The organism is Aeromicrobium jepli, assembly GCF_047246605.1.
Classification (GTDB): domain Bacteria; phylum Actinomycetota; class Actinomycetes; order Propionibacteriales; family Nocardioidaceae; genus Aeromicrobium.
On the sequence record NZ_JBFOKO010000010.1, the window covers coordinates 1 to 55,904 of the forward strand.

The 55,904-nt window shown below is 72.0% G+C and carries 54 protein-coding genes (1 of these 54 running past the window's edge); 12 read left to right on the forward strand and 42 right to left on the reverse strand.

Annotation, left to right across the window (positions count from 1 at the left end):
* Positions 1–256: 256 nt before the first annotated feature.
* The 10 genes from AB3M81_RS15905 to AB3M81_RS15950 are packed head-to-tail and all read right to left on the reverse strand — an operon-like array spanning position 257 to position 8,981.
* Positions 257–2,908 (reverse strand): AfsR/SARP family transcriptional regulator, encoded by a 2,652-nt coding sequence (locus AB3M81_RS15905; protein WP_412904903.1) that lies wholly within the window; start codon positions 2,906–2,908, stop codon positions 257–259.
* Positions 2,909–2,923: 15 nt separating this feature from the next.
* A complete protein-coding gene (locus AB3M81_RS15910; RefSeq protein ID WP_412904904.1) occupies positions 2,924–3,343 on the reverse strand; it encodes a TadE/TadG family type IV pilus assembly protein in 420 nt (139 codons plus the stop codon).
* Positions 3,340–3,753 carry a TadE/TadG family type IV pilus assembly protein gene (locus AB3M81_RS15915; protein ID WP_412904905.1) on the reverse strand — a complete coding sequence of 138 codons (414 nt, stop codon included), beginning with the start codon at positions 3,751–3,753 and terminating at the stop codon, positions 3,340–3,342. The genes AB3M81_RS15910 and AB3M81_RS15915 overlap by 4 nt, the downstream gene beginning before the upstream one ends.
* Positions 3,750–4,142 carry a TadE/TadG family type IV pilus assembly protein gene (locus AB3M81_RS15920; protein WP_412904906.1) on the reverse strand — a complete coding sequence of 131 codons (393 nt, stop codon included), beginning with the start codon at positions 4,140–4,142 and terminating at the stop codon, positions 3,750–3,752. Before AB3M81_RS15920 ends, AB3M81_RS15915 begins: the two co-directional genes overlap by 4 nt.
* A gap of 3 nt (positions 4,143–4,145) precedes the next feature.
* A complete protein-coding gene (locus AB3M81_RS15925; RefSeq protein WP_412904907.1) occupies positions 4,146–4,349 on the reverse strand; it encodes a Flp family type IVb pilin in 204 nt (67 codons plus the stop codon).
* 28 nt (positions 4,350–4,377) lie between these two features.
* Positions 4,378–5,277, reverse strand: a complete 900-nt coding sequence (locus AB3M81_RS15930) for a type II secretion system F family protein (protein ID WP_412904908.1) — start codon at positions 5,275–5,277, stop codon at positions 4,378–4,380.
* Positions 5,274–6,131, reverse strand: coding sequence for a type II secretion system F family protein (locus AB3M81_RS15935; RefSeq protein ID WP_412904909.1), 858 nt, complete (start codon positions 6,129–6,131; stop codon positions 5,274–5,276). The genes AB3M81_RS15930 and AB3M81_RS15935 overlap by 4 nt, the downstream gene beginning before the upstream one ends.
* Positions 6,131–7,438, reverse strand: a complete 1,308-nt coding sequence (locus AB3M81_RS15940; RefSeq protein WP_412904910.1) for a TadA family conjugal transfer-associated ATPase — start codon at positions 7,436–7,438, stop codon at positions 6,131–6,133. The genes AB3M81_RS15935 and AB3M81_RS15940 overlap by 1 nt, the downstream gene beginning before the upstream one ends.
* Positions 7,438–8,214 (reverse strand): CpaE/TadZ family protein, encoded by a 777-nt coding sequence (locus tag AB3M81_RS15945; protein WP_412904911.1) that lies wholly within the window; start codon positions 8,212–8,214, stop codon positions 7,438–7,440. Before AB3M81_RS15945 ends, AB3M81_RS15940 begins: the two co-directional genes overlap by 1 nt.
* Positions 8,211–8,981, reverse strand: a complete 771-nt coding sequence (locus tag AB3M81_RS15950; protein ID WP_412904912.1) for an SAF domain-containing protein — start codon at positions 8,979–8,981, stop codon at positions 8,211–8,213. The genes AB3M81_RS15945 and AB3M81_RS15950 overlap by 4 nt, the downstream gene beginning before the upstream one ends.
* A gap of 160 nt (positions 8,982–9,141) precedes the next feature.
* Here AB3M81_RS15950 and AB3M81_RS15955 point away from each other — a divergent pair, with 160 nt between their 5' ends.
* Entirely contained in the window at positions 9,142–13,692 is a 4,551-nt protein-coding gene (locus AB3M81_RS15955; RefSeq protein ID WP_412904913.1) for an FtsK/SpoIIIE domain-containing protein, read from the forward strand.
* Between the two features lie 167 nt (positions 13,693–13,859).
* Here AB3M81_RS15955 and AB3M81_RS15960 read toward each other — a convergent pair whose 3' ends face one another.
* The 3 genes from AB3M81_RS15960 to AB3M81_RS15970 are packed head-to-tail and all read right to left on the reverse strand — an operon-like array spanning position 13,860 to position 15,700.
* Complete coding sequence (locus tag AB3M81_RS15960) at positions 13,860–14,789, reverse strand: hypothetical protein (RefSeq protein WP_412904914.1); 930 nt, start codon at positions 14,787–14,789, stop codon at positions 13,860–13,862.
* Positions 14,759–15,334 (reverse strand): DUF6318 family protein, encoded by a 576-nt coding sequence (locus AB3M81_RS15965; protein WP_412904915.1) that lies wholly within the window; start codon positions 15,332–15,334, stop codon positions 14,759–14,761. The genes AB3M81_RS15960 and AB3M81_RS15965 overlap by 31 nt, the downstream gene beginning before the upstream one ends.
* A 60-nt stretch (positions 15,335–15,394) precedes the next feature.
* On the reverse strand, positions 15,395–15,700 hold the full coding sequence (locus AB3M81_RS15970; protein ID WP_412904916.1) for a WXG100 family type VII secretion target: 306 nt from the start codon (positions 15,698–15,700) through the stop codon (positions 15,395–15,397).
* Positions 15,701–15,904: 204 nt separating this feature from the next.
* Between AB3M81_RS15970 and AB3M81_RS15975 the strand changes: the two genes are divergently transcribed.
* From AB3M81_RS15975 to AB3M81_RS15985, 3 genes are read left to right on the forward strand one after another with little or no spacing between them, the layout of a single operon-like run.
* Complete coding sequence (locus AB3M81_RS15975; RefSeq protein ID WP_412904917.1) at positions 15,905–16,252, forward strand: hypothetical protein; 348 nt, start codon at positions 15,905–15,907, stop codon at positions 16,250–16,252.
* Positions 16,253–16,261: 9 nt separating this feature from the next.
* Positions 16,262–18,250 carry a DUF6571 family protein gene (locus AB3M81_RS15980; protein ID WP_412904918.1) on the forward strand — a complete coding sequence of 663 codons (1,989 nt, stop codon included), beginning with the start codon at positions 16,262–16,264 and terminating at the stop codon, positions 18,248–18,250.
* Positions 18,250–18,834, forward strand: a complete 585-nt coding sequence (locus tag AB3M81_RS15985; RefSeq protein ID WP_412904919.1) for a hypothetical protein — start codon at positions 18,250–18,252, stop codon at positions 18,832–18,834. The genes AB3M81_RS15980 and AB3M81_RS15985 overlap by 1 nt, the downstream gene beginning before the upstream one ends.
* Position 18,835: 1 nt before the next feature.
* Here the strand turns inward: AB3M81_RS15985 and AB3M81_RS15990 are convergent, their stop codons facing one another.
* The 9 genes from AB3M81_RS15990 to AB3M81_RS16030 form a co-directional block, all read right to left on the reverse strand.
* A complete protein-coding gene (locus AB3M81_RS15990; RefSeq protein WP_412904920.1) occupies positions 18,836–19,945 on the reverse strand; it encodes a cysteine desulfurase family protein in 1,110 nt (369 codons plus the stop codon).
* Complete coding sequence (gene nadC / locus AB3M81_RS15995; RefSeq protein ID WP_412904921.1) at positions 19,942–20,778, reverse strand: carboxylating nicotinate-nucleotide diphosphorylase; 837 nt, start codon at positions 20,776–20,778, stop codon at positions 19,942–19,944. Before nadC ends, AB3M81_RS15990 begins: the two co-directional genes overlap by 4 nt.
* Positions 20,771–22,282: an L-aspartate oxidase gene (gene nadB / locus AB3M81_RS16000; RefSeq protein ID WP_412904922.1), complete on the reverse strand. Its 1,512-nt coding sequence runs from the start codon at positions 22,280–22,282 to the stop codon at positions 20,771–20,773. The genes nadC and nadB overlap by 8 nt, the downstream gene beginning before the upstream one ends.
* 1 nt (position 22,283) lies before the next feature.
* The gene (gene nadA / locus AB3M81_RS16005) at positions 22,284–23,528 is read right to left on the reverse strand and encodes a quinolinate synthase NadA (protein WP_412904923.1); all 1,245 of its coding nucleotides are present in this window, start codon (positions 23,526–23,528) and stop codon (positions 22,284–22,286) included.
* Positions 23,525–24,166, reverse strand: coding sequence for an NUDIX hydrolase (locus AB3M81_RS16010; RefSeq protein ID WP_412904924.1), 642 nt, complete (start codon positions 24,164–24,166; stop codon positions 23,525–23,527). Before AB3M81_RS16010 ends, nadA begins: the two co-directional genes overlap by 4 nt.
* A 75-nt stretch (positions 24,167–24,241) precedes the next feature.
* A complete protein-coding gene (locus AB3M81_RS16015; RefSeq protein WP_412904925.1) occupies positions 24,242–25,129 on the reverse strand; it encodes a GNAT family N-acetyltransferase in 888 nt (295 codons plus the stop codon).
* Positions 25,130–25,351: 222 nt separating this feature from the next.
* Positions 25,352–28,708 carry an error-prone DNA polymerase gene (locus AB3M81_RS16020; protein ID WP_412904926.1) on the reverse strand — a complete coding sequence of 1,119 codons (3,357 nt, stop codon included), beginning with the start codon at positions 28,706–28,708 and terminating at the stop codon, positions 25,352–25,354.
* An 84-nt stretch (positions 28,709–28,792) separates the two neighbouring features.
* Complete coding sequence (locus AB3M81_RS16025) at positions 28,793–30,340, reverse strand: Y-family DNA polymerase (protein ID WP_412904927.1); 1,548 nt, start codon at positions 30,338–30,340, stop codon at positions 28,793–28,795.
* Entirely contained in the window at positions 30,340–30,999 is a 660-nt protein-coding gene (locus AB3M81_RS16030) for a hypothetical protein (RefSeq protein ID WP_412904928.1), read from the reverse strand. The genes AB3M81_RS16025 and AB3M81_RS16030 overlap by 1 nt, the downstream gene beginning before the upstream one ends.
* 111 nt (positions 31,000–31,110) lie before the next feature.
* On the opposite strand from AB3M81_RS16030, the gene AB3M81_RS16035 reads away from it, so the two are divergent.
* Complete coding sequence (locus AB3M81_RS16035) at positions 31,111–31,650, forward strand: hypothetical protein (protein WP_412904929.1); 540 nt, start codon at positions 31,111–31,113, stop codon at positions 31,648–31,650.
* A 62-nt stretch (positions 31,651–31,712) separates the two neighbouring features.
* On the opposite strand, the gene AB3M81_RS16040 is transcribed toward AB3M81_RS16035, so the two are convergent.
* The 8 genes from AB3M81_RS16040 to AB3M81_RS16075 form a co-directional block, all read right to left on the reverse strand.
* Positions 31,713–33,422: a dipeptide ABC transporter ATP-binding protein gene (locus AB3M81_RS16040; protein ID WP_412904930.1), complete on the reverse strand. Its 1,710-nt coding sequence runs from the start codon at positions 33,420–33,422 to the stop codon at positions 31,713–31,715.
* Positions 33,419–34,396 (reverse strand): ABC transporter permease, encoded by a 978-nt coding sequence (locus AB3M81_RS16045; RefSeq protein WP_412904931.1) that lies wholly within the window; start codon positions 34,394–34,396, stop codon positions 33,419–33,421. Before AB3M81_RS16045 ends, AB3M81_RS16040 begins: the two co-directional genes overlap by 4 nt.
* Complete coding sequence (locus tag AB3M81_RS16050; RefSeq protein WP_412904932.1) at positions 34,389–35,315, reverse strand: ABC transporter permease; 927 nt, start codon at positions 35,313–35,315, stop codon at positions 34,389–34,391. The genes AB3M81_RS16045 and AB3M81_RS16050 overlap by 8 nt, the downstream gene beginning before the upstream one ends.
* A gap of 72 nt (positions 35,316–35,387) precedes the next feature.
* Positions 35,388–37,013: a peptide ABC transporter substrate-binding protein gene (locus AB3M81_RS16055; RefSeq protein ID WP_412904933.1), complete on the reverse strand. Its 1,626-nt coding sequence runs from the start codon at positions 37,011–37,013 to the stop codon at positions 35,388–35,390.
* 222 nt (positions 37,014–37,235) lie between these two features.
* The gene (locus AB3M81_RS16060) at positions 37,236–38,183 is read right to left on the reverse strand and encodes an electron transfer flavoprotein subunit alpha/FixB family protein (protein WP_412904934.1); all 948 of its coding nucleotides are present in this window, start codon (positions 38,181–38,183) and stop codon (positions 37,236–37,238) included.
* A 16-nt stretch (positions 38,184–38,199) separates the two neighbouring features.
* Positions 38,200–38,979, reverse strand: a complete 780-nt coding sequence (locus tag AB3M81_RS16065; RefSeq protein ID WP_412904935.1) for an electron transfer flavoprotein subunit beta/FixA family protein — start codon at positions 38,977–38,979, stop codon at positions 38,200–38,202.
* Positions 38,980–39,141: 162 nt separating this feature from the next.
* Positions 39,142–39,921, reverse strand: coding sequence for an enoyl-CoA hydratase/isomerase family protein (locus tag AB3M81_RS16070; RefSeq protein WP_412904936.1), 780 nt, complete (start codon positions 39,919–39,921; stop codon positions 39,142–39,144).
* 43 nt (positions 39,922–39,964) lie between these two features.
* Complete coding sequence (locus AB3M81_RS16075; RefSeq protein WP_412904937.1) at positions 39,965–40,450, reverse strand: GNAT family N-acetyltransferase; 486 nt, start codon at positions 40,448–40,450, stop codon at positions 39,965–39,967.
* A 39-nt stretch (positions 40,451–40,489) separates the two neighbouring features.
* Here AB3M81_RS16075 and AB3M81_RS16080 point away from each other — a divergent pair, with 39 nt between their 5' ends.
* Positions 40,490–41,383 carry an NUDIX hydrolase gene (locus tag AB3M81_RS16080; RefSeq protein ID WP_412904938.1) on the forward strand — a complete coding sequence of 298 codons (894 nt, stop codon included), beginning with the start codon at positions 40,490–40,492 and terminating at the stop codon, positions 41,381–41,383.
* Positions 41,384–41,523: 140 nt separating this feature from the next.
* On the opposite strand, the gene AB3M81_RS16085 is transcribed toward AB3M81_RS16080, so the two are convergent.
* The 6 genes from AB3M81_RS16085 to AB3M81_RS16110 all read right to left on the reverse strand — a co-directional run bounded on the left by AB3M81_RS16085 (position 41,524) and on the right by AB3M81_RS16110 (position 46,005).
* Complete coding sequence (locus AB3M81_RS16085) at positions 41,524–42,432, reverse strand: tetratricopeptide repeat protein (RefSeq protein ID WP_412904939.1); 909 nt, start codon at positions 42,430–42,432, stop codon at positions 41,524–41,526.
* 22 nt (positions 42,433–42,454) lie between these two features.
* On the reverse strand, positions 42,455–43,114 hold the full coding sequence (locus AB3M81_RS16090; protein WP_412904940.1) for a PH domain-containing protein: 660 nt from the start codon (positions 43,112–43,114) through the stop codon (positions 42,455–42,457).
* A 5-nt stretch (positions 43,115–43,119) separates the two neighbouring features.
* The gene (locus AB3M81_RS16095; RefSeq protein ID WP_412904941.1) at positions 43,120–43,275 is read right to left on the reverse strand and encodes a hypothetical protein; all 156 of its coding nucleotides are present in this window, start codon (positions 43,273–43,275) and stop codon (positions 43,120–43,122) included.
* 76 nt (positions 43,276–43,351) lie between these two features.
* On the reverse strand, positions 43,352–44,305 hold the full coding sequence (gene meaB / locus AB3M81_RS16100; RefSeq protein ID WP_412904942.1) for a methylmalonyl Co-A mutase-associated GTPase MeaB: 954 nt from the start codon (positions 44,303–44,305) through the stop codon (positions 43,352–43,354).
* A gap of 10 nt (positions 44,306–44,315) precedes the next feature.
* On the reverse strand, positions 44,316–45,506 hold the full coding sequence (locus AB3M81_RS16105; protein ID WP_412904943.1) for an acetyl-CoA C-acetyltransferase: 1,191 nt from the start codon (positions 45,504–45,506) through the stop codon (positions 44,316–44,318).
* 73 nt (positions 45,507–45,579) lie between these two features.
* Positions 45,580–46,005: a pyridoxamine 5'-phosphate oxidase family protein gene (locus AB3M81_RS16110; RefSeq protein WP_412904944.1), complete on the reverse strand. Its 426-nt coding sequence runs from the start codon at positions 46,003–46,005 to the stop codon at positions 45,580–45,582.
* A gap of 66 nt (positions 46,006–46,071) precedes the next feature.
* Here AB3M81_RS16110 and mce point away from each other — a divergent pair, with 66 nt between their 5' ends.
* The 3 genes from mce to AB3M81_RS16125 all read left to right on the forward strand — a co-directional run bounded on the left by mce (position 46,072) and on the right by AB3M81_RS16125 (position 48,987).
* Positions 46,072–46,518: a methylmalonyl-CoA epimerase gene (mce, locus tag AB3M81_RS16115; RefSeq protein ID WP_412904945.1), complete on the forward strand. Its 447-nt coding sequence runs from the start codon at positions 46,072–46,074 to the stop codon at positions 46,516–46,518.
* An 80-nt stretch (positions 46,519–46,598) separates the two neighbouring features.
* Complete coding sequence (gene ccrA, locus AB3M81_RS16120; protein WP_412904946.1) at positions 46,599–47,936, forward strand: crotonyl-CoA carboxylase/reductase; 1,338 nt, start codon at positions 46,599–46,601, stop codon at positions 47,934–47,936.
* Positions 47,937–47,949: 13 nt separating this feature from the next.
* A complete protein-coding gene (locus AB3M81_RS16125) occupies positions 47,950–48,987 on the forward strand; it encodes a heparan-alpha-glucosaminide N-acetyltransferase domain-containing protein (protein ID WP_412904947.1) in 1,038 nt (345 codons plus the stop codon).
* Positions 48,988–48,990: 3 nt separating this feature from the next.
* On the opposite strand, the gene AB3M81_RS16130 is transcribed toward AB3M81_RS16125, so the two are convergent.
* The 3 genes from AB3M81_RS16130 to AB3M81_RS16140 are packed head-to-tail and all read right to left on the reverse strand — an operon-like array spanning position 48,991 to position 51,312.
* Positions 48,991–49,770: an alpha/beta hydrolase gene (locus AB3M81_RS16130; protein WP_412904948.1), complete on the reverse strand. Its 780-nt coding sequence runs from the start codon at positions 49,768–49,770 to the stop codon at positions 48,991–48,993.
* Between the two features lie 28 nt (positions 49,771–49,798).
* Complete coding sequence (locus AB3M81_RS16135; RefSeq protein ID WP_412904949.1) at positions 49,799–50,071, reverse strand: hypothetical protein; 273 nt, start codon at positions 50,069–50,071, stop codon at positions 49,799–49,801.
* A 50-nt stretch (positions 50,072–50,121) separates the two neighbouring features.
* The gene (locus AB3M81_RS16140) at positions 50,122–51,312 is read right to left on the reverse strand and encodes a 3-hydroxyacyl-CoA dehydrogenase family protein (protein WP_412904950.1); all 1,191 of its coding nucleotides are present in this window, start codon (positions 51,310–51,312) and stop codon (positions 50,122–50,124) included.
* A 94-nt stretch (positions 51,313–51,406) separates the two neighbouring features.
* On the opposite strand from AB3M81_RS16140, the gene AB3M81_RS16145 reads away from it, so the two are divergent.
* Together AB3M81_RS16145 and nucS are read left to right on the forward strand one after the other, a co-directional pair.
* Positions 51,407–51,781: a hypothetical protein gene (locus tag AB3M81_RS16145; RefSeq protein ID WP_412904951.1), complete on the forward strand. Its 375-nt coding sequence runs from the start codon at positions 51,407–51,409 to the stop codon at positions 51,779–51,781.
* Positions 51,778–52,455, forward strand: a complete 678-nt coding sequence (gene nucS, locus AB3M81_RS16150) for an endonuclease NucS (protein ID WP_412904952.1) — start codon at positions 51,778–51,780, stop codon at positions 52,453–52,455. The genes AB3M81_RS16145 and nucS overlap by 4 nt, the downstream gene beginning before the upstream one ends.
* 37 nt (positions 52,456–52,492) lie before the next feature.
* On the opposite strand, the gene AB3M81_RS16155 is transcribed toward nucS, so the two are convergent.
* On the reverse strand, positions 52,493–53,431 hold the full coding sequence (locus AB3M81_RS16155) for an endonuclease/exonuclease/phosphatase family protein (protein WP_412904953.1): 939 nt from the start codon (positions 53,429–53,431) through the stop codon (positions 52,493–52,495).
* A gap of 4 nt (positions 53,432–53,435) precedes the next feature.
* The gene (locus AB3M81_RS16160; protein ID WP_412904954.1) at positions 53,436–53,960 is read right to left on the reverse strand and encodes a ferritin; all 525 of its coding nucleotides are present in this window, start codon (positions 53,958–53,960) and stop codon (positions 53,436–53,438) included.
* 52 nt (positions 53,961–54,012) lie between these two features.
* On the opposite strand from AB3M81_RS16160, the gene AB3M81_RS16165 reads away from it, so the two are divergent.
* Positions 54,013–54,195, forward strand: coding sequence for a hypothetical protein (locus AB3M81_RS16165; RefSeq protein WP_412904955.1), 183 nt, complete (start codon positions 54,013–54,015; stop codon positions 54,193–54,195).
* Between the two features lie 70 nt (positions 54,196–54,265).
* On the opposite strand, the gene AB3M81_RS16170 is transcribed toward AB3M81_RS16165, so the two are convergent.
* Positions 54,266–55,904: the 3' portion of a protein meaA gene (locus AB3M81_RS16170; RefSeq protein WP_412904956.1), read on the reverse strand. It continues 356 nt past the right edge of the window; 1,639 of the gene's 1,995 nt are visible here — the last part of the coding sequence; its start codon lies beyond the right edge, outside the window; the stop codon is at positions 54,266–54,268.

Genomic DNA, 55,904 nt, shown 5'->3' on the forward strand with positions numbered 1-55,904 from the left:
TAACCCACATCGTTCCCGGAGGTCTTCGCTACGTCACCTGTTCACAACGTCCCGGGGAACTACAGCTAGCGCTCGCCCGACCCGGTGGTTGAGTAGCTGGCGAGGAACGAGCCGCGTATCGAAACCACCACTCTCAGACGTGATCTCGATACACCGTCTCGCTGCGCTCGCCGGCACTCGATCACCGGAGAATCCCGGTGGTTGAGTAGCTGGCGAGGAACGAGCCGCGTATCGAAACCACCGCCCGTCGCCGACCTCAGGAGATCTTCGTGCCTGCCTGGGGCCAGAGCTCGTCGATGAGCGTCGCGGTGGTCGGGTCCAGCGGCTCGCCCTGCAGGGCCTCCTCGAGCTGCTGCACGGCGACCGCCACGGCCGAGGTGCCGCCCGTCGCGTGACGGGCGCGCAGCACGATGCGCCACGCCTCGTCGTGCGTCGGGTAGACCCGCAGGATCGCGCCCGCGGCGGCGGCGGCACCGGCCGGGTCGCCGCCGTCCTGCAGCAGCGTGGCCAGGCGCAGCGCGGCGTCGATGACCAGCTCGCCGATCGTGCGCGGCAGGTCCAACGTGGCCACCCACGCGTAGCGGCCGCGCGGGGCGTCCTCGAACGCCGGACCGCGGATCAGCTTGAGCGCGCGACGCAGCAGGTCGATCTCGTCGCGCGGGAACTCGGCACGACGGCTCGCGATCACCAGGTGGCGGAACGCGTCCCAGTCGCAGACCACGTCCGGACCGAGCGACAGCCGGCCGTCGAGGCTCTCGCGCAGGCGGTGTCCGCCCTCGCGATCCGAGCCCAGCCACACCCGGGCACGCTCGATGTTCGCGTCACGGACCTCGGGGGTCACGCCCAGCGGCCACACCGCACCGGCGAGCACCGTGGGGTGGACGCCCTCGGGGTGCAGCGCCAGGAACGTGACGATCTCGGTCATCACCGAGGCACGACGGTCGTCCGCATCGCCCGGACCCTCCACCGCGACCGGGCCGAGCACGCCGACCCGCGCGGTCGCGGTGAGCCAGGCGGCATCGTCGGCGTCGCGGCGCGGCAGCGCGATGGCCACCCGCTCGCCGTCGCCCGGACGCGTCGTCAGGCCGGCCGACGCGAACAGCGCCGCCACCGCCTCCGCGTGGTGCGCGCCGATCCGGTTGGCCGTGACCGCCAGGCCCAGCTGGGGCACGTGCAGCGTGCCGTTCTCGTCCACGTGCAGGCGCCAGCGCGCCGCCTCGTGCTCGCCGATGGCGACGGCGGCCAGACCGGGACGGCCCGCCGCGATCGACGCGACCCGCTGCATGGCGTACGACGGGATGGTCGAGCCCACGGCGAGCACCGTGACCTCGTCGTCACGCAGGCGTCCCGTGAGGACGTCGGTGCCGCGCCCCTCCTCCAGCTCGCTGGCGGCGCTGTCGACGTCGGCGACGAGCGAGATCCGCTCGGCGACGGACGCGATGGACGCCGGCAGGCCCGTCGCGAGCACCCGCACCGAGCGCGACCACGGGCTGACCGCGGCCTGCAGGGCGAGCGACGTGACGACCTCGCTGCTGACGTGCAGGTCGCCGCCGATCGTGATGAGGCCGCCGGACGAGGCCAGGTCGACGAGGACGTCGCGGCCCTGGTTGTCGACGCCGAGGCTCACCAGCGACGGGTAGGCGGGGTCGGCGTCGGGCGCCTCGAGGGCGGCCAGGTCCTCGGTGGAGCGCCAGATCGCGCCGTCGTCGACGGCCTCCCAGCCGGGGACGGCCTCGGGGACGGCGGGCGCGAGGTGCAGCTCGACCGTGTCGCTGCCGACGACGGCCGCGTACGCCGCGGGCACGTCCACACCGGTCTGCGCGCAGGCGAACGCCAGCTGGCGCAGGACCGTCTCGAGCATCCCGGCGCGCTCGGGGTCGGCGGCGAGCCGCAGGTCCGCCTCGGTCTCACGAGCGGCGTCGTCGGGGGCGCCGCCGGGACGCCGGCGGCGGGCGACGGCGAGCGCCGCGAGCAGGCTGCTGGCGAGCAGGCCGGCGCCCATCCACCACGCCGTGGTCTCGGACTCGGACTGCGACGAGGCCGTCTCGACGTCACCCGATCCCGCGCCGGAGCCGGCCTGCGAGCTGCCGAAGGAGCCGGCGGGCGCCGGGGTGGCAGGGGCCTGCTGGACCGGCATGCGCTCGATGCCCACGGCATCGGACGGCATGACCAGCTGCCAGCCCGGCTGGATCAGGCGCGCGAGCTCGAGCTTGCGCCCGTCCAACTGGACCTTGTCCTTGTTGAGCTCGTAGATCTCCTTGTAGCGGAAGCCGTCGCCCAGGTGGCGCTCGGCGATGTCCCAGAGGTTGTCGTGGTAGCCGTTCTTGGGCGCCTTGACGATGTAGACCAGCTCGCCCTCGATGCGCTGCTCGACGCGCTCGGCGCGCGTCGGCTTGTCCTCGGGAGTCGCCGCCGGGGCCTCCACGACGGCCGTCGCGACGGGCTCGGAGACCGGAGCCAGGTCCGTGGCGGCGGGCCCGGTGGCCGCGGTCGCGGCGGGGCCGGCCACGAGGCCGGTCACGAGCAGGCCGCCGATCAGCGCGCGGGCGAGGTGCTGCAGAGGGCCGGCGAGCGGCACGGTGCGCGCCAGTCCGCCACGGCGCGTGGCGATGACCTCGAGCACGACGCACACGACGAAGACCAGCCACAGCAGCCAGACGATGCCCACCAGGACGGTCACGAGATCCTCGGGACCGAGCTGGCGGGCCAGGTCGCGCAGGCCGGGCACCTCGGTCGGGATCGGCGGGGCACCGCCCAGCATCACGAGGGCGACCGGCAGGCCGACGAGCAGCGCCAGCAGCGCCAGCGCGGACCCGATGCGCGAGGCCGTGGACGACGGCTCCTCGGGCGGCCGGGGCGCCAGCGACTCGAAGCGCGAGGCGTCCGGAGCGGTGGTGGGTTCGGTCATGGGGTCTCCTCGTCGTCAGGACGTCGCCGCGGTCGCCGTGGCGCGCGCCGAGACCGGGTACTGGTTGATGCCGATGAGCTTGAGCATCGTCGTCTCGCTGGTGTCGCGGAGCCGGACCGAGACCGAGTCCACGTTCACCGTCACGGTGAACTGGCCGCCGTCGTAGCCGCGGGCGCTCAGGAACTGCGCCGCCATGGAGCGCGCAAGGCCCGGGTCGATCGCCAGGGCGCCGCCGCTGCGCAGTTGGGCCACGTCGACCGCGTTGGCGCCCGCACGGGCCGCCTGCTCGGCGTCGTCGGCCACGCGCATGCGCGTGTTGATGCCGATGCCGCCGTCGACCACGAGGCCGGCGCACAGCATGAGCACGAGCGACATGCCGAGGACGAAGATCGTGGCGCCGCCGCGCTCGCGCTGGCGCCTCGCACGGATCGTCATCCGAACCTCCTGTACTGGTCGATCGGGGCACTGCTGCTGGACTCGAACTCGCGACTGCCGGTGAGCCCGATGAGGCCCAGGCCGGAGTTGGTGACGGTGCAGCTCACGGTCACGTCCACCACTCCCCCGGCCGCGAAGTCGCCGCTGATGGAGGCGATGCGGCAGGACGAGAAGCTGTCGTTCACGTCGCTGGCATTCGCCGCCGCCTGCGCGGCCGCGCGGGCCGCCGCCTCGCTGCGCTCGAAGGACGCCGCTCGCGCCGCGTCGCGAGCGGCCGCGTCGATGTCAGCCCGCACAGCGACGTAGCGGCCGCCGGCCAGCACGAGCAACGTGAACATCACCAGGATCGGCACCATGAGCACGACCTCGACCGACATCGAGCCGCGCTCGTCGCGCACACGTCTCGTCACGGGCCCACGTCCTGCACGTACTCCTCGATGCGGCCCTGGACGACCTCGCTCACGCGCGGCGAGTCGAAGAACGGCAGCAGCTGGTTCGCCCGGCCGGAGACCTCGGCGCGCATGTTGTCGCCGACCTGCGCGACCTGCACCTGCGGGTCCATCAGCAGGCCCCGGCCCAGCGTGTGCGCCGAGCTCACACCCTTGGCGCGCCCCTTGTCCGCGTCACCGGTGACGCGGGCGACACGTGCCGCCTCGCGGGCCGCGGCGCTCGCGGACTGCTTGGCCAGGTAGGTCAGCGAGAACTGGATCGTCAGGATCATCGCGACCATGAGCAGGGGCGTGTAGAGGACCAGCTCGATCGCGCTGGCCCCCCGCTCGTCCCGTGCCCGAGAGCGCATGGGTCAGGCGCCCTCGATCTGGCTGCCGATGTCACCGGCCTTGCCCTCGAGCGCGCCCATGAGGATGGCGGCGACGGTGCCGCAGATGGCGACGAGGACGGCCGCGATGACGACCCACTCGACGGCGGACGCGCCCTCCTCGCTGCGGGCCTTGTCCAGGCGGGCGCCCAGCACGGTGGCGAGGAATCCGAGTGCGGGATGGAACATGGTTCTTCTCCTTCGATGGGTGGAAGCGTCAGAGCCCGACGATGCCTGCCAGCGCCGGGTAGATCAGGAAGACGAGGAAGCCGGCGGCGAGCAGCAGCTGTGCCACCAGCATGGACTGGGACCGCTCCTGCGCGCGAGTCTCGGAGTCGGCCAGCTCGCGCTGGCGCATCGAGGCGGCACGCGCGGTGAGCGAGTCGCGGACCTTGGCGCCGTCCTCGGCGACGAGGGCCAGGGCGGCCGCGAGGTCGCGGAGCTCCTCGACCTTCATCTCGTCGCCGAGCCGGCCCAGGGCGCTCCACGGGGTGATGCCCTGCAGCCGCGCGTTCTCGATGGTCTCGCGCAGGCGGACCATGCCCCAGCCCTGGCTGACGCCCGCCGCGGCGGACAGCCCCTCGGGGACGCCGCGGCCGCCGGCGAGGTTCATCGACACCAGGTCGAGGAACGCGCTCACGACGTGACGGAAGTCGCGACGGCGGTCGTTGGCCTCCGAGCGCAGCTGGAGCTGGCCGATGGCCGCGCCGCCGAGGGCGCCGACGATCGCGAGCCACATCGGCAGCACGGGGCTGACGTAGCCCATGAGCATGAGCGGGGCGAGCGCGAGGGCCGGGGCGAACGCGCCGACGATCGCCACGATGAGCGTGTTGCCCAGGTGGCTCTCGACCGAGCGGTTCATGACGGCGAGGTCGGAGCGAATGCCGATCGGCAGCTCGATGCCGCGGTCCGCGAGGGCGGTGGCGACGCGCGTGCCGAGCTTGAGCGAGCGGGACTCGCCCTCGTCAGCGGCGACGGGACGCGGGAGCCCACGGCGGCGCTCGGCGTCGAGGCGGGCCAGCTCGGACGCGGCCGTGGCGCCGAACGCGGGCGACCGGCCGATCAGCAGCCAGACGCCGGTGCCGGCGATCGCGCCGGCGAGCAGGATCCAGATCATTGCGCCTCCTGCTTGCCCAGGAGGAACCGCTCGGGCATCTCGAACTCCGACAGGCGGCGCATCCACACGAACCCGGCGGCGAACAGCCCGATCACGAGGATGAGGACGACCTGACCGACCGGCGAGGAGTAGGGCGCGACATACGAGCGGTTGAAGATCGCCAGGCCGAGCACGAACGCGACGGTCACGCCGATGACGATCTGGACGCTGCGGCGGGTGCTGGAGCGGCTGGCGGCGACCCGGCGACGCATGTCGAGGTCGGCGCGGGCCGACCGGGCCAGCGACGACAGGACGTCGCGCAGGCCGGGACCGCGCAGGCGCGCGTTGAGGATCAAGGTGGCGACGATGAGGTCGGCGCTGGGGTCGTCGATGTCGTCGGCGAAGCCCTGCAGCGCGGTCGGCAGCGGGGTGCGGACGCGCAGCCGGTCGGTGAGACGGATGAGCGCCGGGCGGATCGCGGGCGACGCGGCGTAGGCCGTGGCCGGGATCGCCTGCTCGAGGCCGACGGCGCCCGCGATCGTGTCGCGCAGGGACTCGGTCCAGGCGGCGAGGCCCTCGAGTCGTGCCATCGCGCGCTTCTCGCTGGCGACGCCGCCGAACAGCATGGGCGCGAACCACACGAACAGGCCGATCGCGATGCCCAGGACCGGCCAGCCGGTCAGCAGCAGGACGATCAGGCCGGCGCCCACGCCGAGCAGCGCGCGCCGGGCGCTGCCCTGGATGCGGTCGCGCAGGGAGCGCGAGGCCCGCACGGGCGCGTCCTCGTCGCGCTCGGACATGCCGATCACGACGAGCAGCACCCCGGCGCCGACGAGGGCGCCGAGGAGCATGATGAGTGGGGTCTGCGATCCCATCAGTACGCCTGGCCCTCGTACGCGGTGGGACGGTAGCCGTGCATCTCGAGGTCCTCGATGCAGCTGACGGCCGCGGCGGCGTGCGCCATGCCGTCGGGACCCTCGGCGAAGACCTCGCTGGACAGCACGCGGCCGTCGACGCCGTTGACCTCGCGCACCGACGTGATGACGCGGCGCAGGCCGCCGCCGCTCTGGTACTCGTTGCGGCGTTCGACGAAGATCACGAAGTCGATGGCGCCGGCGATGAGCATCATCGTGGCGTCGGCGGGCAGCCGCTCGGCCGACTGGATCGCGTAGGTGCAGATGCGGTTGAACACCTCGAGCGAGGAGTTCGCGTGGATCGTCGACAGCGAGCCGTCGTTGCCCTGGCTCATCGCGTTGAGCATCGTGACGATCTCGTCGCCGAGCACCTCGCCGACGATGACGCGGCTGGGGTTCATGCGCAACGAGCGGCGCACGAGCTCGGCCATGTGGATCGCGCCCTGGCCCTCGGAGTTCGGCAGCCGCTCCTCGAACGCCACCACGTTGGGGTGCAGGTCGGGGAACTCGCCCAGGCCGAGCTCGAGGGCACGCTCGACGGTGATGAGGCGCTCCTGCGGGCCGATCTCGTTGGCCAGCGCGCGCAGCAGCGTCGTCTTTCCGGCGTTCGTGGCGCCCGCGATCATGATGTTCTTGCGCGCTGCGACGGCGGCGGACAGGAACGAGGCCAGCTCGGGCGTCATCGTGCCACTCTCGACGAGCATGTCGAGCGACACGCGACTCAGGCGCGAACGGCGGATGGACAGCGCGGGACGCTGCGTGACGCCCATGACGGCCGACAGGCGGCTGCCGTCCGGCAGGCGGAGGTCGAGCTGCGGATTGGCGGTGTCGAACGGACGGCTGGTCAGGCCCGAGTAGGCGCCCAGCACCTGGACCAGCTCGACGAGCTCGTCGTCGCTGTCGGCGACGGGAGGCATGCGCTTCTCCTCGCCGTTGGCGTAGCCGACGAAGACGTTGTCGCAGCCGTTGATGTCGATGTTCTCGACGTCGGGGTCGTCCAGCAGGGGCTGGAGCCGGCCGACGCCGTAGAGCGCGGCGTGGATGCCGTCGGCGAGCTCGGCCTCCTCGGCGCCCGTGAGCGGCGGGCGGCCCGCGGCGATCTCACGGCGGGCGTGCGCCTCGAGCACGCGAGCGATGACGGCACGCGCGTACTGCCGCTCGTCCTCGGTGGACATCTGCGGCAGTCCGGCCGCGGCGTCCTCGCGACGCTGGCGGGCCAGGGTGTCGGCGACCTCTTCGCGCAGGGCACGGAGCAGCTGCTGGTCCATCAGGCCTCCTGGGCGACGTGGGCGGGAACGGCGAGCGCACGCACGCGCGGCACGAGGTCGACCAGCGAGCGGGCGAACAGCGACCGGGCCATCGCGCGCGAGCTCGAGGCGGGACCGCGCACGACGTTCTTGGGGTCGTGGGCGACCGTGCCGAGCATCGTGACGTCGACCTCGGAGGCGGCCAGCAGCCGGCCGATGTCGTCGACCGCCCGCTGGTCGCGGGGGTCGCCGACCACGAGCACGCCGACGCGCATGCCGCCGGGGCGACCGACCGACCAGGGCTCGCGGACCGTGCTGAGCCGGTCGCGCAGGTGGGCGACCGCGGCGATCTCGGAGCGGACGACGAAGACGACGGCGTCGGAGCCCTCGACGACGGGCGCCACGGGCGAGCCCGCCACGAAGCGCCCGGCATCGACGAGCACGTCGCCGTCGTGCGCGCGCAGCGTGCGCTGCAGGTGCGGCCAGGCCGGGCCGAGGCTCTGCGCCTGCCGCGGGCCCGAGGCGCCGACGAGCACGTCGATGCCCTCGCGCGTCTGCTGCAGGTGGTCGGTGAGCGAGACCTCGTCGCCGGCGCGGACGGCCGCGCCGAGCGAGACCAGGCCGCGGTGCTCGACGAGCGCACGATCGTCGGCGTCGCGCTCGCGGATCGCGAGGTCGCCGCCGACGGGATCGAGGTCGGCCACGACGGCGTCGGTGGGCCAGCGCGCGGCCAGGCCCATGACGGCGGTGCTGACGCCCGGCGAGCCCTTCGCCGAGACGAAGCTGATGACGGTCATCGAGCCACCGCCAGGCTGCGGAGCCGGTCGGTGTCGGTCACCGCCACCCCACGGTCGACCAGGGACATGCCGATGCGGTTGTTGCCCGCGGCGTCGACGATCGCGTCGGCGACCTCGAGCGGCACGAGCAGGGTCGCGGCGGACGAGTCGCTCTCGCCGCCGCCGCCGAGGACGCCGCCGCCACCGGACTCGACCGGCGGGCGCGTGACGAGCGCGAGGGCCAGCGGCTGGCCGGCCGTGTCGCCCTCGCCGATGCGCACGACGCGCACGAGGTCGCCGGAGTCCAGGCCGTCGGGGACGCGGCCCTCGACGAGCGGCACGCCGACCTCGGCGATGCGACCGCCCTCGAGCGGGTTGTCGCGCACGAGCATCGTCGTGTCGAGCAGCTGGCCCTTGTTGAGCGGGACGCGCGCGTAGGTGCCGACGATCGAGGCGAGCGAGTCGACGGGCACGACGATGTCGGAGTCGATCGCGGCGTTGGTCTGGCCGAGCATGTCGCGGGTGATCTCGGTGCCGGCGGGCACGTCGGTGTTGACGACGATGACGGCGTCACGCGAGTCCATGCGCAGCGCGAGCAGGCCGGCCAGGGCGGCACCGCCGACGATCAGCAGCACGCCGAGCAGCGCGACCGCGGGGCGGCGTCGACGCGGCGGGGCGGGGCGGGCGGCCGACGGGGCGGCACGTCCGCCGACCCCACGAGCGGTGCGTGCGCGCTGGCGGTCCTGGACCGCGTCGCTGACCGACTCCGTGCTGGTGCGAATCGCCATGGATGAGGCTCCCCCTTGCAGACGTGGTGTGCGTACCGGTGGAGAGCCCCGCCGCGCCCCCGTTGCACGGCCCCCCGCTGGAACCAGCACAGCCTAGCCCAAAACGGCCATGTGTTCGCGCCGGGGAGCAAGCCTGCCGCCACCCTTTACGCTGAGGCGCATGCGCTTGCTCGTGACGGCTGAGGCGGCATCGTCGGGAGAGAGCCGCGATGTCATCGTCGGCTACTCCCCCTCCAGCACGGTCGCCGATCTCGAGGCCGTGCTCGCCGAGCAGCTCGGGCAGCGTCGCCCCCACGCGGGCGTCGCCGACGTCATCGACCTCGACTCGCGGCGCGGCGGCGACCCCACGGGTCCGGGCGTCTTCCTGGGCACGCAGCGACTCGACCCGTCCGCCACGCTCGCGACGGCCGGCATCCACCACGGCGCGATCGTGGGCCTGGGTGGCCCCAGCCGTCACCGCGGTCGCGAGCCGCAGGGCCTCGTCGAGGTCCGGGTCAGCTCGGGGCGCGGCGCGGGCCGCGTGCACCGCCTGGGCATCGGCACGTGGACGATCGGCTCCGCCGAGCACTGCGCGATCCGCGTCGACGGCGCTCCCGAGATCGCCGCCCGCCTCGAGGTCAACGCGCACGGCGCGGTCTCGGTCACGGCCGACCCGGCCGCCGAGAGCATGACGCTCGAGGTCCCGGTCCGGCGTGAGCCGCCCACCGAGCCCATCGTGCTGGAGGCCAGCGTCGCCACCCGCAAGCGCCGCCGGTTCCGCCGCAAGCGCCCCGGCGTCAGCGCGCTCGAGCAGGGCCGCCAGATCGATCCCGGCGCGCCCGTGCCGCTCGTCCGGCTCGACCGCGAGGCGGTCACGGCGCCGCGCGAGTGGACCGAGGGCATGGTCCTCGGCGTCGCCGACGTGCTGTTCGAGCTCGGTGCGGTCCGGGCGCCGGACGCCTCGCTCTCCCCCTCGCCGAACGGTCCCGAGCTGGACTACAACCGGCCTCCACGCCTGCACCCGCCCGAGCGCCTCCGCGAGTTCTCGCTGCCGAGCGAGCCGAAGCGGCCGGACAAGTCGCCCATCCCGATCGTCATGATGCTCTCGCCGATGGTCATGAGCGGCTTCATGTACTGGCGGACCGGCTCGATCTTCTCGCTCATGTTCATGATCCTGATGCCGGTCATGATGATCCTGAACGCGACGGGCACGCGACGCCAGCAGAAGGTCCGCTACCAGGAGCAGCTCGCCGAGTTCCACCGCCGGCGCGCCGACATCGAGAAGGCCGCGGTCGCCTCGATCACCGACGAGCGCGGCCACCGCCGCTCGGTCTACCCCGACCCCGCGTCGGTCCTGCTGTTCGCGACCGGCCCGCGCTCGCGGCTGTGGGAGCGTCGCCGGTGGGATCCGGACTTCCTCGAGCTGCGCCTCGGCACGAGCGACCTGCAGTCCGACGTCGTCGTGAAGGACCCCACGCGCGAGCAGCACGAGGGACCGCTCCGTTGGACCGCCCCGGACGTGCCCGTCATCGTGCCGCTCGCCCCGACCGCCGTCCTGGGCGTGTGCGGCTCGGCGGAGGACTGCCTGTCCACGACGTCGTGGCTCGTCGCGCAGGTCGCGGCGCTGCACTCTCCCACCGACGCCTCACTGTGGGTCTTCACCGACCGCACGCACGCCGACGCGTGGGAGTGGACCAAGTGGCTGCCGCACGCGCGCACCGACGAGGACCACCCGCGCGCCGCGCGCCTCGCGATCACCGAGGACGACCGGTCGAGCATGATCTCCGAGCTCACCGCGCTGGTCGACCGGCGCAAGGAGCTCGACACCAACGAGCGGGACGCGCTGCCCTCGGTCGTCGTCGTGCTCGACGGCGCCCGCGAGCTGCGCATGGCGCCGGGCATGACCTCGCTGCTCAAGTCCGGGGCGTTCGTCCACGTCTACTTCGTCTGCCTCGACCGCACGCGGCGCGAGCTGCCCGAGGAGTGCCGCGCCGTCGTCGAGCTCGACGGCGACCGCCTCGACCTCGAGACCACGGCGCAGAAGCACCTCGACGGTGTGCGCCGCGACGTCGTGGAGGACGCCTGGCTGGAGCGGCTCGGCCGCGCCCTCGCGCCGATCCGCGACGTCAGCACCGAGGACCTCAGCTCGAGCCTGCCCGGCTCGAGCCGCCTGCTCGACGTGCTCGGCCTCGACGTGCCCACCGGCGAGCTGCTGGTCCGGCGCTGGAGCGGCGGCGGCCGCACGACGCAGGCCGTCATCGGCGAGGGGCTCGACGGCCCCTTCCGCATCGATGTCCGCGCCGACGGCCCGCACGGCCTCGTGGCGGGCACCACCGGCTCGGGCAAGTCCGAGCTGCTGCAGACGATCATCGCCTCGCTCGCAGTGGGCAACCGGCCGGACGAGTTCAACTTCGTGCTGATCGACTACAAGGGCGGCGCCGCCTTCAAGGACTGCCAGCACCTGCCGCACACGGTCGGCATGGTCACGGACCTCGACGGGCACCTCACCACGCGCGCCCTGGAGTCCCTCGGCGCCGAGCTGCGCCGTCGCGAGCACCAGCTGGCCGACGCGGACGCGAAGGACATCGAGGACTACCTCGCCGCCCGGCAGCCCGGCGACGAGCCGATGCCACGGCTGCTCATCATCATCGACGAGTTCGCGGCACTCGTGGCCGAGCTGCCGGACTTCGTCACGGGCCTGGTCGACGTGGCCCGCCGCGGCCGCTCGCTCGGCGTCCACCTGATCCTGGCCACGCAGCGCCCCGCGGGCGTCGTCAACGCCGAGATCAAGTCCAACACCAACCTGCGCATCGCCCTGCGCGTGACGGACGCGAACGACTCCGACGACGTCATCGAGTCGAAGGTCGCCGCCGAGATCCCCAAGTCGTTCCCCGGCCGCGCCTACGCCCGGCTGGGTCACTCCTCGCTCGTGCCGTTCCAGAGCTCGCGCGTGGGCGGCCGTCCCGCCGGCACCGAGCGCGCCGAGCTGCGCTCGCGGGGCTTCGGCGTCGACGAGCTCGTCGCTCCCCCGGTGGCGTCGGCGCAGGAGGAGGACGTGTCGATCCCGACCGACCTCGCCACGCTCGTCGGCGCCGTGCGCGAGGCCAACGACCTCATCGGCCTGCCGCCCATGCGCAAGCCGTGGCTCCCGCCGCTGCCCCAGACGCTCACGCTGGACGACCTCGAGGTGCCGCCCGCGCCGGCCGTCGGCGAGCAGGCCGAGATCGCCCCGATCGTCTTCGGCCGTGGCGACCTGCCCCACCTGCAGCAGCAGGAGCCCGCGTCGTGGGACCTGCAGCGGGCCGGTCACCTCGTCATCGCCGGCCAGTCCCGCTCCGGTCGCTCGTGGTCGCTCCGGACGATCGCGGCCGCCATCGCCCGGCAGACGGCACCGTCGGACGTGCACCTGTTCGGCATCGACGCCGGCAACAACGCCCTGCTGCCGCTCGTCTCGCTGCCGCACGTCGGCGCCGTGGTCACGCGCACCCAGACCGACCGCATCTTCCGCCTGTTCGACCACCTCGGCCGCGAGCTCACCCGCCGCCAGCAGCTGCTGGCCGAGCAGGGCTTCGCCGACATCGCCGAGCAGCGCGCCGCCGTGGCCGGGCCCGACCGACTGCCGTACCTCGTGGTGCTGCTCGACCGGCTCGAGGGCTTCACGACCGCGTTCGAGTCCGTCGACGGCGGCGTCCTGCTCGAGCGCCTCGTCGGCCTGCTGCAGGAGGGCGTCGGCGCGGGCATCCGCATCGTCATCGGCGCGGACCGCTCGGGCATCCTGGGGCGCTACTCGCTGCTCGTGGACGACCGGATCGTGCTGTCGATGAGCGACCCCTCGGACTTCGCCGTGGTGGGCCTGCCCGCCAAGCAGGTGCCGGCGGTCATCCCGCCCGGTCGCGGCTTCCGCGCCGGCGAGCGGCCGCAGGAGATCCAGTTCGCGATGCTCGACGCTTCCGCCGAGGGCACGGCGCAGGTCCGCGCGATCCACGAGCTGGGTCGCGCCGTCACCGAGCGCTACGGCGACCTGCCGCGGGGGCTGCGCCCGCACCGCATCGACGAGCTGCCCGTCGCGATCAGCCTCGACGAGGCGCTGTCGTTCGAGCCGTCCGAGGCCGCGCTCAGCCCCACGTTCGTGCCCGTGGGCGTCGGCGGCGACACGCTCTCGCTGCAGGGCTTCGACCCGCTCGTCACGGGGCCGGGCTTCCTCGTGGCGGGCCCGCCGCGCTCGGGGCGCAGCTCGACGCTGCTCGTCCCGGTCGGCGAGCACCTGGCGCACCGCCACGACGTCCTCGTCATCGCGCCGCGTCGCTCGCCGCTGCGCGACCTCCAGGGTCGTGGCCTGCGCATCTTCACCGGCACCGAGCCGATCGACGAGATCCGCACCGCGATCGGCGAGCTGCGCAGGCAGCACCTCATCGTCGTCGACGACTTCGAGGTGCTCGGCGGGGACTCCCCCGTCGGCCAGCTGCTGGGCGAGACGCTTGCGGCCATGCGCGACACCCCCAACGCGATGATCGTCGCGGGTGGCACGGACGAGATCGGCGGCATGTACCGCGGCCTGACCGCCGACCTCAAGCGCGGCCGCACGGGCCTGGTCCTGGCGCCCCGCGCGTCCAACGACGGCGACGTGCTCAACGCGCGCCTGCCGCGCTCGGTCGGCGCGGCCGTCCCGCCCGGACGCGGCCTGCTCATCACGCCCACCGGCTTCCAGTGGGTCCAGGTCCCGAAGGCCTGAGCGCGCGCCGAGTGGCGCAGAGCGGGGTCGCGAGTGGCGCAGAAGTGCCCGCCACTCGGCGAGTGGCGGGCATCTTTGCGCCACTCGGCGTCCAGGCCGGGCGGTCGCCCACGCATGACGAACGCCCCGGACCGAGTGGTCCGGGGCGTTCGTCGTACGGGCTGGGGTCAGTCGACCTCGGTGACGACCGACTGGATCTCGCCGACCTCGAGCGCCTGCGGCGCCGCGGTGCGGGTGATCGGCGTCGGGATCTCGAGCGGGCCGCCCGGAAGGTTGATGCGCACGGCGTACGCGACCGAGAGGGACACGTCGTACTCGCCCGAGCGGGCGTAGGAGTGCTCGACCGCGCCGGCCTGGCCGACGTCGGCGTTGCGCACGCCGAGGCCCGATCCGGTGCCGCCGTCGCCGAAGCGCCACGTGACGTCGCCGGGCGTGAACTCGACCGGGATCGTGAAGCCGAGCACCGTCACGTTGACGGTCACCGCCTCCGCCTGCGCGGCGAAGTTCGTCGGGATGTTGACGTACGTCGCGCCGGCGGGCTCGATGACGAACGTCGGCGTCGGCGCGAGCGCGCGGGCACGGTCGACGATCTCGGCCACGGAGATCGTGGGCGGCTGGGACTCGTCGGGCTCGTTGGGACCGCGGCACGCCGTGCCCTCGTTGCGGAAGCCGTCCTCCAGCGCACGACCGTTCGCGCCGATCCGGCGCTCGAAGACTATGAAGCGGTTCTCGTCCTCGGCCGGGCACGACTCGCCGAACCGCATGCACAGCACGTCGTTCACGGTCTCGTAGTCGTCGATGCCCGGACCCGTCGCGGTGACGGAGTTGATGTCGCACGCCGGCACGTAGATCCGCTGGGTCCAAGGACCGGGGACGGTGATGGAGCCGCCTCCGCCACCCCCGCCCGAGCCCGGGTTGCCACCGGTGCCGGGCTGGCTGCCGCCGACGTCGGCGCCGCCGTCGTCCACGCCAGTGTCCCAGTCGGGATCGGCGTGCGCGACGGCGCTCGCGCCCAGCAGCAGCGCGGCCGTGAGTGCGGTGACGCTCGCTCCACGACGGAGCGCGCTCAGCCCATGTCGAAGCGCATCAAGAGCCACTTGTCGTCCTTCCACTGCAGGTCGGCCACGAACGGCAGGTCGCGGGCCGCCTTCACCTTCTCGGGCTTGGTCTTGTTGTCGCGGCGCACGGACTTGCCCGGAGGGATGTCCATCGCCAGCTTCACGTTGTAGAACACGTCGTCGGTCACGGTGGGCCGTCCGACGGTCGTGTAGGTGGGAGCGCCCGTGCCGATCATGAGCTTCACGATCTTGCCGCTGTCGTGGTTGTCGGCCCACAGCTTGCAGGTGGCGCACGTGGCGAGGTCCGAGATCGCGGTCAGCGCCGGCGCGTCACCCGTGGCCATCATGTACAGCACGGTGTCGGCGGCGAACCGGGTGAACGCCTCGGCGCCCTCGGGACTGCGCTCGTCCTGGGGCCGCTCGGGCTTGGCCGTGGCCGACCAGGACGGGGTCGCCGAGGCGCTGGGCGAGGCGCTCGGGGTCGAGCCGGCCTCGGGCAGCACGTTCTCGTCGCCGCTGCCGCAGGCGGCGGTCGACAGGGCCACCGACAGCGCGAGCGCGACGGTGGCGATGGTCTTGCGCATCACAAGGCTCCTCGTGAGGAGAACGCCCGGTCCCGCGCCGGGACCGGGCGTCTCGTCAGGTCAGCGGGGCGACTGCAGGGGCGACAGCACGGGGTGCTGGTCGGCCTCCTTGGCGCCCTCCGCGAACTTGTTGTGCTGGAAGGCCACGTCGGTGCCGGCGTTGGCGAACGCCTGGCACAGCTGCGTGAGCGCCTGCTTGAACTGCACCCAGGCCTCGTTGAACTCCTTGGCGCCGGTCGACTGCCACTCCTCGTTGGCCTGGTTGAGGGAACCGTCGACGTTCGAGATCATCGTGTCGGTTTCCTGCATCGACTTGTTCAGCGTGTTGTACAGCGCGTAGAGATCTTCGATCCGAGCTTGCACCATGGGTGTGTCTCCTTAATGGGTTCGTCCCCCGACTTCGAACGCAGGGACCAGGATGCTTGCGTCGAGCGTATAGGACGCGGGCGGAACAAGCAGTACCGACCGACCACTTCCTCATGGTCCGTTCGAGCCATCCCCGCCTGACGGAACGCGTCGATGCGGTTAGGCTGGCCCCGCTCACACGTTCATCTGCTGGGGGGAGAGACGATGGCACCCGAGGACTCCGAGGACACCACCGAGCCCAACAACTTCCGCACCACGCTGGTGTCGGCGAAGTCGACGGTCGCGACCTGCGGGGACAACGTGTACTCCGGATACGGCTCCCCGCTGGACAAGATCGCCAACCCGCTCGCCAACGGCGGCTGGGTGTGCCGCGAGGCCGACGAGTGGATCGCCGAGATGAAGGACCAGTGCTCGGGCATCACCGAGGCGTTCGACGACGCGATCACCACGATCCAGTCCCGCATCGGCTCCGAGCCCGACCGCGTCCCCGAGAACGACTACCGCGGCCACTCGTGGCCGAAGCAGTGGTCGATGCAGCAGAACATGTACTGAGGTCGCCCCATGACGACCGTCGAGATCGACATCGAGCTGATCGGCTCGGCCATCACCGAGCTGACGGACCTGGCCGGCACGATCGACACCCAGAAGGCCCACGCCACCCGGGTCACCCCCATCTCGCTGCCCTCGCTGAGCGACGGCTCCCTCGACAAGACGGTGCGCTGGCTGCGCGACCACCTCGAGGACCTCGAGTCGCGCCGCGACCTGGCGATCCTGCTCGACACCGAGGGCACCGGCAGCGCCTCGTACACCGTCGCCGCCGACACCCTGCGCAACGTGCAGGACCTGCTGGGCACCGAGCTGTCCCACGCGGTCGACGGGCTCGGCCCGGACGCCGACGACGAGACGATCGAGCGGGTCTCGACCCTGCTCCAGCGCTGGCAGCGCGATCCCGAGGTCATGTCGGCGATGTTCACCGAGCTCGGCCCCGACGGCACGGTCGGCGCGATGAGCAACATCTCCGCCGCGATGGGCTACGGCGGCGCCAGCGATCCCGAGGCCCTGCAGGCGCTCGCCGAGCAGCTGCGCACCGGACTGTCCACGGCGTCGAACGCGCCCGGCTTCCCCGCTGACTCGTTCGGTCGCGAGATCGTCCGCTACAGCGTCGCTCCCCTGCTCACCCAGGACGAGCAGCAGGCCTTCGGCGAGAAGTACCCCATGGGGATGAACGGCGCCAACATCCTCACCTTCCTCATGCAGGACACGGGCTACTCGGACGACTTCCTGCTCGGCGCCGCGCGCACCCTCGACGACTTCGAGCGGATGGCCTCGGACGGCCCGCTCGACGCGCAGACCTGGTACGGCCACAACGGGCACGGGCCGCTCGACACGGGCCGCGACGACCTCGGGTACGACGACCCGATGGCCGCGATCATGCACAACTTCGGCGAGAACCCGCAGGCGGGCCTGACGTTCTTCACCGAGTCCACCGAGGACGGCTGGAACCGCCAGAGCCACTACTTCGGCGACCGCACGTGGGAGTCGGACGACTACGCGGGGATCGCGCACGCGATGGAGGGCATCGGCACCGACCCCACCAACCTCGAGCGGCACGGTGAGGACACGACCGCGCTGGTCTCCACGTTCTTCCACGAGATCGCCGGCAACGAGGGCTTCTCGCCCGAGGACGCGAAGGGCGCCTCGCCGTACCTGGCCGACCTGATGAAGTTCTACATGCCGGCCGTCGACACCGCGCTGAACTACGGCGACGACACGGGCACGCCCACCAGCCTGGCCGACTTCGAGGTCGAGCACCTCGGGACGTTCGAGCACTACCCGCTGCTGTTCAAGGGCGACCTCGAGTCGCTCATGCAGGTCGCGATGAGCACGCAGGGCGGCACCGAGCGGATCGCCGAGGGCATCGCCGCGTACCAGCAGACGCAGGTCAACAACATCGCCGCCGAGCTGGCGCGCGACCCGGGGAACATCGACCTGCGCAACGAGCTGACGGACACGCTGGCCGGGCGCGCGTCGCTGCAGGGCTTCGCCGAGCACACGGTGGGGCGCGTCGACATCGACGGCGCCGCCAGCCGCGACGCGCAGCGCCAGGCGTTCCTCGACGCGCTCTCCAGCGCCACGAGCCTCGTCCCGCTGCCGGGGGCCGACGCGGTCGGCGACGCGACCAGCAAACTCATCAAGTACGGGTTCAGCGAGTCGGTCCGGCTGGGCAAGGACGAGGTCGCGGACGCGTGGACGAACGAGGCCGCCTCCGTGGCCGACGACCGGGCGGTCCGCGCCGAGGAAGGCCTGCGCCAGGTCAAGATCGACACCTTCCTGTCGCTCGTCGAGTCCGGGGTGATCCCTCCCGAGGACGTGCCCTCGGCCTGGCTCGACGACCGGGGCCGGCTCATCGACACCGCCGACATCCCCGAGGGCCAGATGCCGCGCTACACGCAGTCGGCGATGGACGCGGTCGACCAGTACATCTCGGACTCGGCCCTCGACACGACGTACAAGGACCAGTTCCTGAAGTTCTACCCCGAGGAGTCCTGATGCGCGGGCTCGTGACCGCCGCGTGCGCGGCGGTCCTGCTGCTCGGCGCGTGCGGCGAGAAGCAGGACGACTCCGATCCCCTCGCGCAGCACCCCGAGCTGCTGCAGCGCGCCGACCTGCCCGAGGCCGAGGACGTCGAGGTCAGCGACCAGACGAACGTCTCCAAGACGAACTGCGCCGCGATGGACTCCGAGTGGAACCTCGCGGCGTCCGACGACTTCGTCTACGCCAGCTTCCGGCTGGCGGACGGCGACTCGGTGGTCCGCTCCGCGGTCCAGGGCCCGCCCACCGGGAGCGACTCGATCGACGTCACGTTCGACCGGCTCACCTCGATGATCGACGAGTGCGTCGCCGACGAGCGGAGCTCGGGCAGCTTCGAGCGACTCGACGGGCTGCCGGACGGCGCCGTCGGCTTCCGTGCGGTGCAGGAGACCTCGAACGGGCCGCAGACCACCGAGCGCGCCTACGCCCCGGCCGGCGACGAGCGCGCCGTGGTCGTCACGGTGGTCCACACCGGCGACGGCGAGCCGGCCGCCGACGTGGCGAGCCTGCTGCCGAAGGCGCTCGAGCGCGCCGAGGGCTGACTCAGCCCGCCGTCGCGCGGACGATCTCGTCGGCGGTCCGCTCGAGCACCTCGTCGGTCGCCGAGCCGTCGAACGTGAAGCGGACGGCCGACTGCGCCACCATGCGCTCGATCCCCATCGCGGTCAGCACGTGGCTCGGCTCGTCACTGCCCGCCGCGCACGCCGACCCGCTCGAGCAGACGATCCCACGCGCCTCGAGGTCGACCAGCAGGGACTCCCCCGAACGGCCCGGGAACACGAACGAGGCGTGACCGGGCAGTCGCCGGCTGGGGTGGCCCGTGAGCCGTGCGCCGGGGACGCGCTCGAGCACCGCGGCGACGAACCGATCACGCCGGGCGGCGGTGACCGACGGGTCGCCATGACCGAGCTCGAGCGCCGTCGCGAGGCCGACCGCGCCCGCGACGTCCTCGGTGCCCGAGCGCCGGCCGTCCTGCTGGCCGCCGCCGTGAACGAGCGGCTCCCACGACCGGCGCCGGTCGACCCACAGCACGCCGACGCCCTTGGGCGTGCCGAGCTTGTGGCCACTCAGGCTCAACGCGGCCACGCCGAGCGCGCGGACGTCGAGGTCGAGCCAGCCCGCGGCCTGCACCGCGTCCGTGTGGAACGGCACGCCCCGGCCGTCGGCGACCGCGGCCAGCTCGGCGATCGGCTGGATCGTGCCGACCTCATTGTTGGCGTACTGCACGCTCACGAGCGTCGTGTCGTCGCGCAGGACGCCCGCGAGCGTCTCGGGCAGGACGGTGCCGTGCTCGTCGACCGGCAGGGTCGTGACCTCGAAGCCGAGCCGGCCCAGCCACTGGGCCGACTCGAGCACCGCCGGGTGCTCGACCGCGCTCACCACCACGTGCCGCCCGCGCGGGTCGGCCAGCGCGATCCCCTTGATCGCGGTGTTGTCGGACTCGGTGCCGCCACTGCAGAACGTGACCTCGCCGGGTCGGGCGTTCAGGTGGGCAGCGACGCGCACACGGGCGTCGTCGAGACCGCGCCGCGCGTCCGCGCCGGGCTCGTGGTGGCTCGCGGGGTTGCCGAAGTCGCGCGTCAGGTACGGCCACATCGCCTCGAGCACCTCGCGGCGCACGGGCGCGGTGGCGGCGTGGTCGAGGTAGATCACGACAGTCGCACGTCCAGGCCGAGGTCGAGGTTGCGGACCGAGTGGGTCAGCGCGCCGACGCTGATGACGTCGACGCCCGTCGCGGCGATGTCGCCGATCGTCGTGAGATCGACGCCGCCGGAGGCCTCCACGAGGGCGCGGCCGTCGACGATCTCGACGCCCTTGCGCAGGTCCTCGAGGTCGAAGTTGTCCAGCATGATCGTGTCGACTCCCCCGGCCAGGACCGGCTCGATCTGGTCGATCCGGTCGACCTCCACCTCGAGGTGCGTCGTGTGCGGCAGGCGCGCCCGAGCCGCGCGGATCGCGACCGTGACGTCGTCGACGAGGGCGAGGTGGTTGTCCTTCGCCATGACGGCGTCCGACAGGCTGAAGCGGTGGTTGTGGCCGCCGCCGCAGCGCACGGCGTGCCGCTCGAGGGCCCGCAGGCCCGGAGTCGTCTTGCGGGTGTCCGTGACGCGCACCCGCGGTCCGGCCGCCTCGACGTACGCGGCGGTGAGCGTCGCGATGCCGCACATGCGCTGGACGAGGTTGAGCGCGATGCGCTCGCCGCGCAGCACGGCGCGTCCGGGTCCGCGCACGGTCGCGAGCCGCGCCCCGGCCGCGAACCGGTCGCCGTCGGCCACGAGCACCGCCACCTCGACCGTCGGGTCGACCGTGGTCATCGCGATGCGGAACACGTCGCCACCGGAGAACACGCCGGGCTCGCGCGCCACGAGGTCGGCCGTGGCGATCGCGTCGGCGGGGACGAAGACCTCGGAGGTCAGGTCGCCGTGGGGGGCGTCCTCGTCGAGCGCGAGGTCGACGACACGACGGATCTGGCGGGTCTCAAGCATGGTCCACCCCTACGGCGGTCGAGTGGATCGCGCGAGCGGGATCCGGGTGCGGGAAGTCGGTGCGGAAGTGGCCGCCGCGGGACTCGCGCCGGGCGAGCGCGCCGGCCACGACGGCCCGGGCGACGAGCAGCAGGTTGGCGTCCTCGGCGGACTTGCCGTCCGTGACGGCGGGCGGGTTCCAGCGCGCCAGCGTGGCGGCGGCCGCCCGCAGCCCCTCGTCGTCGCGCGCGAGCCCGGCGGCGTCCCACACGAGGTGCTGCAGGTCCGCGCGCACGAAGTCCTCGTCCCCGGCGGCCAGCGAGACCTCCAGCGGCGCCGCCCACTCGTCGCCGAACGCGACCTCGGGCACCGCGCCGGTGATCGCCCGGGCGACCCGGCGGCCGAAGACGGCGCCCTCGAGCAGCGAGTTGGACGCCAGCCGGTTGGCGCCGTGCAGGCCCGTGCACGCGACCTCGCCCACGGCGTACAGGCCCGGGAGGCTGGTGCGGCCCCACACGTCGGTGCGGACGCCGCCCATCGCGTAGTGCGCGGCGGGGGCGACGGGGATCGGCTCGCGCGCCCAGTCGAATCCGTGCGCGCGGACCGAGGCGTCAATCGTGGGGAACCGCTCGGCCAGGAAGTCCGCGCCGAGCGCGGTGGCGTCGAGGCGGACGGGCGTGCCGGGCTGGCGTGCCATCTGCGCCGCGATGCCGCGGGCGACGACGTCACGCGGCGCCAGCTCCGCGTCCGGGTGAACCTCGGGCATGAAGCGGCGGCCGTCGGCGTCGACCAGCACGGCGCCCTCGCCGCGGACCGCCTCGGAGATGAGCGGGGTGCCGGGCACCGCGAGCGCCGTGGGGTGGAACTGGACGAACTCGAGGTCGGCCACGACGGCGCCGGCGCGCAGGGCGATCGCGACGCCGTCGGCCGTCGCGACGGCCGGGTTGGTCGTGTGCGGGAAGAGCTGGCCCGCTCCCCCGGTGGCGAGCACGACGGCGTCGGCCGCCAGCTCCTCGCCGTCGAGCTGCCGCACGCCGACGGCGCGGCCGTCCCGGACGAGGACGTCCACGACGGTCGTGTCCTCGCGGACCGCGACCTCGCTGGACCGGAGCCGGGCGATGAGCGCGTCCGCGATCGCCGCGCCGGTGGCGTCGCCGCCGGCGTGGAGGATCCGCGCGTGCGAGTGCGCCGCCTCGAGCCCGCGCGCGAGCTCGCCCTCGTGACGGTCGAACCGCACGCCACGGTCGATCAGCGCGGCGACCGCGCCGGGGCCGTCGCCGCACAGCGCCTCGACCGCGCCCGGCTCGCTCAGCTCGGCCCCCGCGACGAGTGTGTCGCGCACGTGGGACTGCACCGAGTCGTGGGCGGCCGTCACCACGGCGACGCCGCCCTGCGCGACGCGGGTGTTGGACACGCCGAGGCGCGCCTTGGCCACGAGGGTCACCGCGACCCCGTCACGACCCGCCAGGTCGAGCGCGGTGGTCAGCCCCGCGACGCCGCTGCCGACCACGACGACGTGCGACATGTCAGTCGGCCTTCGGCAGCGCCGCGAGCATCCGCTCCAGCGCGACCTTCGCGTGCACGGCGACGTCGTCGTCCACGACGATCTCGTTGCGGACCTCGCCCTCGACCAGGCCGTCCAGCACCCAGGCGAGGTAGCCGGGGTGGATCCGGTACATCGTGGAGCACGGGCACACGACCGGGTCGAGGCAGAAGATCGTCTTGTCCGGGTTCTGCGCGGCCAGGCGGTTCACGAGGTTGATCTCGGTGCCGATCGCGATGACCGAGCCGGCCGGGGCGGCCGCCACGAACTTCTTGATCGCGTCCGTGGAGCCCGCCGCGTCGGCCGCGTCGACGACCGCCATGGGGCTCTCGGGGTGCACGATCACCCGCACGTCCGGGTACTGCGCCCGGGCCTGCTCGATCTGGGCGACCGTGAAGCGCTTGTGCACCGAGCAGAACCCCGGCCACAGCAGCACGCGCGCGTCGCGGAGCACGTCGGGCTCGACGCCGAGGCCGGGACGGCGCGGGTTGATCATCGGCATCTGCTCGAGCGGGACGCCCATGGCCTTGCCGGTGTTGCGGCCCAGGTGCTGGTCGGGGAAGAACAGCACCCGGCGGCCCTGCTCGAACGCCCACTCCAGGACGGTCGAGGCGTTCGACGAGGTGCACACGATGCCGCCGTGACGCCCGCAGAACGCCTTGAGCGCCGCGGACGAGTTCATGTAGGTGACCGGGACCGTCTCGTCGTCACCGTAGAACTCCGTGAGGGCCTCCCACGCCGCCTCGACGGCGTCCTCGTCGGCCATGTCGGCCATCGAGCAGCCCGCCGCGAGGTTGGGCAGGATCACGCGCTGCTCGGGACGGGCGAGGATGTCGGCGGTCTCGGCCATGAAGTGCACGCCGCAGAACACGATCGCCTCGGCGTCGGGCCGAGTCAGTGCGGCGTTGGCCAGCTGGAACGAGTCGCCCACGAAGTCGGCGTACTGGACCACCTCGTCACGCTGGTAGAAGTGGCCGAGGATCACGAGCCGGTCACCCAGCGCCGCCTTGGCCGCGCGGATCCGCGCGTGCAGCTCGGCCTCGGGCATCCGCTGGTACGCCGCCGGCAACTGGCCCGGGCGCGTGACGGGCTGCGGGATCGCGTCCTGCTCGGACGCACCGGGGCCGTAGCCGGGGAAGCCGTCGAACTCCCACGGCGACTTCGCCAGGTCGGCGTCGCACGTGCTGCCCGGCGCCGCCACGATGAGGTCGTTGATCGAGATGGTCATGCTGTCTCCAGTCGGTAGAGGGCCGGGGGTCGGTGGCTGGTGCCGGTGACGTGACGGCCCGTGGCGACGATGCGCGGGTGCGCGAGGGTCTGGCGTCGGAAGTTGGCGGGGTCGAGGCGGACCTGGCGGACGGCCTCGTGGACCTCGCGCAGCTGGGCGATCGTGAACTCCTCGCCCGTGAACGCGTGCGCGATGTCGGAGTAGGTGATCTTGGCGCGCAGGCGGTCGAGCGCGTACGTGACGATCACGTTGTGGTCGAAGGCCAGCTCGGGCACCTCGTCGGCGACGAACCACTCGACGTTCTCGCCGTCGATCGCGCGAGCGTCCTCGTCGGGTCGCACGAGCGCCCAGTAGACGATCGAGACGACGCGGTCGGGCGAGCGGTCGATGCCGCCGAAGCTGTAGAGCTGCTCGAGGTGCGCGGGCTCGAGCCCGGTCGTGCGCAGCAGGGTGCGGCGGGCGGAGGTGTCGAGGTCCTCGGCCGGCTGCAGCGGGCCGCCGGGCAGCGCCCACCGGCCCAGGAACGGCTCGCGGATGCGCTTGACGAGCGGCAGCCACAGGGTGAGGCGCTGCGTGCGCGGGTGCGGGCGCAGGGCGAAGCTCACCGTGGACACGGCCAGCTCGATGCGCTGCTCCACGACGCCACCTCCTTAGGGTCAAAGCGACACTAAGGGGGTGCTTAAGGTCATGTCAACCCTAAGATCGGGACCGTCTCAGAAGTAGTCCCGGATGAGCACCGGTCCCGCCGGCGGCCGGAACGCCCCAGGGTCCAGCACGAGCAGGTCGTAGGGGCGGTGCTCGCGCACGTGGTGCTCGGTCAGCATGGACGTCAGCTCGGTGCCGGACGTGTCGAACCGGACCGCCGGCGTCACGCTCGAGAACGTGCCCAGCATCCACAGCAGCGAGTCGCGGGCGGCGTCGTCGTTCCACACGAGGTCCTCGACGTCGACGTACGCGTCGCGGCCGTAGCCGGGCGAGCGCACCCACGAGGCGTAGGCCAGCGCGGTGCCGTCCTCCCCCAGCGCGAGCGTCACGCCCGTCGCGTCGTGCAGCCAGGCGGCGTCGTCGAACTCGGGCGCCTCGCGCGTGAGCGGTCCGTCGTGCCGGCGCGCCCAGTCGGCGTAGACGCGCTTGAGCTCGCCGATGTCGTCGGCGGTCGCTCGTCGCAGCTCGTGCCGGCGCAAGAACCGGTGCAGCGACGTGGCCGGCACCTCGATCGTGTCGAGCGCGCCGACCGTCCGGTAGCCGAGGCTGCCGTAGATGCCCGGCGCGCTGGCGAACAGGGTCGCGACGACCTCGCCCTGCGCGCGGGCCTCCTCGTGGATGCGCTCCAGCAGCGGGCGCAGCAGGCCGCGGCCGCGCATCTCGGGCGCGACGGCGACCCCCGCGATGCCGCACGTCGGCACCTGCTGTCCGCCGAACCACGAGGCGTAGGGCTTGCGCGCGGCACACGCGGCGAGCACGCCGTCGCGGAACAGGCCCCACCGGTCGTAGGACGGGTGCTCGACGCGATCCCCGCCGAGCCGGGACGAGCCGAACGCCGGGAGCCGGACGGCGACGAGCGCGTCGCGGTCGTCCTCGGTCAGTCTGCGGATCTGCATGGCTCGACGGTAGCCCTCCGACGCGTCGGTCCGCGGTGACCGATTCCCCGGTTCACTAGGTTCTCTGGCACTGAGCGTGGGTTGCGAACCTCGTGAAGTGGGAGTTCTCCACGCTCGGTCGCGCCCGGAACGGCCAGCTCCGACTGAACGAGGTTCTCCCTCACTTCACGAGGATCGCGATCCTCGTGAAGTGAGGGAGAACCTACTCAACCGGGGAAACCGTCAGCGGAAGTCGCGGGCGCGATGGCCCTGCGGCACGGCGGGATCGAGGAGTCGCTCCACGACCTCGGCCACGAGGTTCACCGCGCCCTGCTGGTGCTCGAGCCGGCCCCGGATCACGACCGCCGCGCTGGTGCGGGCGGCGATCCGGTGGCGCTGCCACACCGCGTCGAACACGACCACGTTGAGCATCCCGGTCTCGTCCTCGAGGTTGAGGAACGTGACCCCGCCCGCGGTGTACGGCCGCTGGCGGTGCGTGATGAGTCCGGCCACCCGCACGCGCCGCTCGGGCTCGTGGTGCCACAGCGAGGCCACCGAGAGGATGCCCTGCGCGGTCAGCGACGGCCGCAGGTGGGCGAAGGGGTGCTCCCCCGGCGAGATCCGCGTGGCCTCGAGGTCGGCGAGCGTCAGCTCGATGTCGCTCATGCCCGGCAGCATGGGCGGCGGCGCGACGATCGCGGTGCCGGGCAGCCGGTCCTGGCTGTCGCTGTAGCCCGCGTTCCACAGGGCCTGGCGGCGCGTCAGGCCGAAGTCGTCGAAGGCGCCCGCGGTGGCCAGCTGCTCCTGCTGGGCCCGGCTGAGGCCGCAGCGGCGCACGACGTCGGCCATGTCGGCGAACGGGCGCTCCTGCCGCGCCGCGACGATCCGCTCGGCATCGGCGCGGCCGATCCCCTGCACCGAGGTCAGGCCCAGCCGCACGGCGTGGTTCCCGTCGCGGCGGTGCTCGGCGAAGTCGGGCGGCGCGGTGCGGTCGAACTCCCCCACCGGGGGCTGGTCGTGCTCGGCGCACGCGGCGCGGCCCGTGGGCCCCGTGGCCGCCCCGAGCGGCTCAAGGTCGGAGTCGATGCCCGAGCGCGTGATCGACGGCCTGCGCACCTCGACCCCGTGCCGGCGCGCGTCGGCCACGAGCGACTGCGGCGAGTAGAAGCCCATCGGCTGCGCCCGCAGCAGCCCCGCCAGGAACGCCGCCGGGTGGTGCAGCTTGAGCCAGCTGCTGGCGTAGACCAGCAGTGCGAAGCTGATCGCGTGGCTCTCGGCGAAGCCGAAGTTGGCGAACGCCTGGATGCGCGCGTAGATGTCGTCGGCCGCCTCGCCCGTGATGCCCTTCTGCGCCATCCCCCGGTACAGCTGGTCGCGCAGGCTGTCGATCCTCTCGACACCGCGCTTGGAGCCCATCGCGCGCCGCAGCAGGTCGGCCTCGTCGCCCGTGCAGCCGCCCAGGACCATCGCGATCTGCATGAGCTGCTCCTGGAACAGCGGCACGCCCAGGGTGCGCTCCAGGACGGGCTCGAGCAGCGGGTGCGGGTAGGTGATGGGCTCCTCCCCCAGCTTGCGCCGGATGTACGGGTGGATCGCGCCGCCCTGGATCGGGCCGGGGCGGATCAGCGCGATCTCGATGACGAGCTCGTAGAACCGGCGCGGCCGCAGCCGGGGCAGCGTGCCGACCTGGGCGCGGCTCTCGACCTGGAACACGCCGATCGAGTCGGCGCGGCACAGCATGTCGTAGACGCCCTGCTCCTCCTTGGGCATCGTGGCCAGCGTCCACTCCTCGCCGACGCGCTCGCGCACGATGTCGAAGGTGTGCTGGATCGCGCCGAGCATGCCCAGCCCGAGCAGGTCGAACTTGACCAGGCCCATGTAGGCGCAGTCGTCCTTGTCCCACTGCAGCACCGTGCGCCCGGGCATGCGGGCACGCTCGATCGGCACGACCTCGCCGACGGGGCGCTCGGTCAGCACCATGCCGCCGGAGTGGATGCCCAGGTGCCGCGGCGACTTCATCGCCTGCTCGGCGAGCGCGACGACGGGCGCGGGGATCTCGTCGGGCTCGTCCGTGCGGATCGAGGACCACGAGTCGACGCGCTTGCTCCACGCGTCCTGCTGGCCCACCGAGTAGCCGAGCGCCCGCGCCATGTCGCGCACCGCCGACTTGGGCCGGTAGCTGATGACGTTGCAGACCTGCGCGGCGTTGCGGCGGCCGTACTTGTCGTAGACCCACTGGATGACCTCCTCGCGGCGGTCGGAGTCGAAGTCCACGTCGATGTCGGGCTCCTCGTCGCGCGTGGCGGACAGGAAGCGCTCGAACGGCAGGCCGTACTTGATCGAGTCGACCGCGGTGATCTCGAGGGCGTAGCAGACCGCGGAGTTCGCGGCCGAGCCCCGGCCCTGGCACAGGATCCCGCGGCTGCGCGCGAACGCGACGATGTCGTGGACGATGAGGAAGTAGCCGGCGAAGTCCTTCTCCTCGATGACCGCCAGCTCGCGCTGGAGGCGGTGCTCGGCGCCCGCGCGGTCGTGCGCGTAGAGCCGGTCGGCGCCGCGGCGCACCAGCTCGCGCAGCCACGTCATCGGCGTGTGGCCCGGCGGCACCTGCTGCTTGGGCAGCTTGGGCGAGGCCTTGCGCAGGTCGAACGCGCACGCGTCGGCGATCTCGACCGAGCGCGCGACCGCGCCGGGCCAGCGGGCGAACCGCTGCGCCATCTCGGCGCCGGACCGCAGGAACGCCGGCGGGGCGAGCCAGCCGTCGAGCTCGGCCAGGCTGCGGCGCGCGCGGACGGCGGCGAAGGCCTGCGCGAGCCGCGCGTCGGCAGGGCGGGCGGCGTGCACGTTCCCGGTCGCGACGTACGGCAGGCCCAGCTGGGCCGCCCAGCCCGCGAGCGCGTCGTTGGCCGGGCCGTCGCCGGGGCCGCCGTGGTCGGTCAGCTCGACGACCACGTTGTCCCGGCCGAACAGGTCGACGAGGCGGCGGACGCCCGTCATGCCCTCGCGGCGGGCCCAGCCCTTGCGGCAGCCGGTCAGCACGACCCACTTCCCGCGACCGAGGTCGGCCAGGTCGGCGAGGTCGTAGACGGGGCGGCCCTTCTCGTCGCCGGCCAGGTTCGCCTCGGTGATCGCGGTGGCCAGCGCGTGGTACCCCTCGACGCCGCGGGCCAGCACGAGCAGGTGGTCGCCCTCGGGGTCGGCGACGCCGTTCTGCGGGCCGGGCAGGTTGAGCGACAGCTCGGCGCCGTGGACCGTGCGCATCCCGTGCTGCTGGGCCGCCTCGGCGAACCGGGGCGCGCCGCTGAAGCCGTCGTGGTCGGTCAGCGCGAGCGCCGACAGGCCGAGTCGCACGCCCTCGCGCACGAGCGCCTCGGGATGGCTGGCGCCGTCGAGGAAGCTGTAGTTGCTGTGGCAGTGCAGCTCGGCGTACGGGACGGCCTCGGCGGGACGCTCGGGCTCCTCGGGCGCGGTGTAGGCGCCGCGCTTGCGCGAGAACGCCGGCCCGTCGCCGCCGTCGGGCGGGCCGGACGGCTCCTTCCACCGCCCCGAAAGCCGCGCCTCGAGCTCGCGCCACGAGATGTCCGGGTTGTTCCACCCCATCAGGGCCACCCCCACGCGCTGAGTTGCACGTTCGGCCGGCGACACGCCGTGTTTCGGTGGCCGAACGTGCAACTCAGCGGGGAGTCAGTCATAGCGGGCCTCGGTCCACCAGCGGCCGTTCTCGACGACCATGAGCCAGGCGCTGCCGTCCACGCCGACGACCTGGAAGCGGGCGACGCGGCGGGCCGCGGCCTCGTCCCACCAGTGCTCGTCGACCGGCCACGGCCCGGCCCACGCCGCGACGGGCTGCCAGCCGGCGTCGGCCTGGGCGCGGAACCGCGCGGGCGGGCCCGAGAGCGCCCCCCGGCCGCTGACGCTGACGGGCATCCCCTCGGCGCCCACGACCTGCGCGGGAGCCGGCTCGGGGAACACGGTGGCCGGCGCCGGCGGCGGGATGCTGCCGGGCCACGGGCGGTCGGCGGGGCGCGTGACGGTGGGCCGCTCGCCCCACGCCGTCGACAGCCGCCGGTCGGCCGGGCCGCGACCGCCCTGGACGCCCACCGAGCGCACGCCCTCGGGGCCGACGAGCGCCTGCACGCGGGCCACCGAGCGCTCGACCTGCTCGTCGGGCCCGCCGCCGAAGAGCCCCTCGGCGTGGTCGCCGAGCGGCTCGACCTCGACCGGGATGCAGCGCACCGCCACGACCGGGCCGCCGGGCGGGTCGGCCGAGAGCTGCCAGCGCAGCCGGTCGAGGACGTCGGCCGAGCCGAACCAGCGCGGGTGGCGCCACAGCCGGCTGGAGACATGCGGGTGGCCGGCGACCTCGGCGTCGACCTCGATCCGCAGCGTGGCGCACACCAGTCCGCCGCGGTCGAGGCGGCGGACGAACTCCTCGACGCGCTGGCGCACGCTGAACACGACGGCCTCGGCCCGCTCGAGGGCCGGCTCGAAGGCGACGGTCGCCACGAGCTCGGGCGGCGGCGTCCGTCGCGAGACCTGGCGGACCTCCTCGCCGCGGGCCCAGCGGTGCAGCAGCGCGCCGTGGGTGCCGAAGCGCGCCAGCACGTCGGCCGGCGCGAGCGCGGCGAACTGCGCGACCCGGCGCACGCCCAGCCGGCGCAGCACCGTGACCAGGTCCAGCCCCGGCTCGGTCGTGCCGGCCGGCGTGGGGATCTCGAGGACATCGATCGGCAGGTCGGCCAGGAAGTCGATGTTGCCGCCGGGCGCCACGACGACGCAGTCCTGGGCCGGGGCCCGGCGGGCGGCCAGCTCGGCGACGAACACCCCGTCGGCGATGCCGCAGCGGACGTCCCACACCCCCAGCTCGACGAGCCGCTCGGTGATGACGGCGGCCGCCTCGGGCTCGCCGCCGTAGTACCGCTCGGGCACGGTCAGCGCGCACAGTCCCGGGCGCAGCGGCGCGACGCCGGGACCGAGCTCCTCGAGCGCGGTCAGCACCTGGTCGAACGCGCGCGCGTCGGCCTCGGGACGGTGGTCGCAGACCACGAGGTCGGGACAGCGCGACTGCGCGTCGCGACGGCGCATCCCACGGCGGACGCCCTGCGCGCGGGCCGCCGGCGTGCACGCCAGGACGGCGCCCTTCTCGAGGACGGCCAGCGCCTGCGGCTCGCCGTGCTCGGCCTGCTGGACCAGCGCCGGCCAGTCCGGCACCCACACCACCATCGTGCGCATCAGCCGGCCTCCCGATCCGGGACGGCGCGCACGGCGCGCTCGACCGGGGCGACGGCCAGCTCGCGGCTGGGGAGCCACAGCCGGCGCGAGCCGGTGACCCGTCCACCGCGCCGGACCTCGACCGTGGCCTGGCGGGCCACGAGGTGGCCGTGGCCGTCCTGCGGGCCGGTCCAGACGGCGTCGCGCAGCGAGAGCCGGGCGTCGACGCGCGGCCACTCTCCCACGGCGACGAGCACGGCCTGGCGCCGGTGCAGCCGCGCGCGCAGGCGCACGACCTCACGCTCGGGCAGCGTCACCCGATCGACCATGACCACGCCGACGGCGTCGACCAGCGCGCCCAGCACCGAGGCCGGGTCGGCCCCGGCGTCGGGCACCCAGACCGTACGATCGAGGTCGACGCCCACCTCGGCGGCCGCCTCGAGGCCGACCCGGTCCGAGCCGACGATGGCGCACCACGCGCCGTCGCGCGACGGGCCGGCCATCAGCAGCAGGGCCAAGCTGGTGGAGTCGACCGCGTAGCTGCCGCCGGGCTGCAGGGCGAGCAGCCCCGAGAGCGCGGGGTGCGTCGCCAGCGACAGCACCGAGGGACGACCCTGCATCCGCCCGATCTGGGCGCGCAGGTCGTCGACCACGGTGGTGTCGGGGACGGCGGTGCTCACCCCTCCATGATCGAACACCTGTTCGAACGAGTCAACACGGGGTCGGCCGCACCTTGGCAACCGCGAGTTACCTCTGTTAGGTTCCCCCCACATCACTACTCCGGGGGGAACATGTTCCGCATCAAGACCGTCATCACCGCTGCCCTGGCGCTGTGCGCCACCGTCCTCGCACCCCAGGTCGCGAACGCCGCACCCGTGTGCGACAACCTGTCCGCCACGAAGTGGACCTTCACCAACGTCTCGAAGTCCTACAAGCCGACCAAGCTCTACTCCAACTGGGTCCACCCCAAGCACGGCTCGATGACCATCACGTTCAGCCAGGCGGCCACCTCGCAGTGGACCGGCACGGTCAGCACGTCCCTCTCCGCCGAGGCCGGCGTCGTCTTCGCCAAGGCCTCCACGACGATCGGCGCCTCCGTGGCCAAGACGTGGAGCAAGACCAAGACGTGGTCCTACTCCGTCACCGTCAAGAAGGACGCCAAGCACGAGTACCGCCTGCGCCAGCGCCAGGAGACGCGCAAGTTCACCGCCACCAAGTACGCCCTCAACCGCGGCACGTGCCGCTACCAGAAGGTCAAGTCCGGCACGGGCGAGATGCCTCGCAAGCTGGAGTCCTCCCTCGTGTGGGACACGCAGCGTCGCGCCGCCTGACGCTCGCACAGCACTGAGGGGGTGGGCCGGCGGCCCACCCCCTCAGTCGTGCCTGCGTGCGCTCAGCGCGAGAGCTCGATCGACCCGCCGGGGATCGCGTCGAGAAGGCGGCGCGTGTACTCCTCGCGCGGGCTGTCGAACACCTGCGACACCGAGGAGTGCTCGACGACCTTGCCGCTCTGCATCACCAGCACGTCGTCGGCGATCTGGCGGACCACCGCGAGGTCGTGCGTGATGAACAGGTAGCTCAGGCCCAGCTCGGCCTGCAGGTCGTTCAGCAGCTCGAGGATCTGCGCCTGCACCAGCACGTCGAGCGCGCTGACGGCCTCGTCGCAGATGACGACCTCGGGATCGAGCGCCAGGGCGCGCGCGATCGCGACGCGCTGGCGCTGGCCGCCGGACAGCTCGCCCGGGTAGCGCGACATCACCGAGGCCGGCAGCGAGACCTTGTCCAGCAGGTCGCGCACCTTCTTCTCGCGCTCGGCCTTGCTGCCGACGCCGTGCGTGCGCAGCGGCTCCTCGATCGAGCGGAAGATCGAGTACATCGGGTCCAGCGACGCGTACGGGTTCTGGAACACCGGCTGCATCTGGCGACGGAACTTCAGCTGCTGCGACTTGCTCTTGAGCTGGCGCACGTCGACGCCGTCGAACAGCACGCGGCCCGACGTGGGGGGCAGCAGGTCCAGCACCATGCGCGCGACGGTGGACTTGCCCGAGCCGGACTCCCCCACGATCGCGGTGGTGGTGCCGCGGCGCAGCCGGAACGACACCGAGTCCGCGGCGGTGAACGGGATCTTCTCCCACGGCTTGGAGCCGCGCAGCTCGAAGACCTTGGTCAGCTCCTCCACGACGAGCACGTCGTCGCGGCCCTCGCCGAACTCCTCGCCGCTGTGGGCGACCTCCTCGGCGATCTCGGCGGCCTGCTCCATGGCCTGCTCGCGCACCTCGGCGCGGGCCCGCTGCGACGACAGGCGCTGCGACGCCAGCGAGGGCGCCTTCGACACGAGGCGCTTCGTGTACGGGTGCTGCGGGTCCTGCAGGATCTCCAGCGCGGGGCCGGACTCGACGACCTGGCCCTTGTACATGACCACGAGGTGGTCGGCGCGCTCGGCGGCCAGGCCGAGGTCGTGCGTGATCAGCAGGACCGCGACGCCGAGGTCGGCGGTGAGCGTGTCGAGGTGGTCCAGGATCTGCTTCTGCACCGTGACGTCGAGCGCGGAGGTCGGCTCGTCGGCGATCAGCAGGCGCGGACGGGCGGCCAGCGCCATCGCGATGAGCGCACGCTGGCGCATGCCGCCGGAGAACTCGTGCGGGTACTGGCGGGCGCGCCGCTCGCCGTCGGGCAGGCCGGCCTCGGCGAGCAGCTCGACGACGCGCTGGTCGGCCTCCTTGCCGGAGGCGACGCCGTTGGCCTCGAGGGCCTCCTTGATCTGCGCGCCGACCCGCCACAGCGGGTTGAGGTTCGACATCGGGGCCTGCGGGACCAGGCCGACCGAGGAGCCGCGCACGGCCATGATCTGCTTGCGGCCGGCGGTGGTGAGGTCCTCGCCGTCGAACAGGATCTGTCCGCCGGTGACCCGGCCGGTGCCGGGCAGCAGGTCGATCACGGCGTGCGCCGTCGTGGACTTGCCCGAGCCGGACTCGCCCACGATCGCGACCGTCTGGCCCTCGTAGACCGTCAGGCTCGCGCCGCGGACGGCCGGGACGAGCTCCTTGCCGTTCGCGAAGGCGACCTGGAGGTCCTTGATCTCGAGCAACGGGGTGGAGTTCATCGGTTGTTCTTCCGCTTCGGGTCGAGGGCGTCGCTCACGGCGTCGCCCAGCAGGATGAAGCCCAGGGCCGTGATCATCAGGGCGGTGGCGGGCCAGAACATGACCCCCAGGCGGTTCCCGGATCGGACGAGCGGCTGGGCGGCGGCGATGTCGTTGCCCCACGAGACGATCCCGTACGGCAGGCCGATGCCCAGGAACGACAGGGTCGCCTCCGCGACGATGAAGATGCCCAGCGACACCGTGGAGACCACGATGACCGGCGGCAGCGCGTTGGGGATGACGTGCCGCATCAGGTTGCGCAGCGGCGAGGCGCCGATCGCGCGGGCGGCATCGATGAACTCGAGGTTCTTGACCTCCAGCACGGCACCGCGCGCGATGCGGGTGACCTGCGGCCAGCCGAACGCCGCCAGGGCGAACACGACCGCCGAGATCGAGCCCCAGTAGCCGCGCTCGGGGAACCGGTTGTCGACGACCGACAGGCCGACGATCGCGCCGAGCAGCAGCGGGATGGCGAAGAACATGTCCGCGATGCGCGAGACGAGCGTGTCGACGACGCCACCGTAGAAGCCGGCGACGGCGCCGGTGATCGTGCCGAGGATCGCGACGACGAGCGTGCACAGGATGCCGACGGTGACCGACGCGCGGGCGCCGTGGATCGTGCGCGAGAAGACGTCGTGGCCCTGCTTGTCGAAGCCGGCGATGTGGCCCGGCGACGGCGGCTCGAGGCTGCGCGACAGCTCGGCCTTGTTCGGGTCGATGTCGGTGAACAGGCCGGGGAACGCGATCATCACGGCCACGAAGGTCAAGATCGCGACCGAGACCCAGAAGATCCAGTTGCTGCGCAGGCTCTTCCAGGCGACGACCCACTGGCTCTCGGGCGACTGGGACTCGTCGACGGTGCCGGTGGCCTCGAGGGGAGTCTGGGCGATCGGAGCGACGAAGCGCTCCTGCCCGGGAAGCATGACGTCAGGCATAGCGGATCCTGGGATCGAGGAGGGCGTACAGGAGGTCGACGATCAGGCTCATGAGCACGTAGATCAGGACCATGACGGTGACGACGCCGACGACCGTCGCGCCCTCACCGCGGTTGACGGCCTGGAAGGCCAGGCGGCCGATGCCGGGGACGTTGAAGATGCCCTCGGTGACGATCGCGCCGGCCATCAGCGTGCCCAGGTCGGTGCCGAGGTACGTCGTCACCGGGATGAGCGAGTTGCGCAGCACGTGCCGGCGGTTGACGGTGCCGGTCGACAGGCCCTTGGCGCGCGCGGTGCGCACGTGGTCGGCCGTGAGGTTGTCGACGATCGACGTGCGGGTCAGTCGCAGGATGTAGGCGAACGATGTCAGTCCCAGCACGATCGCCGGCAGGATCAGGCTCTGGAACGTTGGGTCGCCGCCGACGGTGATGGGCGCCCAGCCGAGCTTGACGCCGAAGATCAGCTGCATGAGGAAGCCGAAGACGAAGATCGGGACGGCGATGACCAGCAGCGAGACGAGCAGCATCGTCGAGTCGAAGATGCCGCCGCGGCGCAGGCCGGCGTAGAAGCCGGCCGCGATGCCGAGCGTGGCCTCGATGACGAGCGCCATGATCGCCAGCTGGAAGGTCACGGGCAGGGCTTGGGCCACCAGCTCCGAGACCGGCCGGCCCGAGAACGCCGTGCCGAAGTCACCGGTCAGCGCGTTGCCGAGGTACTTCAGCCACTGGATCAGGAAGGGGTCGTTCAGGTTGTACTGGTTCTCGAGCTCTGCTCGCACCGCGGAGGGAATCGGCTTGTCGCCGAACATCGCCGCGATGGGGTCGCCCGGGGCGAGGAACACCAGCCCGTAGACGATGAAGGTCGACCCCAGGATCACCGGGATCGTCTGGAGGAGTCGTCGTCCGACATACCACCACATGTGCACACTCCTCGCGGCACACGGTGGGACGGCACCGGTCGGGTGCCGTCCCACCGTGGGAACCGCTGTTGGTTACTTGCTGACGAGGTGGTACTCGGGCTTGCCCTGCCAGCTGAAGACCACGCCGTTGACGCCGTCCGCAGCCGCACCGGCGATGCTCTGGTTCCACAGCGGGATGGCGGGCAGGTCCTTGAAGAGGATCTCCTGGACCTGGGCCAGCTTCTTGGCCTGCTCGTCACCCTTCGAGCTCAGCGCCTCACCGAGGAGCTTGTCGACCTCCGGGTTGGAGTAGTCGCCGTCGTTCGAACCAGCGCCCGTGCCGTACAGCGGGCCGAGGTAGTTGTAGATCGACGGGTAGTCGGCCTGCCAACCGGTGCGGAACGCGGTCTTGATCTCGCGGTTGGTGACCAGCTCGCGCAGCTCCTTGAAGGTGGCGTACGCCTTCGGCTTGGCCTCGATGCCCAGGTTCGTGCCGACCTGGTTCACGACGGCCTCGACCCACTCCTTGTTGCCCGGGCCGTCGCCGTTGTAGGCGAGCGTGAAGGCGCCGTCGAACTTGGAGATGGCGTCGGCCTCGGCCCACAGCTTCTTGGCCTCGGCGGCGTCGAAGTCGAGGACCTCGTTGCCCGGGATGTCCTTCGTGTAGCCCGGGAACAGCGACGTGGCGAAGTCCTCGGCCGGGACGCGCGAGCCCTCGAAGATCTTCTCGGTGATCTCCTCACGGTTGATGGCCTTGGAGATCGCGGCGCGACGGAGCTTGCCCTCCTCGCCGCTCCAGTGCTCGAGACGCTCGGGGATGGTGATCGACGCGAAGTTGGCGCCGTTGCCCGTGAACGCCTGGATGGAGTCGTCGGACTCGAACGAGCTCAGCGCGCTCGGCGGGACGGCCTCCATGACGTCGAGGTTGCCACCCTGCAGGTCGGAGTAGGCCGACTCGGGATCGGTGTAGAACTTGAAGGTCACACCGCCGTTCTTCGGCTCGCGGTTGCCCTTGTACTCGTCGTTCGGGACGAGCTTGGCCTCGACCTCGTGCTCCCAGGACTCGAGCGTGTAGGGGCCGTTGCCGATCGGCTGCTCGCCGAACTCCTTGGTGACCTTGCCGTCGGAGCCGAAGGCAGCCTCGGGCAGCGGGTAGTACGCCGAGTAGCCGAGGCGCAGCGGGAACTCCGGCTCGGCCTCCTTCAGCGTGACCTCGATGGTCTTCTCGTCGACGGCCTTGGCGCCCTCGAGCGTCTTGGCGCCCTCGACGAGCGTGCCCTCCTCCGTGGTGCCCGCGAAGGGGTACATGAAGTAGGCCTGCAGCTGCGCGTTGGCCGGATCGGCCGCGTAGGTCCACGCCTTCACGAAGGACTCGGCCGTGACCGGCGTGCCGTCGGTGAAGTTCCAGTCCTTGAGCTTGATCGTCCAGACCTTGTCGTCCTCGGACTCGATCGACTCGGCGACCTCGTTCTGCATCTTGCCCTCGGCGTCGTACGACACGAGGCCCGCGTAGAGCAGGTCGATGATGTTGCCGCCGCCGACCTCGTTGGTGTCGGTCGTGATGAGCGGCTTCTGGGGCTCGGTGCCGTAGGCGGTGATGACGGAATCGGACCCGGCGCTGCCGCCGTCCCCGTCGTCGCCGCCACCACAAGCGGCCAGCGTGAGGCTGGCGACCGCGGCGAGGGCGACACCTGCGATGGCTGAACGCCGAATTCGCATGAATATCCTCCTGAGAATGTGCGTACGACAGTGGAACGTGCGTGTACGCGCGTGATCCATTGCTACCACCTGGACGGACCCCGACTCCAACCCAGAGCGCCTACTTTACCGAACTGCAACATAGCGTTCTGACCGGCCACGAGGTCCGTCCGGGGCCCCCGGGAACGGCGACGGCGGCCCCTCCCCCGAAGGGGCGGGACCGCCGTGCGCGGGCGCGTGGGCTCAGCCCTTGCGCTTGTTGATCTCCTCGGTCGCCTGCGGCAGGACCGACTTGAGGTCACCGACGACGCCGAAGTCGACGAGCTCGAAGATCGGCGCCTCCTCGTCCTTGTTGACCGCGACGATCGTCTTGGACGTCTGCATGCCGGCGCGGTGCTGGATCGCACCGGAGATGCCGTTGGCGACGTACAGCTGCGGCGAGACCGTCTTGCCGGTCTGGCCGACCTGGAACGTGTGCGGCTTCCAGCCCGAGTCCACGGCGGCGCGCGAGGCGCCGACCGCGGCACCGAGCGCGTCGGCCAGGGCCTCGACCTCGGTGAAGTCGCCGCCGGTGCCACGGCCGCCGGAGACCACGATGGCGGCCTCGGTCAGCTCGGGACGGCCGGTGGAGACGCGCGGCTCGGACGACACGATCCTGACGGCCTTGGCCGACTCGGGGACGTCGAACGAGACGGCCTCGACGGCGCCGGCGCCCGCGACAGCCTCGGGCGTCGCGGAGTTCGGCTTCACGGCGATGACCGGGGCACCCTTGGTGACCTGGGCGGTGACCGTGAAGTTGCCGGCGAACGCCATCTGCGTCGTGGTGACGGAGCCACCGTCGACGGCCACGTCGACCGCGTCGGTGATGAGGCCCGACTGCGACTTGAGCGCGACGCGGGCGGCGATCTCCTTGCCCTCGGTGCTGGAGGGCACCAGGACGGCGGCGGGCGCCTTCTCGGCGACGAGGGCGCCGAGCGCCTCCGCCTTCGGGGCGACGAGGTACTCCTCGTAGACGCTGTCGGCGTACTGGTAGATCTTCTCGGCGCCGTACTCGGCCAGGACCGCGGTGTCGGCGTCGCCGAAGACGACGGCGGAGGGCTCACCGATGCGACGCGCGATCGTCAGGAGCTCCAGCGAGGGCTTCGTGACCTTGCCCTGGGGGGCTTCGATCAGAACGAGAACTTCACTCATTGATTCAGGCTCCTACTCACACGAACTTCTTGGACGCGAGGAACTCGACGAGCTTGACGCCGCCGTCTCCCTCGTCGGTGACGATCTCGCCGGCGGTGCGCGGCGGGCGCGGGGTCGTGGACTCGACCTTGGTCCAGGCCTGCTCGAGGCCGACCTCGGAGGCGTCGATGCCCAGGTCGGCCAGCGACCACTCCTCGACCGGCTTCTTCTTGGCGGCCATGATGCCCTTGAAGGACGGGTAGCGGGCCTCGCCGGTCTGGTCGGTGACCGAGACGACGAGCTTGCCCGTGGCCTCGATCTGGTGCGTGGCGGCGTCGCCGTCGCGGCGGATCTTGACCGTGTCGCCGTCGACCTCGATCTCGGAGGCGAACGTGATGGCCGGCAGGCCCAGGCGCTCGGCGACGAGCGTGGGGACGACGCCCATGCCGGCGTCCGTGGAGCCCATGCCGAAGAACACCATGTCGTAGTCGAGCTTCTCGATCGCCTTGGCCAGCACGAGCGACGTCGCGAAGGCGTCGGAGCCGGCGATGGCGTCGTCCTCGACGTGGACGCCCTGGTCGGCGCCCATCTGCAAGGCCTTGCGCACCGCGTCGGACGCGTCCGCCGGGCCCACGGTCAGGACGGTGACCTCGCCGTCACCGTTCTCGACCACCTGCAGCGCCTGCTCGACCGCGTACTCGTCCAGCTCGGACAGAAGTCCGTCGACGTTCTCGCGGTCGACAGTGTTATCCGCTTCGAACGTGCGGTCCGCCGTGGCGTCCGGCACGTACTTCACAGCGACAACGATCTTGGTCACGAGGACCCTCCTGTGAATTCGGGGCGCGGGCGACGGTTGATCGTCCGCGAGTTATCGGGTCAACCCTGCCACGGGGTCCGATCCGTTGGTGAGGCGACCCTTTCCTGTCTCGATGTTACCGGAAGGTAACCAAAGGTGGCACGCCGAGACGTGTGGCGTGGATCACCGACCCGTGAACGTGGCCCGGCCCGGGCCGTTCTCGACGAACGAGCGCATGCCGTCGGACTGGTCCTGCGTGGCGAACAATCCGGTGAATCCGGCGCGCTCGATCTCCAGGCCCGTCTGCAGGTCGACCTCGAGGCCGCGGTCGATGACGTCCTTGGCGGTGCGCAGCGCGATGGCCGGGCCGTTCACGAACTGGCGCGCCCACGCGACCGCACGCTCGTACACGCCCTCGGCGGGCAGCACCTCGTCGACCAGGCCGATGCGCAGCGCCTCCTGGGCGTCGACGAAGCGGCCCGTGTAGATGAGGTCCTTGGCCTTGGCCGGGCCGACGAGGCGCGCGAGCCGCTGCGTGCCGCCGGCGCCGGGGATGATGCCCAGCAGGATCTCGGGCTGGCCCAGCTTGGCGCTGTCGGCGCAGAACCGCAGGTCGGTCGCCAGCGCGAGCTCGAGGCCGCCGCCGAGCGCGAAGCCCGTGATCGCCGAGACGGTCGGCTTGCCGATCGCGGCGACCGCCCGGGTGAAGTCCTGCAGCAGGTGGCCGTGGCGGAACATCTCGGGGAAGCCCATCTCGGCCATCTCCTTGACGTCGGCGCCCGCGGCGAAGACGCGCTCGCCGCCCCACACCACCACGGCGGCGACGTCGTCGCGGCGGTCGGCCTCGCGCGCCGCCTCGAGCAGCTCGGTCTGGACCTGCGCGTCGATCGCGTTCATCTTCGGGCGGTCGAGACGGATCGTGCCGACGCCGTCGGTCACCTCGAGTCGGACGAATTCGGCCATGTCAGTGCCTCCTGTGGTGGGTTGGGGCGAGCATAGGACAGCGTCAGGACACCGATCCGAGGGCCTGCAGGGCCTCCCCCGCGAGCCGGTACGTGCGCCACTCCTCGAGGTCGACGGCGTCCAGCGAGCGGTAGAACTCGATGGACGGCGTGTTCCAGTCGAGCACCTGCCACTGCAGCCGGCTGTACCCGCGCTCGACGCAGATCCGGGCCAGCTCGGTCAGCAGCGCCTTGCCCAGTCCGGCGCCCCGCTGGGCCGGGTCGACGTAGAGGTCCTCGAGGTGGATGCCGTGCACGCCGTCCCACGTCGAGAAGTTGAGGAACCAGATGGCGGTGCCGACGACCGCCCCGTCGGCCTCGGCGACGTGCGCGTACAGCGCCGGGCGCTCGCCGAAGAGCCGCTCGTGCAGCATCTCCTCGGTCAGGACGCACTGCTCGGGAGCGCGCTCGTAGGCGGCCAGGTCATGGACGAGTCGCACCATCGCGGGCACGTCGTCGGCGGTGGCGGGGCGGATCCGCGGATCGGTCATGGCGCACCATCCCATCACAGCGCGGGTAGCCTCGGCCTCGTGACCGACTCCCCCGACCTGCGTGACGACGACCTCGTGCTGGAGCCCACGTCGGGCACGGACGACCTGGACGGCTTCGCGGTCGTGTACGCCGGCGAGCGGATCGGCACCGTGGCGCTGCAGCGCGCCCCCGGCAAGGCCGGCCGGCAGCTGGGCTCGATGCGCTGGAGGTTCGCGGCCGGCCCCGGCGCCTCCGTCGCGAGCCGCGCCCTGCGCCTGGCGGTCCACTACGCCTTCGAGCAGCTGGGCTGGACGCGGGTCGAGGCCCGCGTCCCCGCCGACGACCCCGTCGGCCTGCGCGCCGCGTCCATCGCCGGGCTGCGCCGCGAGGGCATCGCCCGCACGCCCGGTGACGAGCCGGACCACGTCATGCTCGGGCGCATCATCGACGATCCGCCGGCGTTCAGCCGCGAGGGCTTCGTCTCGATCCTCAATGCCGGCCTGCCCCGCAAGCGCGTCATCGGCCAGGGCGTCCTGCGCGACCGCGACGGCCGCGTCCTGCTGTGCGAGCTGACCTACAAGCGCGAGTGGGACCTGCCCGGCGGTGTCGTCGAGGTCGGCGAGAGCCCGGCCCTCGGCCTCGTGCGCGAGCTCGAGGAGGAGCTCGGCATCACCGTCACGATCGAGGGCCTGGTCACGATGAACTGGCTGCCGCCGTGGAGCCAGTGGGACGACGCGTGCCTGTTCGTGTTCGACCTCGGCGTCGTGGACGCCGACATCGTCGAGGGCATGGTGCTGCAGCACAGCGAGATCGCCGCCGTGCACTGGGTCGACCTTGAGACCGCGCGCGAGCGCGCCACGCTCGCGACGGTCGAGCTGCTCGAGGCCCTCGCCGACGCTCCCCTGCCCGCCTACCGCGAGGCGCCCCGCCAACCCGACCCGTCGAAGAGCTGAGTCATCGGGTCTCGACACACCCGCCCACAGGCGGTGATCGAGTGCCGGCGAGCGCAGCGAGACGGTGCATCGAGATCCCGAGCTCGAGTTGGCCTCGGATCACCCCGCACGCACCGCGCGGGTCACTCGACCCGGTCCGGTCAGAACAGGGCGGCGGCGAGGGTGCGGCGCGCCTGCGCCACGCGCGGGTCGGTCACGCCGACCACCGAGAACAGCTCGAGCAGGTGCTGGCGCACCCGCTCGCGGTCGTCCTCGGCGGTGCGCTTGACCAGGTCGATGAGCCGCAGGAAGGCGTCCTCGACGTGGCCGCCGGTGACGTCCAGGTCGGCCACGAGGATCTGCGCGTCGATGTCGTCCGGACGGTCCGCGGCGGCCTGGCGGGCGGCCTGCAGGTCGGCGCCCGAGACGCGCGCGTAGAGCTTGGTCGCGGCGAGGCGCTCGGCGACCTCGCTGTCGGCCGGGCTCTGCGCCAGCAGGGCCTCGTACTCGGCGATCGCGGCGTCGAAGTCGCCCCTGGCGTACGCCTCGTCGGCCGCGGCGAAGCGCGGGTCGTCCTCGGGCTCCTCGGGCGCGGCCTCGGTGGTGCCGCCGGACGGCTGCGCGCGGCCGGTGAGGCCGTTCTGCTGGGCCAGGCGCACGAGCTCGTCGAAGAAGCGCTTCACCTCGGAGGCGTCGACGGTCCCCTGGAACAGCGGGACCGGGCGGCCCTGCACGAGGCCCACCACGAACGGGACCGCCTGGACCTGCAGGGCCTGGGCGATGCCGGGGTTGGTGTCGGCGTCGACCTTCGCCAGCTGCAGCGCGCCGCCGTACGCGGACGTGGCCTGCGCCAGCACCTCGTTGAACTCGACGCTCTGCGGCGAGCGCGGCGACCAGACGCTCAGCACCACGAGGTGCCGCATCGACGACTCGACGACCCGCTGGAAGTCGGCCTCGGTCACGTCGATGACGTAGACGGCGCCGTCGGGCGCGGGGGCGTCGCCGCCGGCCGCGGGGCGGGGCTTGGCCAAGGAGGACAGGTCGAACGCACCGGGCTGGGAGAAGCTCATGCGCACAGTCTAGGAAGGACCGTCACAGTCCCTCGATCGGCTCGGTCCCGTCCGGCTCCCCGGCCGGGTCGTCGAGCCGTCGCCGCTGCAGCGCGAGCCGCTCGCGGCGCCGGGTCTCGCGGTTGACGGCGTTGTTGATCTCGCGGTCGACGCTGAGGATGTCCGGCACGAACCGGATCTCGCGCAGACCCTGCTCCTGGGCCGCGGACTCGAAGACGAAGTGCCCGTACCCCAGGACGCGGCCGAGCGGAGTGCGCGTCATGGTCATGTCGAGGATGCGGTTGATGGGCATCGTGGCGACCCGCACGGTGAGCACGCCGCTGAGCCGCACCACCCGCCAGTTCGTCACGACGAACACGTCGCGCCACACGACGAAGGCGTGGACCCCCGCCGCGGCGATCCCGAGCAGCGAGGCGTACCAGAGCAGCTGCCCGGCACTCGACGGCCGGGCCGCGAGCATGCCGATCGTGGTCACGACGAGGGCGCCGACCGCGAGCGGCAGGGGCCAGTAGACGGCCACGTGCTTCGGCACGACCTGCAGCACGCGCTCGCCGTTGCGCGGGTTGAGTCGTCGGTGCAGGCCGCGGTGGTGCTCGGGGTCGGGGAACGGCTCGCGGAGCCGGCGCCAGAACCGCTGGGACACCGTGGGCGGTGCCTCCTCGATCGCCGGGCGCTCGAGCATGGTGCTCAGACCAGCTCGCCGACGAACACCCCGACCTGGCTGAACGCGCCGAGGGCCGCGTCGACCGCGCCGCGCACGGCGGCTGCCGCGTCCTCGGGGGTGCTGAACAGGTAGTAGAGCGCGAAGCCCACCACGAACAGGATCACTGCCTTTTTCGCCACGGCCCTGTTCTACCGGCTCTGCAACGCCCGTTTACGCAGGCGCGACAGGCGTTTTCGGGTTTCCAGGACCCGTCCGTCACTCCAGTCCCGCGAGTAACGAATCGGCCGCCGCGAACGGATCGACGTCGCCTGCCAGGGCCCGCAGCGCGAGCGTGTCGAGCTCCTCGCCGCCGTCGATGACGAAGCGCCGCCGGACCTGGTCCAACGCGATCGCCTGGATCTCGCGACGCAGGCGGTCCGTGCGCCGTCGGGCCAGCTGACCCGACGTCCGCAGGTGCGCCGCGTGCTCGTCGAGGTGGTCGACCACCTCGGCGATGCCGGTGCCCTCGGTAGCCACGGTGAGGTCGATCGGCCGCTTCCAGCCGTCCTCGCGCGTGGACATCGACAGCATCGTGCGCAGCTCGCGGCGGGTCGTGGTGGCGCCGTCGCGGTCGGCCTTGTTGACGCAGAAGACGTCGCCGATCTCCAGAATCCCCGCCTTCGCGGCCTGGATCCCGTCGCCCATGCCGGGCGCGAGCAGCACGACCGTCGTGTCCGCGAGCCCGGCGACCTCGACCTCGGACTGGCCGACGCCGACGGTCTCCAGCAGCACGACGTCGCAGCCGGCGGCGTCGAGCACGCGGATGGCGTGCGGCGTCGCCCACGACAGGCCGCCGAGGTGGCCGCGGCTGGCCATCGACCGGATGTAGACGTCGGGGTCGGTCGCGTGCTCGGTCATCCGGATGCGGTCGCCCAGCAGCGCTCCCCCGCTGAACGGGGACGTGGGGTCGACCGCCAGCACGCCGACGCGGCGCCCCCGGGCGCGCAGCTCGGTGACGATCGCCGAGGTGGTCGTGGACTTGCCGACGCCCGGCGAGCCGGTCAGGCCGACCACGTGGGCGTGCCCGACGAGGGGCGCCAGGGCCGCGCTGACCTCGCGCAGGTGGTCGGACTCCTGCTCGACGAGGGTGATCAGACGCGCCACCGACCTGGCCTCGCCGGCTTGCGCCCGCGAGACCAGGTCGGTCACGTCGATGGTGCGTGCGTTCACTACCCGCGCATCAGGCCTGCGGGACGCGGATGATCAGGGCGTCGCCCTGGCCGCCGCCACCGCACAGGGCCGCCGCGCCGGTGCCGCCGCCACGGCGCTGCAGCTCGAGCGCGAGGTGCAGCACGATGCGCGCGCCGGACATGCCGATCGGGTGGCCGAGCGCGATCGCGCCGCCGTTGACGTTGACCTTGTCGGCGCTCACGCCGAGCTTCTCGGCCGAGACGATGCCGACCGCGGCGAAGGCCTCGTTGAGCTCGAACAGGTCGATGTCGGCGGGCGAGATGCCCTCCTTCTCGGCGGCCTTGATGATCGCGTTGGCCGGCTGCTCCTGCAGCGTCGAGTCCGGGCCCGAGACGTTGCCGTGGGCGCCGATCTCGGCGATCCAGGTCAGGCCGAGCTCCTCGGCCTTCTCCTTGCGCATGACCACGAGGGCGGCGGCGCCGTCGGAGATCTGGCTGGCGGTGCCGGCCGTGATCGTGCCCTCCTTGGAGAACGCCGGGCGCAGGCGGCCGAGCGACTCGGCGGTCGTGTCGCCACGGACGCCCTCGTCGGCGCTGACGACGATCGGGTCGCCCTTGCGCTGCGGGATCGCGACGGGGACGATCTCGTCGTCGAAGACGCCGTTCTTCTGGGCGGCGGCCGCGAGCTGGTGCGAGCGCGCGCCGAACTCGTCCTGCTGCTCACGCGTCAGGGTGTCGGTGCTCGCGTTGCGCGACTCGGTGAGCGAGCCCATCGCCTGATCGGTCAGCGCGTCCCACAGGCCGTCGTACTCCATGTGGTCGAGCATCGTGACCTTGCCGTACTTGTGGCCCTCGCGCGAGCCCGTCAGCAGGTGCGGCGCCTGGGTCATCGACTCCTGGCCGCCCGCGACGACGACGTCGTACTCGCCGGCGCGGATGAGCTGGTCGGCCAGCGCGATCGCGTTGATGCCCGAGAGGCAGACCTTGTTGATCGTGATGGCCGGGACGTCGAGCGGGATGCCGCCCTTGTACGCCGCCTGGCGGGCGGGGACCTGGCCGGCTCCGGCGCCCAGGACCTGGCCCATGATCACGTAGTCGACCTGGTCGCCGGTGATGCCGGCCCGCTCCAGGGCGCCCTTGATCGCGATGCCGCCGAGGTCGGAACCGGACAGGGTCTTGAGGCCGCCCTGCAGGCGGCCGATCGGGGTCCGGGCCCCGGCGACGATGACGGAAGTGGTCATGGAACGTGCTCCTTCAGTGCGAACGTTGGGGTCACTGTACCTGCGGGTTGCGACGGCCCCGGAGGGCCGTGGCTCACATCACAGGGGTGAGGTCCGGCTCCGGCCCGAAGCGGAAGCGGCGGCCGGTGATCTCGGCGATCTCGATCGCCACCAGGTTGTACTTGAGCGTGGGCAGCCACGAGTGCAGGTCGGCCAGGTTGAGTGCCTCGAGGTCGGCCTGCGTCTCGACCTTGCGGGCGACGCCCTTGGCGACCACGCTGCTGGCGCGGTCGGCGTCGACCTCGTCCACCTCGAAGGCGACGCGGCTGTCCATCACGACCCCGAGCAGCTTGGTGCCCTCGGCCGTGCGGAACACGACGTGCGTGTCCGAGACCGCGTAGTTGACGGGGAAGATCTCCGGTTGCCCGACGATCGTGATCGCCAGCCGCCCGAAGCTGTGCTCGGCCAGGAAGGACCAGGCCTCGTTCTCGCTCATCCAGGTGATCGCGTCGGTGTCCATGCCTCATTGTCTCCCGCGATGCGGTCCACGTGCGAGGCCTGATTTCCTCGTACTAGGCTGCGCCGCATGACCAGCGAATCGCTCGTTCCCGGCCACCTGCTCACCGCGATCGACCACGTCGGCATCGCCGTTCCCGACCTCGACGACGCCATCGAGTTCTACTCGCGCGTGTTCGGCCTGGAGTCCGTCCACGAGGAGGTCAACGAGGAGCAGGGCGTCCGCGAGGCGATGCTGGCCGTCGGCGACTCCGGCTCGTGCATCCAGCTGCTCGCGCCGCTGAGCGAGACCTCCACGATCGCGAAGTTCCTGGACCGCAACGGGCCGGGCATCCAGCAGTTGGCGTACCGTGTGAGCGACATCGACGCGGTCTCGACCACCCTGCGCGACCGCGGCGTGCGCCTCCTGTACGACACCCCCAAGCGGGGCACGTCCGACAGCCGCGTCAACTTCGTCCACCCGAAGGATGCCGGAGGCGTGCTCGTCGAGCTGGTCGAACCCGCCGCCGCCCACTGATCCCTCCCGGCTCGCGGCCGAAGTTTCCGGCCAGTAACATCACCGCAAACCTCCTGCACCACCGACGCGAAGGACCTTCAGTGCAGCACATCCTCGACGCCATCATGTCCGGCGATCGCTCCGCCGAGACGTTCCAGAACCTCGACCTGCCCGAGACGTACCGGGCCGTGACCGTCCACAAGGACGAGGAGACGATGTTCGAGGGGATTCCCTCGAGGGACAAGGACCCCCGCAAGAGCCTGCACGTGGACGACGTGCCGCTGCCCGAGCTCGCCCCGGGTGAGGCCCTCGTCGCCGTCATGGCCAGCGCCATCAACTACAACACCGTGTGGACCTCGATCTTCGAGCCCGTCTCGACGTTCCGGTTCCTCGAGCGCTACGGCAAGCTGTCCGAGTACACCAAGCGCCACGACCTGCCGTACCACATCGTCGGCTCCGACCTGGCCGGCGTCGTGCTCCGCACGGGCCCGGGCGTCAACGCCTGGCAGCCCGGCCAGGAGGTCGTCGCGCACTGCCTCTCGGTCGAGCTCGAGAGCCCCGACGGCCACGACGACACGATGATGGACCCGCAGCAGCGCATCTGGGGCTTCGAGACGAACTTCGGCGGCCTCGCCGAGCTCGCGATCGTGAAGTCGAACCAGCTCATGCCGAAGCCGGCCCACCTGACGTGGGAGGAGGCCGCCTCCCCCGGCCTGGTCAACTCCACCGCGTACCGTCAGCTGGTGTCGAAGAACGGCGCCAACATGAAGCAGGGCGACGTCGTGCTGATCTGGGGCGCCTCGGGCGGCCTGGGCTCCTACGCGACGCAGATGGCCCTCAACGGCGGCGCCATCCCGGTGTGCGTGGTCTCCAGCCCCGAGAAGGCCGAGATCGTCCGCTCGCTCGGCGCCGAGCTGATCATCGACCGCTCGGCCGAGGGCTACAAGTTCTGGAAGGACGAGCACAACCAGGACCCGAAGGAGTGGCAGCGCTTCGGCAAGAAGATCCGCGAGCTCACCGGCGGCGAGGACCCGGACATCGTGTTCGAGCACCCGGGCCGCGAGACCTTCGGCGCCTCGGTCTACGTCACCCGCAAGGGCGGCACGATCATCACGTGCGCGTCGACCTCGGGCTACATGCACCAGTACGACAACCGCTACCTGTGGATGAACCTGAAGAACATCAAGAGCTCGCACTTCGCGAACTACCGCGAGGCCTACGAGGCGAACCGCCTCATCGACAAGGGCCTCATCCACCCGACCGTCTCCAAGACGTACCGCATGGAGGAGACGGGACAGGCGGCGCTGGACGTCCACCACAACAAGCACCAAGGCAAGGTCGGCGTGCTGACGCTGGCTCCCGAGGAGGGCCTGGGCGTGTCGGATCCCGAGAAGCGCGCGAAGTACATCAACGAGATCAACCGCTTCCGCGGCGTCTGATCGACCGCCGACGATGACGCGAGTCCGCGGGCTGGACGCCGCCCGCGGACTCGCCCTCGTCGGCATGATCGTCGCGCACCTCGACACCCGGATCGACTTCGATCCGGGTGTCGTCGCGTCCTGGCGGCACGTGGGCGACGGCCGGGCCGCCGTGCTGTTCGTCGTGGTGGCCGGCTTCTCCCTCGCGATGGCGACGGGCGGCGCGACGCCGCACACCGGCCGCCGGCTGGCGTCCGACCGGCTCGCCGTCTTCGTGCGTGCCGCCGTCCTGGCCGGCATCGGCGCGCTGCTGACCGCGCTCGGCACGCCCGTCGCGGTCATCCTCGGCTCCTACGCCGTCTTCTTCGTCGTCGCCCTGCCGTTCCTGCGGCTGCCGCCGCTCGTGCCGCTCCTGGTGGGGCTCGTGCTCGCCGTCCTCGGCCCCCTCGCGGTGGCCGCGGCGGAGCGGCACCTGCCGAACCTGGCGGCCGACCCGTTCGGGCAGCTGCTCATCGGGTTCCCCTATCCGGCGCTCCAGTGGTCCGGCTTCCTGCTCGTCGGCCTCGCCCTGGGCCGGATGCGGCTGAGCACCTTCGACCTCGCGACGCTCGCCGCCGCCGGGCTCGGCGCCGGCATCCTGCTGCACGCGCTCATGCTCGACGTCCGGGACCGCGTCGTGGCCGCCGCTCCCGCGCCGGACGACCTGCTCGCGGCCGTCCTGGCGCCCGACCACCGGTCACGGAACGTCATCGAGGCGAGCTCGGCCCTCGCCATCGCCGTCGCCGTCCTGGCCCTGCTGGTGCTCGTCACGCCGCGCCTGGGGAGCCTGCTCTTCCCCCTGGAGGCGGCCGGCCGGATGGCCCTGACCCTCTACGTGGGGCACGTCGTGGCGTACTGGCTCGTCATCCGGGCCGACCCGGCGATGGAGACCGGCTCCGGCCCGCTCGCCGCGTGGACGATCGTCGTGGCGCTGGCCGTCGCGACGCTGTGGTTCACGCGCCTGCGTCGAGGTCCGCTCGAGGGGGCGCTGCACCACCTCGTGACGGTCACGACCGGTCCGCGCCCCGCCTGAGGCTCAGCGCGGCGTGTCCTTGAAGACCGCCGTCGTGCGGTCGGCGTAGGCAGACGAGTCCGCCCGCTCCATCGGGCCGTCCCACTCGGTCGGCAGCGGCAGGGACACCGCGGGGTTGAGGCGCGCGACGATCTCGTCGAGCACGCGCTCGGTGTCGCCGACCCACAGGTGCTTGGCGCCGTCGACCGCGACGACCTCGGCCTGCGGCACGGCGGCGAAGCGCTCGCGCGCCTCCGCCGGGCGCAGGTAGTCGTCGAACTCGGGCACCAGCGCGGTCAGCGGGCGGCCATCGGCGGCCCACGCCTCGAGGTGCTGCGGCTCGCTGAACCGCAGCGGCGGTGACAGCAGGATCGCGCCCGCGACGTCGGGCTCGAGGCCGTACATCAGCGCCAGGTCCGTCCCGAACGACCAGCCGACGATCCACACGTTCGGCAGCTCGGCGAACTCGGCGTACTCGATGGCCGCGGCCACGTCGAACCGCTCCCCCACCGCCTTGTCGAACTCGCCCTCGCTGCGGCCGCGCACGCTCTCGGTGCCGCGGGTGTTGAAGCGCAGGACGGCGATGTCCGCCAGCGCCGGCAGGCGGTACGAGGCCTTGCGGAAGACGTGGCTGTCCATCATGCCGCCGTGCGTCGGCAGCGGGTGCAGGCAGATCATCGTCGCGACGGGCGGACGGTCGAGCGGCAGGGCCAGCTCGCCGACCAGCGTGAGGCCGTCCGCGGTGGTGAGCTCGATGTCCTCGCGGCGCGCGGGCAGGACGGAGGATCCGGTGATCTTCTGCACGTCCCCATCTTGCCGGACGGCCCGACGCTCAGCCCTGCCGCTCCCAGCAGCGCTGGTGCCAGTGCCGGCGCTCGTTGATGCCGTCGCGCTCCAGCAGGCTGGGCACGTCGGGCCACACGACGAAGTGCGGCGTCGCGGGCGCCATCAGCTGGTCGCAGCCGGGGCATCGATACGGCTTCTCGGACGTGGCGCCGGTGATGAAGCGCTGCCAGAAGTCGCCACTGCGCTTGTGCACGAGCTGCTCGCGTGGCGCCGGAGGCTCCCGGCGGGCCGCGCGGGCGGCGGCCTTGCGACGCGACATGGCCCCGATCGTACCGATCGGGGCCATGTGCGCTGCTGGTGCGGTGGGGCTCAGTAGGTGTGGAAGCCCGCGCCGGTCTTGCGGCCGAGCCTGCCCTCGGCGACGACCTGCTTGAGCGACTCGGCCGGCTGCCAGCCCTCGTGGCCGAACTCGCCGACGAGCGTCTCCTGGATCGCCAGCGAGACGTCGTTGCCGACCACGTCGAGGAGCTCGAACGGCCCCATCGGCAGCTTGGTCTCCTTCATCGCCGTGTCGATCTGCTCCATCGAGGCGGCGCCCGACTCCTGCAGCTTGATCGCGTCGTTCAGGTACGGGAACAGCAGCGCGTTGACGATGAAGCCGGCGCGGTCACCGCAGGAGACGGGGTGCTTGCCCGTGGCCAGGCACAGCGCGCGCACCGTCTCGTCGACGTCGGCGTCCGTCGCGTCGGTCGTGACGACCTCGACGAGCTTCATGACGGGAGCCGGGTTGAAGAAGTGCATGCCGATGACGTCGGCCGGACGGCTCGTGGCGTCGGCGCAGGCCTTGATCGACAGCGAGGAGGTCGTGGTGGCCAGAATCGCGCCCGGCTTGCAGATGCGGTCCAGGTCGCGGAAGAGCTCGAGCTTGATGTCGAGGTCCTCGGCGATCGCCTCGACGACGAGGTCGACGTCGGCCAGCGCCTCGCGCTCGGTGGCGCCGGTCAGGCGGCCCAGGATCGTCTCCTTGGCGTCCGCGTCGAGCTTGCCCTTGGCGACGGCACGATCGAGGTTCTTGGTGACGTAGCCCAGGACGCCGTCGAGCTTCTCCTGCGAGCGACCGACGTACACGACCTGGTAGCCGGCCTGGGCGAAGACCTGCGCGATGCCCGAGGCCATCGTGCCGGTGCCGACGACGCCGACGGAGCTGACGGGGCGCTTGACCTGCGGCACGTCCGCGCCGGCCTCGTCCCCACCGGTGAAGGAGAGGCCCTGGTCGGCGGCCTCGACGAGCGCCGCATCGGGACGGTGCAGGGGGTCGCCGGTGGTGGCGAACTGCTCGTTCAGGCCGTCGACGACCGTCTTCGCGCCGAGCGCGTCGATGAGCGCCAGGGGGCCGATCGGGTAGCCGCAGCCGAAGCGCATGCCCGCGTCGATGTCGGCGGCCGTGGCGTAGCCGACGCCGTACATGTTGGCGGCGTGGTTCAGGTACGGGAAGAGCAGTGTCCGGGCGATCCGGCCACCCTCGTCGTCGGCGGTGACGCGGTCGACGATCTCTGCCATCAGTGTCTCCTTAGAGGCTTGGCCCGCCGGTCCCAGCCCGCCGAGCGTTCGTGACAGACTAGCGTGACAGTTCCGGTGTTCCGATGGGAGTCTCATGTCCTCACGTCTGTTCGTGGCGGCCCTGGCCGCCGTCCTGCTGAGCGGCCTCGCGGGCTGCGCGAAGGACGAGCCGTCGACGGCGCCCGAGACGAGCAGTCCCAGCCCTTCGCCGACCGCCACGGTCGAGTCGGACGACCCCCGCTCGGCCCTCGTGGGCTCGTGGCGCGCGAACGACGTCGACTGGACGGTGCACTTCGCCGAGGACGGCACCTTCACCGAGGACTTCGAGGGCAACGTCGACTTCCGCCGCGGCACCTACCGCGTCGAGGACGGCATCGTGCTGCTCGTCGGCGACGACGGCAACACCACCGAGGGCGAGCTGAGCGGCGAGACGATCAACTTCGAGCTCGGGATGCTCGAGCGGCTGTGAGGATCGTCGTCGCACGCTGCCAGGTCGACTACGCCGGTCGCCTGACGGCGCACCTGCCGCTCGCCCCGCGCGTCATCATGGTCAAGGCCGACGGGTCGGTGCTCGTGCACGCCGACGGCGGCTCCTACAAGCCGCTCAACTGGATGAGCCCGCCGTGCACGCTGCGCGAGGGCGTGGCCGAGGACGGCGTCGTCGAGTGGACCGTCACCGCGAAGAAGACCGACGACACGCTGCGCATCCGGCTCGAGGAGGTCTACAGCGACTCCCAGCACGAGCTGGGCGTCGACCCGGGCCTGCAGAAGGACGGCGTGGAGAAGCACCTCCAGGAGCTGCTCGCCGAGCACACCGCCACGATCGAGGACGGCATGTCGCTGGTCCGGCGCGAGTACATGACGGCCATCGGTCCCGTCGACCTGCTGTGCCGTGACGCCGCGGGCGTCGCCGTCGCGGTCGAGATCAAGCGCCGCGGCGAGATCGACGGCGTCGAGCAGCTGACCCGCTACCTCGAGCTGATGAACCGCGATCCGCAGCTGCGGCCCGTGCGCGGCATCTTCGCGGCGCAGGAGATCAAGCCGCAGGCGCGCACCCTCGCCAAGGACCGCGGGATCGACTGCGTCGTCGTCGACTACGACGAGCTGCGCGGCCTCGACGACCCGAGCCTGCGCCTGTTCTGACCGCTCCCGATCCTCCCGCGGTCGAGGAGCGGGTGGGTCAGCGCGGGCAGACGCGCAGGTCGGCCCAGACCGCGCGGTGGTCGGAGTGGTCGATCTCCTCGGTGCCCGCGTCCTCGACGCTCAGACCGCGCACGAGCACGTGGTCGATGTCGGCGAACGGAGGATAGGAGCGCTGCAGCGGCCACGTCGCGGTGGGCCACAGGCCGGCCGTGTCGTACATGCCGCGCTTCGCGTCGCGGAAGGGCGCGTGCGCCGACGAGGCGTTGAAGTCGCCCGCCATCACGAGCGGACGGCCGCGCTGGGCGCGCTGCCACTCCCCCAGCTCGAGCAGACCCTCGCGCCAGTGGTCGAGCGATCGGGGCACCGGCGGCTGCGGGTGCACGCCGCGGACGAGGACGCTGCGACCGTCGACGTCGACCGACATCGCGGGCTGCTGGAACGTGACGGCGTCGCCCTCCGGCACGTCGACGCGCGTGGCGGGGTACCGCGACAGGATCACGGTGCCCGCCGGGCTCCCGCCCTCCACGGTCTGGGCGCTGCGGTGGGCGAACCGGCGGCCCGGCTCCGTCGCGACGAGCGCCGCGATCATCGCCTCGTCGACCTCGGTCACGACCAGCACGTCGATGTCGTGCCGCTCGACCGCGTCGGCCAGCTGGGCGACGTCGGCGTGCCCGTACTTCGCGTTCAGCGCCATCACGGCGAGGCGCTCCTCGCCCGGCTCGCAGCCCGGCCGGTTGCTGACGTTGAGGATCGTCACGAGCGCGACCGCGATGACCACGACGTTCGCACCGAGGGCGAGCCACGCGCGGGTGAGCAGGCTCAGCACGAGCCCGACCACCGCGAGCGCGATCCACGCCCGGCCGAGCGACTGCACGGGCGGCAGCCACGCGGGATCGATCCGGTCGACCCACGGCGTCGCGGCCAGGAGCAGCAGCCCCACCGCGGCGACCGTCAGCAGCAGCCGGACGTACTTCACGGGATCAGGCGCCCGCGATTGGCGGCGCGGTCGGGTCGGACTGCTCGCCCTTCTCCTCGCGCGCGATCCAGTCCTCGATGCGCTCGTAGTCGTCCTTCGAGCGCGTGACGACGGCCAGCAGGTCGCTCATCTTGGCGACCTCCTCGACCTGCTCCTTGATGAACCACTGCATGAACTGGTCCGAGGCGAAGTCGTTGTCCTCGCGGGCGATGCGCGTGAGCTCGTTGATCTGCTGCGTGACGCGCTTCTCCTGCTCGAGTGCCACGGCGACCGGCTCGACGACGTCGGCGAAGTCCATGCGAGGAGCGGCGAGCGCCGGGATCACGACGGGCTGGTCCTGGTCGAGCAGGTACTGGACCATCATCATCGCGTGGTCGCGCTCCTCGAGCGCCTGGGCGTAGAACAGCGCCGCCATCTGCGGCATCGTGAGCGCGTCGAAGTAGGTCGCGATGCCCACGTACTGCTGGTGCGCGCTGAACTCGTGGCCGATCTGCTGCTGCAGGGCCGAGACGAACTGCTCCGAAGCCATGTTTCCTCCTTGGGCTAGGTGACCCTAACCTCACGCTGATACCGTTGCGGTCGTGCCGAAGCCGCCGAAGAAGAAGTGCTGCGTGAGCAAGCCGCGCTGCAAGCGCTGCCCGATCCGCATGATGGCAGAAGGCACGCTGCCCGACGGCTACACCGTCAAGAAGCGCAAGCTGGTCAAGGTCAAGAAGAAGGACAAGAAGTCCTCCAAGTCCTCGACCAAGCCGCTCGCCGCTTGATCCTCCGACGTTTCGAACGCCTCCGAGCCTAGGGCTCGGAGGCGTTCGTTTCCACGAAGGACAGGCGTGCCTACGACTCGTCGACCGGCAGGTCGTTGGCCTTGCGGATCTCGTCGACGACGCGCGACATGATGTCGGTCATCCCGAAGTCCTTGGGCGTGAAGACCGCCGCGATGCCGGCGGCCTCGAGCTTGCGCCCGTCGGAGTCGGGGATGATGCCGCCCACGATGATCGGCACGTTCGTCAGGCCGGCGTCGGCCAGGCCCTTCTGGACGCTCGGCACGAGCTCCATGTGCGAGCCCGACAGGATCGACAGGCCCACGACGTGCACGTCCTCGGCGACGGCGGCGGCGACGATCTGGTCCGGCGTGAGGCGGATGCCCTGGTAGATGACCTCGAAGCCGGCGTCGCGAGCGCGCACGGCGACCTGCTCGGCGCCGTTCGAGTGCCCGTCGAGTCCGGGCTTGCCGACGAGGAAGCGCAGGCGGCCGCCCAGCTCCTCGCCCGTACGGCGCACCTTCTCGCGCACCGCGGTCAGCTCGGCTCCGGCCTCGGCCACTCCACTCACCCCTGCCACGCCCGTGGGCGCCCGGTACTCGCCGAAGACCTCGCGCAGCGCGGCCGACCACTCCCCCACGGTGGCGCCCGCACGCACCGCGTCGAGGGTGGCCGCCATGAGGTTCTCGGACGTCTTGGCGGTCTGCTGGACGACCTCGAGGGCCGCGTCGACGGCGGCCTGGTCGCGCTGGCTGCGCCACTGCTGCACGTCGGCGATCGCGTTGGCCTCGGCCTGCGGGTCGGCGACCATGATGGCGGCGTCGAGATCGGCGGTCAGCGGCGACGGCTCGGTCTCGGTGTAGCAGTTCAGGCCGACGACCTTGATCTCGCCGGACTCGATCTTCGCGCGGCGCTCGGCGTGCGACGTGACGAGCTCCTGCTTCATGTAGCCCGAGGCGACGGCCGCGACGGCGCCGCCCATGGCCTGCACCCGGTCGATCTCGGCCTTCGCGCCCTCGACGAGCTCGGCGACCTTGGCCTCGATGACGTGCGAGCCGTCGAAGATGTCGCCGTACTCGAGCAGGTCCGACTCGTAGGCGAGCACCTGCTGCAGGCGCAGCGACCACTGCTGGTCCCACGGGCGCGGCAGGCCGAGCGCCTCGTTCCACGCCGGCAGCTGCACGGCACGGGCACGGGCGTTCTTGCTCAGCGTCACGCCGAGCATCTCCAGCACGATGCGCTGGACGTTGTTCTCGGGCTGGGCCTCGGTCAGGCCGAGCGAGTTGACCTGCACGCCGTAGCGGAAGCGGCGCATCTTGGGGTCCTGCACGCCGTAGCGGTCGCGCGTGATCTCGTCCCACAGCTGGCCGAAGGCGCGCATCTTGCACGTCTCCTCGATGAACCGGACGCCCGCGTTCACGAAGAAGGAGATGCGGCCGACGACCTTCTCGAACTCCTCCTGCGGCACCTGGCCGGAGTCCTTGACCGAGTCCAGGACCGCGATGGCCGTGCTGAGCGCGTACGCGATCTCCTGCACGGGCGTCGCGCCGGCCTCCTGCAGGTGGTAGCTGCAGATGTTGAGCGGGTTCCACTTCGGGATGTTCGCCACCGTGTAGGCGATCATGTCCGTCGTGAGGCGCAGCGACGCCTCGGGCGGGAACACGTAGGTCCCGCGCGACAGGTACTCCTTGATGATGTCGTTCTGCGTCGTG

Bases quoted from the DNA above. Each gene is read 5' to 3' on its own strand.
- AB3M81_RS15905 (WP_412904903.1), bottom strand. From the start codon at position 2,908: ATGACCGAACCCACCACCGCTCCGGACGCCTCGCGCTTCGAGTCGCTG.
- AB3M81_RS15910 (WP_412904904.1), bottom strand. From the start codon at position 3,343: ATGACGATCCGTGCGAGGCGCCAGCGCGAGCGCGGCGGCGCCACGATC.
- AB3M81_RS15920 (WP_412904906.1), bottom strand. From the start codon at position 4,142: ATGCGCTCTCGGGCACGGGACGAGCGGGGGGCCAGCGCGATCGAGCTG.
- AB3M81_RS15925 (WP_412904907.1), bottom strand. From the start codon at position 4,349: ATGTTCCATCCCGCACTCGGATTCCTCGCCACCGTGCTGGGCGCCCGC.
- AB3M81_RS15930 (WP_412904908.1), bottom strand. From the start codon at position 5,277: ATGATCTGGATCCTGCTCGCCGGCGCGATCGCCGGCACCGGCGTCTGG.
- AB3M81_RS15935 (WP_412904909.1), bottom strand. From the start codon at position 6,131: ATGGGATCGCAGACCCCACTCATCATGCTCCTCGGCGCCCTCGTCGGC.
- AB3M81_RS15940 (WP_412904910.1), bottom strand. From the start codon at position 7,438: ATGGACCAGCAGCTGCTCCGTGCCCTGCGCGAAGAGGTCGCCGACACC.
- AB3M81_RS15945 (WP_412904911.1), bottom strand. From the start codon at position 8,214: ATGACCGTCATCAGCTTCGTCTCGGCGAAGGGCTCGCCGGGCGTCAGC.
- AB3M81_RS15950 (WP_412904912.1), bottom strand. From the start codon at position 8,981: ATGGCGATTCGCACCAGCACGGAGTCGGTCAGCGACGCGGTCCAGGAC.
- AB3M81_RS15955 (WP_412904913.1), top strand. From the start codon at position 9,142: ATGCGCTTGCTCGTGACGGCTGAGGCGGCATCGTCGGGAGAGAGCCGC.
- AB3M81_RS15965 (WP_412904915.1), bottom strand. From the start codon at position 15,334: ATGCGCAAGACCATCGCCACCGTCGCGCTCGCGCTGTCGGTGGCCCTG.
- AB3M81_RS15970 (WP_412904916.1), bottom strand. From the start codon at position 15,700: ATGGTGCAAGCTCGGATCGAAGATCTCTACGCGCTGTACAACACGCTG.
- AB3M81_RS15975 (WP_412904917.1), top strand. From the start codon at position 15,905: ATGGCACCCGAGGACTCCGAGGACACCACCGAGCCCAACAACTTCCGC.
- AB3M81_RS15980 (WP_412904918.1), top strand. From the start codon at position 16,262: ATGACGACCGTCGAGATCGACATCGAGCTGATCGGCTCGGCCATCACC.
- AB3M81_RS15985 (WP_412904919.1), top strand. From the start codon at position 18,250: ATGCGCGGGCTCGTGACCGCCGCGTGCGCGGCGGTCCTGCTGCTCGGC.
- nadC (WP_412904921.1), bottom strand. From the start codon at position 20,778: ATGCTTGAGACCCGCCAGATCCGTCGTGTCGTCGACCTCGCGCTCGAC.
- nadB (WP_412904922.1), bottom strand. From the start codon at position 22,282: ATGTCGCACGTCGTCGTGGTCGGCAGCGGCGTCGCGGGGCTGACCACC.
- nadA (WP_412904923.1), bottom strand. From the start codon at position 23,528: ATGACCATCTCGATCAACGACCTCATCGTGGCGGCGCCGGGCAGCACG.
- AB3M81_RS16015 (WP_412904925.1), bottom strand. From the start codon at position 25,129: ATGCAGATCCGCAGACTGACCGAGGACGACCGCGACGCGCTCGTCGCC.
- AB3M81_RS16020 (WP_412904926.1), bottom strand. From the start codon at position 28,708: ATGGGGTGGAACAACCCGGACATCTCGTGGCGCGAGCTCGAGGCGCGG.
- AB3M81_RS16025 (WP_412904927.1), bottom strand. From the start codon at position 30,340: ATGCGCACGATGGTGGTGTGGGTGCCGGACTGGCCGGCGCTGGTCCAG.
- AB3M81_RS16035 (WP_412904929.1), top strand. From the start codon at position 31,111: ATGTTCCGCATCAAGACCGTCATCACCGCTGCCCTGGCGCTGTGCGCC.
- AB3M81_RS16040 (WP_412904930.1), bottom strand. From the start codon at position 33,422: ATGAACTCCACCCCGTTGCTCGAGATCAAGGACCTCCAGGTCGCCTTC.
- AB3M81_RS16045 (WP_412904931.1), bottom strand. From the start codon at position 34,396: ATGCCTGACGTCATGCTTCCCGGGCAGGAGCGCTTCGTCGCTCCGATC.
- AB3M81_RS16050 (WP_412904932.1), bottom strand. From the start codon at position 35,315: ATGTGGTGGTATGTCGGACGACGACTCCTCCAGACGATCCCGGTGATC.
- AB3M81_RS16055 (WP_412904933.1), bottom strand. From the start codon at position 37,013: ATGCGAATTCGGCGTTCAGCCATCGCAGGTGTCGCCCTCGCCGCGGTC.
- AB3M81_RS16060 (WP_412904934.1), bottom strand. From the start codon at position 38,183: ATGAGTGAAGTTCTCGTTCTGATCGAAGCCCCCCAGGGCAAGGTCACG.
- AB3M81_RS16070 (WP_412904936.1), bottom strand. From the start codon at position 39,921: ATGGCCGAATTCGTCCGACTCGAGGTGACCGACGGCGTCGGCACGATC.
- AB3M81_RS16075 (WP_412904937.1), bottom strand. From the start codon at position 40,450: ATGACCGATCCGCGGATCCGCCCCGCCACCGCCGACGACGTGCCCGCG.
- AB3M81_RS16085 (WP_412904939.1), bottom strand. From the start codon at position 42,432: ATGAGCTTCTCCCAGCCCGGTGCGTTCGACCTGTCCTCCTTGGCCAAG.
- AB3M81_RS16090 (WP_412904940.1), bottom strand. From the start codon at position 43,114: ATGCTCGAGCGCCCGGCGATCGAGGAGGCACCGCCCACGGTGTCCCAG.
- AB3M81_RS16105 (WP_412904943.1), bottom strand. From the start codon at position 45,506: ATGACCACTTCCGTCATCGTCGCCGGGGCCCGGACCCCGATCGGCCGC.
- AB3M81_RS16110 (WP_412904944.1), bottom strand. From the start codon at position 46,005: ATGGACACCGACGCGATCACCTGGATGAGCGAGAACGAGGCCTGGTCC.
- mce (WP_412904945.1), top strand. From the start codon at position 46,072: ATGACCAGCGAATCGCTCGTTCCCGGCCACCTGCTCACCGCGATCGAC.
- AB3M81_RS16125 (WP_412904947.1), top strand. From the start codon at position 47,950: ATGACGCGAGTCCGCGGGCTGGACGCCGCCCGCGGACTCGCCCTCGTC.
- AB3M81_RS16135 (WP_412904949.1), bottom strand. From the start codon at position 50,071: ATGTCGCGTCGCAAGGCCGCCGCCCGCGCGGCCCGCCGGGAGCCTCCG.
- AB3M81_RS16140 (WP_412904950.1), bottom strand. From the start codon at position 51,312: ATGGCAGAGATCGTCGACCGCGTCACCGCCGACGACGAGGGTGGCCGG.
- AB3M81_RS16145 (WP_412904951.1), top strand. From the start codon at position 51,407: ATGTCCTCACGTCTGTTCGTGGCGGCCCTGGCCGCCGTCCTGCTGAGC.
- AB3M81_RS16160 (WP_412904954.1), bottom strand. From the start codon at position 53,960: ATGGCTTCGGAGCAGTTCGTCTCGGCCCTGCAGCAGCAGATCGGCCAC.